Source organism: Gordonia terrae, from assembly GCF_001698225.1.
In the GTDB taxonomy this organism is placed as follows: Bacteria; Actinomycetota; Actinomycetes; order Mycobacteriales; family Mycobacteriaceae; genus Gordonia; species Gordonia terrae.
On the sequence record NZ_CP016594.1, the window covers coordinates 4,424,747 to 4,481,743 of the forward strand.

General features: G+C 67.8%; 54 protein-coding genes and 1 pseudogene (2 of these 55 only partly in view). 24 read left to right on the forward strand and 31 right to left on the reverse strand.

Going from position 1 to position 56,997, the window contains the following annotated elements; genetic code table 11:
* The 3 genes from BCM27_RS19635 to BCM27_RS19645 form a co-directional block, all read right to left on the reverse strand.
* Positions 1–560, reverse strand: partial view of a TetR/AcrR family transcriptional regulator gene (locus BCM27_RS19635; RefSeq protein WP_004020585.1) — the 5' portion only. 73 nt of this gene lie to the left of the window's left edge; the window shows 560 of its 633 coding nt (coding positions 1–560); the start codon lies at positions 558–560; the stop codon falls past the left edge of the window.
* Entirely contained in the window at positions 557–793 is a 237-nt protein-coding gene (locus tag BCM27_RS19640; protein ID WP_141638824.1) for a hypothetical protein, read from the reverse strand. Before BCM27_RS19640 ends, BCM27_RS19635 begins: the two co-directional genes overlap by 4 nt.
* A 123-nt stretch (positions 794–916) precedes the next feature.
* Positions 917–1,900 (reverse strand): o-succinylbenzoate synthase, encoded by a 984-nt coding sequence (locus BCM27_RS19645; RefSeq protein ID WP_004020587.1) that lies wholly within the window; start codon positions 1,898–1,900, stop codon positions 917–919.
* Between the two features lie 83 nt (positions 1,901–1,983).
* On the opposite strand from BCM27_RS19645, the gene BCM27_RS19650 reads away from it, so the two are divergent.
* On the forward strand, positions 1,984–2,919 hold the full coding sequence (locus tag BCM27_RS19650; protein ID WP_004020588.1) for an oxygenase MpaB family protein: 936 nt from the start codon (positions 1,984–1,986) through the stop codon (positions 2,917–2,919).
* Positions 2,920–3,060: 141 nt separating this feature from the next.
* On the opposite strand, the gene BCM27_RS19655 is transcribed toward BCM27_RS19650, so the two are convergent.
* The 3 genes from BCM27_RS19655 to BCM27_RS19665 form a co-directional block, all read right to left on the reverse strand.
* Entirely contained in the window at positions 3,061–3,807 is a 747-nt protein-coding gene (locus BCM27_RS19655) for an alpha/beta fold hydrolase (RefSeq protein WP_033204071.1), read from the reverse strand.
* Between the two features lie 79 nt (positions 3,808–3,886).
* Positions 3,887–4,858, reverse strand: a complete 972-nt coding sequence (locus BCM27_RS19660) for an alpha/beta hydrolase (RefSeq protein ID WP_033204095.1) — start codon at positions 4,856–4,858, stop codon at positions 3,887–3,889.
* Between the two features lie 149 nt (positions 4,859–5,007).
* Positions 5,008–5,901 (reverse strand): SHOCT domain-containing protein, encoded by an 894-nt coding sequence (locus tag BCM27_RS19665; RefSeq protein WP_231895807.1) that lies wholly within the window; start codon positions 5,899–5,901, stop codon positions 5,008–5,010.
* 231 nt (positions 5,902–6,132) lie between these two features.
* Between BCM27_RS19665 and BCM27_RS19670 the strand changes: the two genes are divergently transcribed.
* Complete coding sequence (locus BCM27_RS19670) at positions 6,133–7,005, forward strand: CDP-diacylglycerol diphosphatase (RefSeq protein ID WP_004020592.1); 873 nt, start codon at positions 6,133–6,135, stop codon at positions 7,003–7,005.
* A 97-nt stretch (positions 7,006–7,102) separates the two neighbouring features.
* Here BCM27_RS19670 and tuf read toward each other — a convergent pair whose 3' ends face one another.
* The 6 genes from tuf to BCM27_RS19700 form a co-directional block, all read right to left on the reverse strand.
* Positions 7,103–8,293: an elongation factor Tu gene (tuf, locus tag BCM27_RS19675; protein ID WP_004020593.1), complete on the reverse strand. Its 1,191-nt coding sequence runs from the start codon at positions 8,291–8,293 to the stop codon at positions 7,103–7,105.
* A gap of 107 nt (positions 8,294–8,400) precedes the next feature.
* The gene (fusA, locus tag BCM27_RS19680) at positions 8,401–10,506 is read right to left on the reverse strand and encodes an elongation factor G (RefSeq protein ID WP_004020594.1); all 2,106 of its coding nucleotides are present in this window, start codon (positions 10,504–10,506) and stop codon (positions 8,401–8,403) included.
* 88 nt (positions 10,507–10,594) lie between these two features.
* Positions 10,595–11,065, reverse strand: coding sequence for a 30S ribosomal protein S7 (gene rpsG / locus BCM27_RS19685; RefSeq protein ID WP_004020595.1), 471 nt, complete (start codon positions 11,063–11,065; stop codon positions 10,595–10,597).
* A gap of 6 nt (positions 11,066–11,071) precedes the next feature.
* Entirely contained in the window at positions 11,072–11,443 is a 372-nt protein-coding gene (gene rpsL, locus BCM27_RS19690) for a 30S ribosomal protein S12 (protein WP_004020596.1), read from the reverse strand.
* 449 nt (positions 11,444–11,892) lie between these two features.
* The gene (locus BCM27_RS19695; RefSeq protein WP_033204069.1) at positions 11,893–12,666 is read right to left on the reverse strand and encodes a hypothetical protein; all 774 of its coding nucleotides are present in this window, start codon (positions 12,664–12,666) and stop codon (positions 11,893–11,895) included.
* The gene (locus BCM27_RS19700; RefSeq protein WP_033204093.1) at positions 12,663–13,538 is read right to left on the reverse strand and encodes an exodeoxyribonuclease III; all 876 of its coding nucleotides are present in this window, start codon (positions 13,536–13,538) and stop codon (positions 12,663–12,665) included. Before BCM27_RS19700 ends, BCM27_RS19695 begins: the two co-directional genes overlap by 4 nt.
* Positions 13,539–13,613: 75 nt before the next feature.
* On the opposite strand from BCM27_RS19700, the gene BCM27_RS19705 reads away from it, so the two are divergent.
* Positions 13,614–15,263, forward strand: a complete 1,650-nt coding sequence (locus BCM27_RS19705) for a sigma-54-dependent Fis family transcriptional regulator (RefSeq protein ID WP_004020599.1) — start codon at positions 13,614–13,616, stop codon at positions 15,261–15,263.
* Positions 15,264–15,272: 9 nt separating this feature from the next.
* On the opposite strand, the gene BCM27_RS19710 is transcribed toward BCM27_RS19705, so the two are convergent.
* The gene (locus tag BCM27_RS19710) at positions 15,273–16,436 is read right to left on the reverse strand and encodes an HPP family protein (protein WP_004020600.1); all 1,164 of its coding nucleotides are present in this window, start codon (positions 16,434–16,436) and stop codon (positions 15,273–15,275) included.
* Between the two features lie 201 nt (positions 16,437–16,637).
* Here BCM27_RS19710 and BCM27_RS19715 point away from each other — a divergent pair, with 201 nt between their 5' ends.
* The 3 genes from BCM27_RS19715 to BCM27_RS19725 all read left to right on the forward strand — a co-directional run bounded on the left by BCM27_RS19715 (position 16,638) and on the right by BCM27_RS19725 (position 20,052).
* Positions 16,638–18,152, forward strand: a complete 1,515-nt coding sequence (locus BCM27_RS19715; protein WP_004020601.1) for an aldehyde dehydrogenase family protein — start codon at positions 16,638–16,640, stop codon at positions 18,150–18,152.
* Between the two features lie 49 nt (positions 18,153–18,201).
* A complete protein-coding gene (locus BCM27_RS19720; RefSeq protein ID WP_004020602.1) occupies positions 18,202–19,320 on the forward strand; it encodes an NDMA-dependent alcohol dehydrogenase in 1,119 nt (372 codons plus the stop codon).
* Between the two features lie 108 nt (positions 19,321–19,428).
* On the forward strand, positions 19,429–20,052 hold the full coding sequence (locus BCM27_RS19725) for a Pr6Pr family membrane protein (RefSeq protein ID WP_004020603.1): 624 nt from the start codon (positions 19,429–19,431) through the stop codon (positions 20,050–20,052).
* Here the strand turns inward: BCM27_RS19725 and BCM27_RS19730 are convergent.
* From BCM27_RS19730 to BCM27_RS19750, 5 genes are all read right to left on the reverse strand, one after another.
* The gene (locus tag BCM27_RS19730; protein ID WP_004020604.1) at positions 20,049–20,678 is read right to left on the reverse strand and encodes a TetR/AcrR family transcriptional regulator; all 630 of its coding nucleotides are present in this window, start codon (positions 20,676–20,678) and stop codon (positions 20,049–20,051) included. The genes BCM27_RS19725 and BCM27_RS19730 overlap by 4 nt on opposite strands.
* A 13-nt stretch (positions 20,679–20,691) precedes the next feature.
* Complete coding sequence (locus BCM27_RS19735) at positions 20,692–21,864, reverse strand: acyl-CoA dehydrogenase family protein (RefSeq protein ID WP_004020605.1); 1,173 nt, start codon at positions 21,862–21,864, stop codon at positions 20,692–20,694.
* Positions 21,865–21,921: 57 nt separating this feature from the next.
* On the reverse strand, positions 21,922–23,088 hold the full coding sequence (locus BCM27_RS19740; RefSeq protein WP_373278282.1) for an acyl-CoA dehydrogenase family protein: 1,167 nt from the start codon (positions 23,086–23,088) through the stop codon (positions 21,922–21,924).
* A gap of 49 nt (positions 23,089–23,137) precedes the next feature.
* Positions 23,138–23,938 (reverse strand): TIGR03084 family metal-binding protein, encoded by an 801-nt coding sequence (locus BCM27_RS19745; RefSeq protein ID WP_033204067.1) that lies wholly within the window; start codon positions 23,936–23,938, stop codon positions 23,138–23,140.
* A gap of 336 nt (positions 23,939–24,274) precedes the next feature.
* On the reverse strand, positions 24,275–25,186 hold the full coding sequence (locus BCM27_RS19750; protein WP_004020608.1) for a PaaI family thioesterase: 912 nt from the start codon (positions 25,184–25,186) through the stop codon (positions 24,275–24,277).
* 103 nt (positions 25,187–25,289) lie between these two features.
* Here BCM27_RS19750 and BCM27_RS19755 point away from each other — a divergent pair, with 103 nt between their 5' ends.
* From BCM27_RS19755 to BCM27_RS19765, 3 genes are all read left to right on the forward strand, one after another.
* Entirely contained in the window at positions 25,290–25,751 is a 462-nt protein-coding gene (locus tag BCM27_RS19755; protein WP_004020609.1) for a hypothetical protein, read from the forward strand.
* A 102-nt stretch (positions 25,752–25,853) separates the two neighbouring features.
* Positions 25,854–27,443 (forward strand): fatty-acid--CoA ligase FadD1, encoded by a 1,590-nt coding sequence (fadD1, locus tag BCM27_RS19760; RefSeq protein WP_004020610.1) that lies wholly within the window; start codon positions 25,854–25,856, stop codon positions 27,441–27,443.
* Positions 27,440–28,564, forward strand: a complete 1,125-nt coding sequence (locus BCM27_RS19765; RefSeq protein WP_004020611.1) for a TIGR03857 family LLM class F420-dependent oxidoreductase — start codon at positions 27,440–27,442, stop codon at positions 28,562–28,564. Before fadD1 ends, BCM27_RS19765 begins: the two co-directional genes overlap by 4 nt.
* 16 nt (positions 28,565–28,580) lie before the next feature.
* Here BCM27_RS19765 and BCM27_RS19770 read toward each other — a convergent pair whose 3' ends face one another.
* The gene (locus tag BCM27_RS19770; protein ID WP_004020612.1) at positions 28,581–29,444 is read right to left on the reverse strand and encodes a mycofactocin-coupled SDR family oxidoreductase; all 864 of its coding nucleotides are present in this window, start codon (positions 29,442–29,444) and stop codon (positions 28,581–28,583) included.
* A gap of 269 nt (positions 29,445–29,713) precedes the next feature.
* Here BCM27_RS19770 and BCM27_RS19775 point away from each other — a divergent pair, with 269 nt between their 5' ends.
* Positions 29,714–30,760, forward strand: a complete 1,047-nt coding sequence (locus tag BCM27_RS19775) for a phosphotransferase family protein (RefSeq protein WP_004020613.1) — start codon at positions 29,714–29,716, stop codon at positions 30,758–30,760.
* 3 nt (positions 30,761–30,763) lie between these two features.
* Complete coding sequence (locus BCM27_RS19780; RefSeq protein WP_004020614.1) at positions 30,764–31,759, forward strand: NAD-dependent epimerase/dehydratase family protein; 996 nt, start codon at positions 30,764–30,766, stop codon at positions 31,757–31,759.
* A 244-nt stretch (positions 31,760–32,003) separates the two neighbouring features.
* Here the strand turns inward: BCM27_RS19780 and BCM27_RS19785 are convergent, their stop codons facing one another.
* Genes BCM27_RS19785 through BCM27_RS19820 form a run of 8 tightly spaced genes read right to left on the reverse strand, consistent with a single transcriptional unit; the run spans position 32,004 to position 38,975 of the window.
* Positions 32,004–32,912 (reverse strand): SDR family NAD(P)-dependent oxidoreductase, encoded by a 909-nt coding sequence (locus BCM27_RS19785; RefSeq protein WP_033206292.1) that lies wholly within the window; start codon positions 32,910–32,912, stop codon positions 32,004–32,006.
* On the reverse strand, positions 32,909–34,177 hold the full coding sequence (locus BCM27_RS19790) for a hypothetical protein (protein ID WP_004022805.1): 1,269 nt from the start codon (positions 34,175–34,177) through the stop codon (positions 32,909–32,911). Before BCM27_RS19790 ends, BCM27_RS19785 begins: the two co-directional genes overlap by 4 nt.
* 6 nt (positions 34,178–34,183) lie before the next feature.
* Entirely contained in the window at positions 34,184–34,729 is a 546-nt protein-coding gene (locus BCM27_RS19795; RefSeq protein ID WP_033206330.1) for a Cif family virulence factor, read from the reverse strand.
* Positions 34,730–34,782: 53 nt separating this feature from the next.
* Positions 34,783–34,974, reverse strand: coding sequence for a ferredoxin (locus BCM27_RS19800; RefSeq protein ID WP_004022803.1), 192 nt, complete (start codon positions 34,972–34,974; stop codon positions 34,783–34,785).
* Complete coding sequence (locus tag BCM27_RS19805; protein WP_033206296.1) at positions 34,974–36,341, reverse strand: cytochrome P450; 1,368 nt, start codon at positions 36,339–36,341, stop codon at positions 34,974–34,976. Before BCM27_RS19805 ends, BCM27_RS19800 begins: the two co-directional genes overlap by 1 nt.
* Positions 36,338–37,150, reverse strand: a complete 813-nt coding sequence (locus BCM27_RS19810; protein ID WP_004021998.1) for an SDR family oxidoreductase — start codon at positions 37,148–37,150, stop codon at positions 36,338–36,340. The genes BCM27_RS19805 and BCM27_RS19810 overlap by 4 nt, the downstream gene beginning before the upstream one ends.
* Positions 37,150–38,394, reverse strand: coding sequence for a cytochrome P450 (locus BCM27_RS19815; protein ID WP_033206299.1), 1,245 nt, complete (start codon positions 38,392–38,394; stop codon positions 37,150–37,152). The genes BCM27_RS19810 and BCM27_RS19815 overlap by 1 nt, the downstream gene beginning before the upstream one ends.
* Positions 38,394–38,975, reverse strand: a complete 582-nt coding sequence (locus BCM27_RS19820; RefSeq protein ID WP_033206302.1) for a TetR/AcrR family transcriptional regulator — start codon at positions 38,973–38,975, stop codon at positions 38,394–38,396. Before BCM27_RS19820 ends, BCM27_RS19815 begins: the two co-directional genes overlap by 1 nt.
* 64 nt (positions 38,976–39,039) lie before the next feature.
* Here BCM27_RS19820 and BCM27_RS19825 point away from each other — a divergent pair, with 64 nt between their 5' ends.
* The 11 genes and pseudogenes from BCM27_RS19825 to BCM27_RS19875 all read left to right on the forward strand — a co-directional run bounded on the left by BCM27_RS19825 (position 39,040) and on the right by BCM27_RS19875 (position 49,913).
* Positions 39,040–40,506 (forward strand): aldehyde dehydrogenase, encoded by a 1,467-nt coding sequence (locus tag BCM27_RS19825; protein WP_004020306.1) that lies wholly within the window; start codon positions 39,040–39,042, stop codon positions 40,504–40,506.
* 158 nt (positions 40,507–40,664) lie between these two features.
* Positions 40,665–41,405: an SDR family oxidoreductase gene (locus BCM27_RS19830; RefSeq protein WP_004021165.1), complete on the forward strand. Its 741-nt coding sequence runs from the start codon at positions 40,665–40,667 to the stop codon at positions 41,403–41,405.
* On the forward strand, positions 41,402–42,283 hold the full coding sequence (locus BCM27_RS19835; protein ID WP_004021164.1) for an NAD(P)-dependent oxidoreductase: 882 nt from the start codon (positions 41,402–41,404) through the stop codon (positions 42,281–42,283). The genes BCM27_RS19830 and BCM27_RS19835 overlap by 4 nt, the downstream gene beginning before the upstream one ends.
* Complete coding sequence (locus tag BCM27_RS19840) at positions 42,280–42,669, forward strand: carboxymuconolactone decarboxylase family protein (RefSeq protein ID WP_004021163.1); 390 nt, start codon at positions 42,280–42,282, stop codon at positions 42,667–42,669. The genes BCM27_RS19835 and BCM27_RS19840 overlap by 4 nt, the downstream gene beginning before the upstream one ends.
* Before the next feature lie 8 nt (positions 42,670–42,677).
* Complete coding sequence (locus BCM27_RS19845; protein WP_004021162.1) at positions 42,678–44,006, forward strand: alpha/beta hydrolase domain-containing protein; 1,329 nt, start codon at positions 42,678–42,680, stop codon at positions 44,004–44,006.
* A gap of 136 nt (positions 44,007–44,142) precedes the next feature.
* A complete protein-coding gene (locus BCM27_RS19850; protein WP_004021161.1) occupies positions 44,143–45,018 on the forward strand; it encodes an ABC transporter permease in 876 nt (291 codons plus the stop codon).
* 6 nt (positions 45,019–45,024) lie between these two features.
* The gene (locus BCM27_RS19855; RefSeq protein ID WP_004021160.1) at positions 45,025–45,804 is read left to right on the forward strand and encodes an ABC transporter ATP-binding protein; all 780 of its coding nucleotides are present in this window, start codon (positions 45,025–45,027) and stop codon (positions 45,802–45,804) included.
* The gene (locus BCM27_RS19860) at positions 45,797–47,422 is read left to right on the forward strand and encodes an FAD-dependent oxidoreductase (protein ID WP_004021159.1); all 1,626 of its coding nucleotides are present in this window, start codon (positions 45,797–45,799) and stop codon (positions 47,420–47,422) included. Before BCM27_RS19855 ends, BCM27_RS19860 begins: the two co-directional genes overlap by 8 nt.
* Positions 47,419–47,769 carry a 4Fe-4S dicluster domain-containing protein gene (locus BCM27_RS19865; protein ID WP_004021158.1) on the forward strand — a complete coding sequence of 117 codons (351 nt, stop codon included), beginning with the start codon at positions 47,419–47,421 and terminating at the stop codon, positions 47,767–47,769. Before BCM27_RS19860 ends, BCM27_RS19865 begins: the two co-directional genes overlap by 4 nt.
* A gap of 48 nt (positions 47,770–47,817) precedes the next feature.
* Complete coding sequence (locus BCM27_RS19870; RefSeq protein ID WP_004021157.1) at positions 47,818–48,852, forward strand: ABC transporter substrate-binding protein; 1,035 nt, start codon at positions 47,818–47,820, stop codon at positions 48,850–48,852.
* Positions 48,853–48,869: 17 nt separating this feature from the next.
* Positions 48,870–49,913 (forward strand): annotated as a pseudogene (locus BCM27_RS19875) (LLM class flavin-dependent oxidoreductase).
* A 471-nt stretch (positions 49,914–50,384) separates the two neighbouring features.
* Here BCM27_RS19875 and BCM27_RS19880 read toward each other — a convergent pair.
* From BCM27_RS19880 to BCM27_RS19895, 4 genes are read right to left on the reverse strand one after another with little or no spacing between them, the layout of a single operon-like run.
* Positions 50,385–51,563, reverse strand: a complete 1,179-nt coding sequence (locus BCM27_RS19880; RefSeq protein ID WP_004022623.1) for an alpha/beta hydrolase family protein — start codon at positions 51,561–51,563, stop codon at positions 50,385–50,387.
* A complete protein-coding gene (locus tag BCM27_RS19885; RefSeq protein ID WP_004022622.1) occupies positions 51,560–53,017 on the reverse strand; it encodes a wax ester/triacylglycerol synthase domain-containing protein in 1,458 nt (485 codons plus the stop codon). The genes BCM27_RS19880 and BCM27_RS19885 overlap by 4 nt, the downstream gene beginning before the upstream one ends.
* Positions 53,018–53,020: 3 nt before the next feature.
* Complete coding sequence (locus tag BCM27_RS19890; RefSeq protein WP_004022621.1) at positions 53,021–54,673, reverse strand: AMP-binding protein; 1,653 nt, start codon at positions 54,671–54,673, stop codon at positions 53,021–53,023.
* A 16-nt stretch (positions 54,674–54,689) separates the two neighbouring features.
* Positions 54,690–55,487 (reverse strand): 1-acyl-sn-glycerol-3-phosphate acyltransferase, encoded by a 798-nt coding sequence (locus tag BCM27_RS19895; RefSeq protein WP_004022620.1) that lies wholly within the window; start codon positions 55,485–55,487, stop codon positions 54,690–54,692.
* Positions 55,488–55,684: 197 nt separating this feature from the next.
* On the opposite strand from BCM27_RS19895, the gene BCM27_RS19900 reads away from it, so the two are divergent.
* On the forward strand, positions 55,685–56,326 hold the full coding sequence (locus BCM27_RS19900; protein ID WP_004022619.1) for a PaaI family thioesterase: 642 nt from the start codon (positions 55,685–55,687) through the stop codon (positions 56,324–56,326).
* A protein-coding gene (locus BCM27_RS19905; RefSeq protein WP_004022618.1) for an alcohol dehydrogenase catalytic domain-containing protein crosses the window boundary here: on the forward strand, positions 56,326–56,997 show its 5' portion. 369 nt of this gene lie beyond the right edge of the window; 672 of the gene's 1,041 nt are visible here — the first part of the coding sequence; the start codon lies at positions 56,326–56,328; the stop codon falls past the right edge of the window. The genes BCM27_RS19900 and BCM27_RS19905 overlap by 1 nt, the downstream gene beginning before the upstream one ends.

A 56,997-nucleotide genomic window follows, 5' to 3' on the forward strand; every position in this document is an offset into this window, starting at 1 on the left:
GACGGCGGCGTCTCGAGCAGCGAGATCACCAGGCGCACATGGATCTCCACGGCCTCCAGCAAGTCCTCGACGGGCATCTGTGCACCTTCGTCGCGGAGCGTCGCGGCCACTCGGTCGGTGACCATGTCGATGAACAACGACGTCATCTTGGCGGTGACGCTCTTGATCTCGGAGTCGGTGAGGACGATCCGGCTCAGCAACGGGTCGGAGTTGACCCATTCGGCGCCGACCGCGAACGCCTCGACCAGTGCGGCCTTGGGACCGAGTCCCTTCACCGAGGCCTCGAGCTTCTGCATGCCGGTCTCGTAGGCGTCGTTCGCCACCGCGTAGAGCAGCGCGTCCTTGTTGGGGAAGCGCCGGTACAAGGTGCTGCGGCTCACCCCCGCACGCGCGGCGACCTCGTCGATGTTGGCGCGTCGGACGCCGACCTCGGCGAACTCGGCCCCGGCGGCGGCGAGGATCGCCGCCTCCTGGTCGGCCGGGCTCGCGGTGTTCCGGACCTTACGTGTCGACGTCCGGGTCCTGCTGTCGGTCTTCGTCCCGGTATCTGCCACGGTCATCGCCGCCGCGAGGTGACAGGGAGCTCGTTCTCCGCGGGTTCCGACAGCCGGCCACCGCCCGGCGTGCGATGCATGATCGTCGTGATCTCCATCAGGTCAAAATACAACCCGCAGCTACGGCACATGCGGCCGACGAGAGCACCGTCCTCGGCCTCGGGCATCGCGACGCCGTACGAGAGGGGAGTCTCGGACAGCCCGATGCCTGCGGGCGCAGCCGCCAGAACCGAACTCATGCCCATCCCCTCCCGCTCAGACCGTGAGTGAGTCACCCCGATGATGTGACCCACATCGCATACTAGACCATGTTGAGACAGATCGGAAAAACCGTTTCTACCGCGAGGTGCGCCCGGGCACCGTCACCGACCGGCGAGGAGGCGATGACATCGCCGCAGACGTTCCCGCCACCGGTGCTGACCGTCGGGTCCCAGCGCGAGTTCGCCGGTGTCGATCGGGGCTTCGGCGTCGAACCATCGGACGTCGACGCCGCCGTCGATCATCTGGAACGACGTCGCGACGTCCGCGGCGAGCAGCGTCCCGGTGCCCAGTCCGCACGCTAGTTCCAGGCGGGGCAGCGCGGCGGCGGCAGCGATCCCCGCGGCCATCCCGATCGCGCTGTCGAGCGCGCTCGAGACCACGATCTCGAGCCCGATGCTCTCGGCGAGCGCGAGCGTTGCCCGCATGCCGCCCAGCGGCGCCACCTTGACCACGGCGACATCCGCGGCGTCTGCGGCCACCACCCGATACGGATCGTCCGCCTTACGGATGGACTCGTCGGCCGCGATCGGCACCCCGACCGCCCGACGGACCGCGGCGAGTTCCTCGACTGTGCGACAGGGCTGTTCGGCGTACTCGACGTCACCGATGGCCCGCAGGGCGGCGATGGCCTCGTCCACGGTCCACCCCCCGTTCGCGTCGACGCGCACCCGCCCGATCACCGCACGCGTGGCCGCCACCCGCGCGATGTCGTCGTCGAGCGTCTGCCCGGCTTCGGCGACCTTGACCTTCGCGGTACCCGCACCGGGGTAGCGCTCGAGCAGCGCCGCGACCTCCTCGGCCGGGATCGCGGGCACCGTCGCGTTCACCGGGATCCTGTCGCGAACGGCCACGGGAGGCCCGACCCACGCCGCCTCGAGACCGGCCCGCAGCCACGACGCCGCCTCCGGATCGTCGTATTCGACGAACGGCCCGAATTCACCCCACCCCGCCGGACCGGCGAAGACCATCGTCTCGCGTGAGGTGAGCCCGCGGAACCTGGTGCGCATCGGGAGTCGGACCGCCACAGCGGATGCGAGGACGTCCTCGACATCCGGAAGGACCCAGTCCTGCTCGTCGCGCATCATCCGACCTCTCTCTCCGAACGCGGATCACCCGCTTCGTTGAAACAACCTTCCAAGTTTGTTCCAAGTGCGATAGTCTCGCCGCCATGCCAGTCAACCAGGGATTCGATGCCGGTATCCGCGAGGCGGAACCGATGATCGTCGATGACACTCCGGACACCGCGGGCGAGATCGCCTCTCCGCGTCTCGGTGCCGACTCGCTCGTGTGGAAGTTCTACGGCGACAACCGCGGCCTGCTCGGTTTCCAGCGTCTGGCCGGCACCGAGAACTGCATCGAACAACTCGGCCAGGCCGTCCTGGACCATTCGGTCATCTTCAGCGACTTCCTCGGCCGGGCCAAGCGCACCGGCCCGCCCGTCATGCGCACCGTCTACAGCACCGAGCCGGAGAAGTGGGGTCGCACGGTGCGCGACTTCCACAAGGACATCAAGGGCACGATCAGCGACGGGTCGCGCTACCACGCGCTCAACCCGGAACTCTTCTACTGGGCCCACGCGACCTTCGTCGACCAGGTCCTCTTCATCACCGACACCTTCATCCGACGCCTGAGCTACGCCGAGAAGGTCCAGATCTTCGAAGAGAGCAAGGTCTGGTACCAGCTCTACGGGGTCAGCGACCGAGGGCAACCGCAGACCTACGACGAATTCGTCGAGTACTGGGACGACATGCTCGACCGGTTCGTCCCGCACAAGACCATCGTCTATGCGACGGGATACATCCGGCAGGGACTCCCCCGGCCCAAGAAGATCCCCGCGCCGGTCTGGAAGGTCGTCTCGGCTCCGCTGAACGCATTCATCCGCACGGTGGTCGTCGGCACTCTCCCCCAGCAGATGCGTGACGTCTGCGAGCTCGAGTGGAATGATCGGCGCGAGAGGAACTTTCAACGCTTCGCGGCGCTCATGCGGGCCGCCAACCCGCTGATCAACCGGCTGCCGCTCAAGTATCTCTATGTCCCATGGGCCTACGACGCCTGGCGCAAGGTCGGGATCGACCCGCGGCCGCTGCACAACAAACCCGCCTGACCCCTCCTTCCCTGAGCTGAGGAGCGTGCGTGACCCCCGCCGCCCCCTGAGGAGCGTGCGCGACCCCGCCGCCCCCTGAGGAGCGAGCGTGCGCGACCCCCGCCGCCCCCTGAGGAGCGAGCGCGCGAGCGTCCCGAAGGGTCAGTGCCCCAGAAAACCGTCGACCTGGCTGACGAACTCCGCCGCCCGGTCACGGTGGACGCTGTGGCCTGCGTCGATGGTGACGAACCGCGAGTCGGGCAGGGCGTCGCTCAGGGTCTGCAGGTGGCGTGGGGGAAGGAAACTCTTCTCGCCACCGGAGATGACCAGTGACGCGGCCTGCACGTCCGGCAGCTCCGACCACCAGCGCGGTGCACAGACGTCGAACTCGGCGACGATCTGGTCGCCCATCCGGCCGTCGAACCGGATGACCGGAAAGGGGTTGCGCGCCAGCGCGATCAACCCACGGATCTGTTCACCCAGGGTGGCGCGCATCGCGATGCCCTCGGAGAGGTCGGCCTCGTCGCGGGGCATCGGCGGGACCTCCTCGAGGACCAGACGCCGAATCCGGGACGGCTCGAGCATCGCGAACCGCAAGGCGGTGTGGGCGCCGAGCGAGTGGCCGACCACGTCGGCCACCGCGACGCCGAGGGTGTCGAGGACGTAGGCCAGATCGTCGCGGAAGTCGTCGAGCCGGTATACATCTCGAGCTCGGCCGCTGCGTCCGTGCCCACGGAGGTCCACACTGATCACCGCCCGCCCCCGGGCGCGGAGTGCGGCCGCGAGTGGACGCCAGGTCGAATGATCCGACGCCATGCCGTGCACGAGGACGACGGGCACCCCACGATCGGTCTCGCCCGCCACCCGGACCGCGAGATCGGGGTCGCCGGCTCGGCGCAGAACACGCATGACAGTCAGCTTACGAGCGCCGGGAATGCGGTGGCCGTCACAGTCCACACGACGGTTCGCGCTCCTGTCCGTTCGCTTCTCACCGGTCGCGGAACCAGCCGCTCTTCTTGGCGCGCCACACCATGTCCTCCCAGTACCCCCAGGTGTGGGTGCCCACCGACGGGAAGTCCGTCGTGATCGGGATCCCCTGCAGCGCGGCCGCGACCTCGAACGACCGGGTCTGTGCCAGCGACACGACCTCCAGCGGCGTGCCCTTGACCGAGGCGACGGCGTCGGCATTGTGCGGACCCCACGTCGCCGATCCCGAACCGATGCGGATCTTCATCCCGCGCATGCGGGGCAGCTGGACGAGTGCATCGTTACGCGTCCAGCGGTCGCTCCACGGCGGACCCCACATCGCGTCGGCGCTGAACGGGCCCACGCCCGCGCCGATGCCGGCGTCGATCAGTGCGAGCCGGACGGCCTCGCGCATGGTCGGTGCGGACAGGTTCAGGTAGCCGGACATCGAGAAGACATGCGAGACACGCTGACGGTGGTACGCCCCGTAGACCATCGCTGCGTTGCCGCCCATGGAGATACCCATGAGTGCGTACTTGCCCAGCGGGCCGACGGCGAGACCGCGAGCGTCGAGTTCGCGCACGATCGTGTCGAGCCGACACGTCCACCGGTAGCGATAGCCGATCTTGTTGGCCGGGCTCGCCGCTTCCCAATCGGTGTAGAAGCTCGCGAGACCCCCGACGGGCTGGACCACGTTGACACCGGAGTCGGCGATGCGCTGGACACGCGTGTCCCGACGCCACCCGCTGATGTCACTCGTCGCGCGGAGGCCGTCGAGCGCGATGACGGTCTTGTAGTTGCCCCAGCGGGTCCACGTGTCCACCGGGGTGCTCGGCATACCGCAACCGGACACGGAGAACCTGCCGTATGTCGCAGCGGCGGACGCATTGCCCGAACCGATGGTGACGACGCCGACCACGGCGAGGAGCGTGAGAGCGAGAGCAAGCACTCGTCGTCTGCGCGCGAGACGACGAGGCCGGAGTGAGAACTGCACCGACGAACAGTAATTCGACGGCGGACAGCGATGCCACACCTGTGACCACAGGGCATCGACATCGATACCGACCGGTGACCACAGTGACTATAGTGACCGAAGTTGCTGATGTGACAGCTGATGCATCATCACCACCTCGATTCGCGACTTCACAGATCGTCGACGATGCGCTGACGCGCCCGCGCGTATTCCTCCTCCGAGATCGTCCCGGTCCGACGCAGATCATCGAGGGCGGCGAGACGCTCGGCCGGCGATCGGCCGGTGTCCGCCGTCCGACCCGAGCCATCGCCGGACTTCTCGAACGACGGTGAGTCGCCCCGGGACGGCCCCGTCGCGTCGGCCCGGACGCCGGCCCAGCCGCGGACGACATCCATCACCTCCGCGCGCGCCTCGGGATTCGAACGCAGATCGATCACTCCGCTGCCGGCCACCCCGTGCCGTCCTAGGATCTGCAGGATCTCCCCCAGCGGTTCCGCCTGGCCGGTGAGATCGTAAGTCCGCCCGTCTTCCTCGGAGGTGAACCGCGCGGGCACCGAACCGGCGAGCAATGCCGTTGCCTGCCAGTCGATCTCGAAGTCCTGGGTCTCGGGGTCGACCATCACCGCCAGGCGTCGGGCCGAGAGCAGCGGTTGCTGGTAGTACGGCACGACCTTACGGGTCGAGACCTCGAAGGTCGCCAGCCCGGCGGCTCGTATCCGGAGACCCAGCTTCATCATCGGCTGGTCGTTGATCTCCACGCCCGTCTGACCGATCGAGGTGATCTCGGCGACGCCCATCACCCCGGCCGCGCGCAGGCGTTCCAGCTTGGCGCCGCCCCGGTAGTTGAACCACGCAATTCCCACGCCGAGAAGGACATCGAGAACCGTGACGCCGATCCCGGTCCACAGCATCCACTCGGTGTCGGGCGCGTCGATCACGAAGTAGGCGACGAGGAAGATCGGCCCGACGATCCCGCACAGCATCACGAACGCGAAAGTGCCCACCGCACTCCACACATGGGCAGGAACACGAGGCCCGGTCCCCGACTCTCCGAACATGGTCATGCGCGAACTGTATTCGCGGACCCCGCGCGGGGGAAGCCGGACGGTCGACGCGTCGCCCCCTGGAACGACGCTCTGGCGCCGATGAGAGGTCGCGCCGGAAACGCGTAGATCGCGGCCCCTTAGCCGAGCAAAACATGTCTGATCTGCGGGTTCTCGCCACATCCGGGTGGCTCGGTGGCACACTCGGCGCCTAGATGAGCACGCCGAGGGCTCACCACCGAGAGGTTCCCCATGGACGACACCCGTTCGCATCGGTTCACCCGGCTCCTCGTGACGACGGCAGTCAGTGCTGCAGTCGTCGTGAGCACCGCCCTGACTGCAGGCGGGGTCGCCTCGGCCGCCCCGCCGACGCCCACCCAGAAACTCTGCGGCCAAGCCGGCGACAATCCGAAAACCGACAACCGACTCTGGCTGTGGGGGCAGGTGAAGAACACGACACCCAAGAAACGCGGCAGCAACCTCGAAGTCGTCCAACCCGCGGCACAGGTCCAACCGAATCCGAAGAAGCCGAAGTACTACGCGGTTCGCCACGGTGGCGACAGCAAGGGGGTCAACGACGACTTCCTGATCGTGCCCACCAACCGCGTACGGGGCATCGAATGCCCCTATCTGTGGGACGGCTCGCAGTTGAATCTGTGGAGCGCCGCGTGGTGGCAGGGCGGCAAGCTCGTCGCCAAGGACCCGGCCAAACCCCTTGCCATCGGGGTGAACTCGGTCGAGAAGCGGGGCCAGGACCAACTCCATCTCCACATGGCCCAGGTGTACCCCGGCACACTGCGCGATCTCAGAGCCATCCAACAGCCCGAGACGAACCTGTACGCATGGACCAAGACCGACGTCATCCTGAACGTCGATCCCGCGAAGACCCCCAATTCGAAGCGTCACTTCCATGTTGTGAAGTACACCGGTGGACTCCCCGACCTGTTCAAGGTCCTGCACGGTCAGCTGACGGCCTCGCAGGACATCGGAAAGTACTCGATCGCAGTCGTCGACGCCGGCCAGCCCAATACCTATTTCGTACTCGCCAGCACACCGACTCTCGGCGGAGGAACCGCCACGGGTACCGGGTCGATGGACGAGATCTACGCCTGGGTCCACAAGTAGGAACCGACCCCCCTCGGACTGGACCGACGACAAAGGCGCCCGGTCACTTTCGTGACCGGGCGCCTTCGACTCAGAGAGTCAGTGAGTCAGAACGAGATCACTTGGTGATCTTGGTGACTCGACCCGCACCGACGGTGCGGCCACCCTCGCGGATGGCGAAACGCAGGCCCTCGTCCATGGCGACCGGCTGGATGAGCTTGACGCTCATCTCGGTGTTGTCGCCCGGCATGACCATCTCGGTGCCCTCGGGGAGGGTCACGACGCCGGTCACGTCCGTGGTACGGAAGTAGAACTGCGGACGGTAGTTGTTGAAGAACGGGGTGTGACGGCCGCCCTCGTCCTTGGACAGGATGTATGCCTGGCCCTCGAACTCGGTGTGCGGGGTCGTGGTGCCCGGCTTCACGATGACCTGACCGCGCTCGACGTCCTCACGCTTGAGGCCGCGGAGCAGCAGACCGGCGTTGTCGCCTGCCTGTGCGGAATCGAGGAGCTTGTGGAACATCTCGATACCGGTGACGGTGGTCTTGGTGCTCTTCTCGCGGATGCCGACGATCTCGACTTCCTCGTTCACGTTGACCTCGCCGCGCTCCACACGACCGGTGACCACGGTGCCGCGGCCGGTGATCGTGAAGACGTCCTCGACGGGCATGAGGAACGGCTTCTCGGTCTCACGGACCGGGTCCGGGATCGACTCGTCGACGGCAGCCATGAGCTCTTCGACCGACTTGGTCCACTCGGGGTCACCCTCGAGGGCCTTGAGAGCCGAGACCTTGACGACGGGAGCTTCCTCGTCGAACTCCTGGGCGGCCAGCAGTTCGCGGACCTCCATCTCGACGAGCTCGATGATCTCGTCGTCGTCGACCATGTCGGCCTTGTTCAGGGCGACCAGGATGTAGGGCACACCGACCTGGCGGGCCAGCAGCACGTGCTCGCGGGTCTGCGGCATCGGGCCGTCGGTGGCGGCGACCACGAGGATCGCGCCGTCCATCTGAGCCGCACCGGTGATCATGTTCTTGATGTAGTCGGCGTGACCGGGGGCGTCCACGTGGGCGTAGTGACGCTTCTCGGTCTCGTACTCGACGTGCGAGATGTTGATCGTGATACCACGGGCTTTTTCTTCAGGAGCCTTGTCGATCTGATCGAACGCGAAGCTCTTGTTGAGGTCCGGGTACTTGTCGTGCAGCACCTTGGTGATGGCAGCCGTCAGGGTGGTCTTGCCGTGGTCGACGTGACCGATGGTGCCGATGTTCACGTGCGGCTTGGTCCGCTCGAACTTCGCCTTCGCCACTTGATTGTCCTCCTGGACTGTTGTTGCTCTACTGGGCGGATCCCAGCAGGGGTTTTCTTCTTACGTTGGTGCGCAGAACGGGTCGGCGCATGTCGCTAGGACCGGATTTACTCGCCGGTGGCCTTCGCGATGATTTCCTTCGACACGTTCGCGGGAACCTCCGCGTACGAGTCGAACACCATGGAGTAGTTTGCCCGGCCCTGGGTCTTCGACCGGAGGTCTCCGATGTAGCCGAACATCTCCGACAGCGGCACCTGTGCCTTGACGACACGTGCACCACTGCGCTCCTCCATGGCCTGGATCTGGCCACGGCGGGAGTTCAGGTCGCCGATCACGTCACCCATGTAGTCCTCGGGAGTCGTGACCTCGACGGCCATGATGGGCTCGAGGATGACCGGACTGGCCATCCGCGCAGCTTCCTTCAGGGCCTGCGAGCCGGCGATCTTGAACGCCATCTCCGAGGAGTCGACGTCGTGGTACTGACCGTCGAGCAGGGTGACCTTCAGGTTCACCAGCGGGTATCCGGCGAGGACACCGTACTGCATGGCGTCCTGGGCACCGGCGTCCACCGACGGGATGTACTCACGCGGGACGCGACCACCGGTGACGGCGTTGGCGAACTCGTAGGTCGCACCGTCCTCGGCGTCCACCAGGGGCTCGAGCTTGATGATGACCTTCGCGAACTGGCCCGATCCACCGGTCTGCTTCTTGTGGGTGAACTCGTGCTTCTCGACCGTCTTGCGGATGGTCTCGCGGTAGGCGACCTGCGGCTTGCCGACGTTGGCCTCGACCTTGAACTCGCGCTTCATGCGGTCGACCAGGATGTCGAGGTGGAGCTCGCCCATGCCGCCGATGACGGTCTGGCCGGTCTCCTCGTCGAGCTTCACCGAGAAGGTCGGGTCCTCTTCGGCGAGCTTCTGGATCGCGGTGCCCAGCTTCTCCTGGTCGGACTTGGTCTTCGGCTCGATCGAGACGTTGATGACCGGGTCCGGGAAGCTCATGGACTCGAGCACGATCGGCGCGGCCGAATCGCACAGGGTGTCACCGGTGGTGGTGTCCTTGAGACCGATCATCGCGTAGATATGACCCGCGGTGGCGTCCTCGACCGGCATTTCCTTGTTGGCGTGCATCTGGAAGAGCTTGCCGATGCGTTCTTTCTTGCCCTTGGTCGCGTTGAGCACCTGGGTGCCCGCCGTGATGTGGCCCGAGTAGACACGCACGAAGGTCAGCTTGCCGAAGAACGGGTGAGCCGCGATCTTGAACGCCAGAGCCGAGAACGGCTCGTCGGCGGACGGCTTGCGCGAGAGGATCTCCTCCTCGTCGCCCACGGCGTGACCCTCGACCGAGGGGACGTCCAGCGGGGACGGCAGGTAGGCGATGATGGCGTCGAGCATGGGCTGGACGCCCTTGTTCTTGAACGCCGAGCCACAGATCACCGGGTAGAACTCGCGCGCGATCGTGAGCTTGCGGATCGCGCCCTTGATCTCCTCGATGGTCAGCTCTTCGCCGCCGAAGTACTTCTCGAGCAGCGCCTCGTCGGTCTCGGCGACCGTCTCGAGCAGCTTCTCGCGGTACTCCGCTGCCTGGTCGGCCAGGTCGGCGGGGATCTCCTCGATGGTCGGCTCGGCACCGATCTCGACGGTTCCGCGCCAGGTGATGGCCTTCTGCTCGATGAGGTCGACGACGCCGTCGAAGTTGTCCTCGGCACCGATCGGCAGCTGCAGGACCAGCGGCTTGGCGCCGAGGCGCTCCTCGATGGTGCGCACGGTGAAGAAGAAGTCCGCACCGAGCTTGTCCATCTTGTTGACGAAGCAGATACGCGGGACGTCGTACTTCTCCGCCTGACGCCAGACCTGCTCGGACTGCGGCTCGACGCCTTCCTTGCCGTCGAACACGGCGACCGCGCCGTCGAGGACGCGGAGGCTACGCTCCACCTCGACGGTGAAGTCCACGTGACCGGGGGTGTCGATGATGTTGATCTGGTTCTTGTTCCAGAAGCACGTCACCGCCGCGGAGGTGATGGTGATCCCCCGCTCCTTCTCCTGCTCCATCCAGTCGGTGGTCGAGGCACCGTCGTGGGTTTCACCGATCTTGTAGTTCACACCGGTGTAGAAGAGGATTCGCTCGGTGGCGGTGGTCTTGCCGGCATCGATGTGGGCCATGATGCCGATGTTGCGCACCTTGTTCAGGTCGCTGAGCACTTCCTGTGCCACTTAATCGCCTCGCATTTTCGCTAGAGCTGTTGGGTCTGGGGTGGGACCGTCCGCGGCGTCGTGGTCTCGACGCCGCGGACGGTTGGTATCACCAGCGGTAGTGCGCGAACGCCCGGTTGGCCTCGGCCATCTTGTGGGTGTCCTCGCGGCGCTTCACCGAAGCACCGAGACCGTTGGACGCGTCCAGCAGCTCGTTGGCGAGACGCTCGACCATGGTCTTCTCGCGACGCTGCCGGCTGAAGCTGACGAGCCAGCGGAGTGCGAGGGTGTTGGCGCGGTTCGGCTTGACCTCGATCGGCACCTGGTAGGTGGCACCACCGACGCGGCGGCTCTTCACCTCGAGGGTGGGCTTGACGTTGTCGAGGGCGCGCTTGAGGGTGACGACCGGATCGGTGCCGGTCTTGTCGCGAGCCTGCTCGAGGGCGCCGTAGACGATGCGCTCGGCAGTCGACTTCTTGCCGTCCAGCAGGATCTTGTTGACCAGCTGGGTCACCAGGGGCGAACCGTAGACCGGGTCGTTGATGAGGGGGCGCTTGGGCGCGGGTCCTTTACGTGGCATGACTTATCAGTTCCCCTTCTTGGCGCCGTAGCGGCTGCGAGCCTGCTTGCGGTCCTTGACACCCTGGGTGTCGAGCGAGCCGCGGATGATCTTGTAGCGCACACCCGGGAGGTCCTTCACACGACCGCCGCGGACGAGCACCATCGAGTGCTCCTGCAGGTTGTGGCCTTCGCCGGGGATATAGGCGGTGACCTCGACCGAGCTGGTCAGACGCACACGAGCGACCTTGCGCAGCGCCGAGTTCGGCTTCTTAGGGGTGGTGGTGTAGACGCGGGTGCACACGCCACGACGCTGCGGGCTTCCCTTGAGGGCCGCGGTCTTGGTCTTGGCAGCCTTGTCGTGACGGCCCTTGCGGACCAGCTGATTGATGGTTGGCACTAGGTGTTCGTTCCTCTTTGTCATCGGTTGTGGTTGGTGCTCCGGGCAAGCTCGAAAACTGGCTCGCAGACCTGTTTTCGCGGCTTCCACAACTCGCCCCACCAGCACGTGTGCGCTGGTCAGTACATTTTCGCTACCCCGAGGTCGGGCGTGTCATACACTCGACAGCGGATTCGCCTGTCAGTCCCTCTGCCGGCCTACCCGGATCACCGGGCGACTCGAGAGCCGTTGGGCAGGCATGCGGACTGGCCCAGCATGGGCCGGGCACCGACGATCCACTCTACCGATCGGGTTTACACAGGTCAAAAAACGGATCCTCCGCGCAACCAGCAGGTGAACGGGTCGTGCGCGATCGGCTCCGGCTGACGCTCGTACTCGGCGTACCTCTCCCACTTGTACACCGCGAAACCGCGGGCGTCGAGGGCTCCGGGGGCCGGCACTCGGCCGGGTCATGCAGGTCGCCCGGAACTCCTGAGCTGCTCGATCACCGCCACGGACCGGCTGTCGGGATCGCGCGGTCGGTGCGTCGGCGAGGACTGGCCACCGAACCACCGGTCGACGATCGTGGCCTGGCGTTCCACGTCACCCCGACGCAACGTCCGGTGAGTGTCACCGGCGTCGCGCAGGCCGTAGACGTCCTCACCGAGTTCGTACCGGGCCTGGTCGGCGAGCGCATCGGCGAGGAACTCCGCGGCCGACCGGGCGGTCGTGATCTGCCAGGCGTGCACCAGTTCGTGGATCAGCAGTTGCCCCGGCGCCCGATATGCCCCGGCCCCCTCACCGAGGACGGCGTCGAAGGCCGACCCGAGATTGCAGAGGATGCGTCCGTCGACCGCGGGCAGCGTGAACGCACGCCCACCGCGCCCGGCCAGGTCGGTGAGGACCACGGCGTGGAGCCAGGGCGCCGATCCGAACACCTCCTCGGCAATGCGGCGTTCGGCCTCGGTCAGGCCTCGGTACCGGACGCGACGTCGCACGATGCGCGACGCCACCACGCCCGCACCCAGCGCGGCACCGATCCCCAGCGGACCGAACCACATCGTCACCGCCGACAGATGCACCGCGACGAGCACACCGGCGGTGGCCGCGGGAGTGTCGCCCAGCCGCCCGGCACCGCACCGTCGCGCGACGGACAACATCGTGCCGAGCAGACGTCCGTGCGCCCGGGCGGCCGCGATGACCGGCCCCCGCAGGAGCGGAGCAGTCGCCGATCGGGTGCTCACTCCGGTGTCTGCGGCAGCTTCACCTTCGCCGCACCGGGTTTCGCCGGGTTCGACGGCGGCGGGACCACCGGTCCGATGTCTCCGTCGGGAGCGTCGTCGAGATCGACGACGACCGGCGCATGATCGCTCGGTTTGCTGCCCTTGCGCGCCTTCCGGTCGATCCAGGCAGCGGCCACCCGCTCCGCTGCCGACGCACCGGCCAGGATCAGGTCGATCCGCATGCCCAGGTCCTTGTGGAACATGCCGGCGCGGTAGTCCCAGTAGCTGAAGACGCGGTCGTCGGGCCAGCGGTCGCGCACCACGTCGCGCAGGCCCATCGACGCGAAGGTCGCCAGCGCGGTCCGTTCCGCCGGGGTGACGTGCGTGTGTCCGACGTACGCGTCGGGGTCGAACACATCGGCGTCGGCCGGCGCGATGTTCATGTCGCCGCACAGGAGCGTCGTGGCCGGGTCGTCGATCGCGCGGGCGAGCGCCGCCAGCCACTCGAGTTTGTAGCCGTAATGGTCCGAGTCCGGAGACCGCCCGTTGGGTACGTACAGCGAGTGGATACGGAGCCCCCCGCACACCGCCGACACCGCCCGCGCCTCCAGGGTCGACGGGTCGGGGTAGCCGGGCATGCCGTCGAACCCGATGCGGACGTCGTCGAGGCCGACCCGCGACAACAGCGCCACCCCGTTCCACTGCCCCTGCCCCGCGTGCGCGATCTCGTAACCCCGCTCGGCGAGGTCGGCGCCCAGCGACTCGTGGAAGGCGGCATCGGAGAGTTTGGTCTCCTGCAGACACACGACGTCTGGTCGGCGTTCGTCCAGCCACGGCAGCAGGCGCGGGATGCGCTGCTTCACCGAGTTCACATTCCAGGTCGCCACGCGCATGCGACCACGGTAGTACGACCCGATCGGGCACCGGGGAGCGCCGAGCGGCGACCCGACCTTCCCTTCGACGGTGATGTGTGTCACGTTGGTGACATCGACACACTGCACCGCACCTCCGACTCCGCGCCCCGACGTGCCGTCATCGAACACTCGTGGCGTCGGTCGGCGCTGTCGGGGGTACGCCCCGGGGACCGGACGCCGACGCAGGTCGAGGACATCGCCGCCGCCGATCCGCTACTCGATGCCGCGCGTCCGGTTCTCGACGATGCCGCCGCCCGCCTCGCCGACACCGACGTCTCGCTGCTTCTCGTCGACCACGAGTGCCGGATGGTGACACGGGTCGCGTTCGGGACGACGGTGGAGCGCAGGCTCGATGCGATCGGCGCGTCGCCGGGTGTGCCGTTCGGCGAGGACGTCGTCGGCACCACGGCCCTCGGCACCCCGGCGGAGACCCGGGGCGGGATCGTCGTCAACAGCTCTGAGCACTACCTCGAACAGTTCAAGTCGATCAGCTGCTTCGGACAGCCGATCATCCACCCGGCGACCCGCAGGCTGGCCGGCATCATCTGCATGTCCGAGATCGCCGATCGCATCAACCCGCTCGCGATCCCCGTCGTCAACGGCATCGTCGCCGACATCGCCGACCGTCTGCTCGACCGCTCCCGCGCGCATCAGCGATGCGTCCTCGACGCATTCCAGCGCGCCGCCCCGCGACGCGACCTGGCCGTCGCCGCCATCGGCGACGATCTCCAGCTCACGAATGCCCTTGCCGCCGAACTCCTTTCCCCCACCGACATCGGCGCCCTGCGGATCGTCGCGACCGATCCCGCGCTCCGCGCGACGGTGCTGCCGCTCACCCTGGTGTCGGGCGCCGAGGTGGAGATCGCGGTCGAACCCGTGCCGGGCGCCTGCGGCGCCGCCCTGTTCCGGTTCCGGCCGGTCAGCGATCCACCCACGACGCGGTCCGCGCCGCCGACGGCCCCGTCGCGCACCAGCGTCGCGATCACCGGGGAGCCGGGCACCGGACGCAGCACCCACGCGACCGCGCTCGCCGCGGAGGCCGACCCGTCGGCGGTGATCGTCGACGTGGCCGACGAGATCATCAGCGGACGCCGTCCGGATATCCCCGCGTATGTCGGCCGCGCCCGGTCGATGAATGCACCGCTGGTCATCGACGGTGTCGACCTGCTCGACGCCCAGTCGGTCGCACTGCTCGGGCGCGTGGCGGTGTCGAGCTCACAGGAGTCACCGCTGATCGTCGTCGGCGGCCCTCGAGACCAGGCCGGCCCGGGAGTGGCCGCCCTCGTGGCGAGGTGTGCGACGAGGATCGATCTCGCCCCGCTGCGTCATCGGACCTCGGAGCTCGCGGCGATCGCGAGCAGCGCACTGACCGGCATCGATCCGGAGCTCTCGCTGTCCGGGCTGGCGACGGATGCGCTGCTGTGCGACGACTGGCCCGGCAACCTCACCGAACTCAACTCCGTGCTCCGGCAGGCGGCGGCGTCGTGCCGAGCACGCGCCGCACGCGTCGTCGAGCCGTCCGACCTGCCACCCGCCTACCGGACGACCAGCCGGGCCGCGCACCTGTCCGGCCGGGAACAGGCCGAGCGCACGGCGATCGTCGAGGCGCTCGATCGGGCCAGGGGCAACAAGGTGCACGCGGCGAAGGATCTCGGCATCAGTAGGACGACGCTGTACTCGCGGATGCGCGCCCTGGACATCTGAGCCGGCCGACTACTGGGACACGGCGCCGGGGGACACGGCACTGGGAGGCACGGCACTGGGAGGCACGGCGCCGGGCGGCAGCGGGTCCCGCAGCGTCTGCCGAGCGAGCGCCGCGATGAGGTCGGTCCGGGTCACGATGCCGACCAGGGTCTGGCCCTCCAGTACCGGGACCGCGTCGCATCCGCTCTCCGCGAGCAGGGGCAGCAGGGCCCCGACCGGCGTTCCCGGGAAGGCGACGGCCGGTTCCGGCGACATCACATCCGCGGCGCGCAGCTCGACCCCGTCGGGACGCATCAGCCGGCGCACGAGATGGATCTGGAACACCACCCCGACGAACGTCCCCTCGCCCGAGATCACCGGCAGCGAGGTGAAGCCGTACTCGTCGAAGAGGGCCGCGACGTCCCGCAGCGAGGTCTCGGGGCCCACCGTCACCAGGTCTCGGGACATCACATCCGTCGCGGCGAGCGGACCCGCACGATGCCCGGCGGCCTGGAGCTCCGCAGCCCCGATGAGGCGTGCGAGGTCGGCGACACCGAGGTTGAGCGACTGCTCGTACCGATCGAGGATCCCGGTCAGTTCGTCTTCGTCGAGACCGAGTCGGGCGGCCGGTGGGGGCGCGGCGTCGAAGCGGCGATACGGATAACGCCGCCCGGTCAGCCGTGCGTACCCGGCGGCGAGGACGACCAGCAGGAGTGTGCCGGCAAGGACCGGCGCGAGGACGAAACGGAAGCCCAGCGACTGGATCGTCTCCGGACTGAGCGCAGCCGTCATCGCCACCGCACCGGCAGGCGGATGAACCGCATGACATCCGATCATCAGTGCCACGGACAGCCCCACCGCCAGCGCCACCCGGAGCGCCGGCAGCGGAACGACAAGTGTCGCAGCCACTCCCACCGCCGCCGACACCGTGTTGCCCACCACCGCGGGCCACGGCTGCGCCAGCGGACTGTTCGGTGCGGCGAAGACGAGCACTGCGGTCGCGCCGAACGGTGCGATCAGGAAGAGCCCGGTCCGCAGGTCCACCTCAGACGCGGCGAGCACCAGGCCGACGAGTCCGAGCGCGACCCCGGCGCCGGCCCCCGCCCGAAGCGCCTCACGGACCGAGAGACCCCCGGTCGCCGGACCGAGGCCACGCAGGGCTGCACCGACCCTGCCAGCTGGGCGCACGTTCACTCTGCTCCTCCGGAGGTCGCTGATTCGTCGGCGTCTCACGGTAGCGACGGCACCGATGCCGGCCGCCGGGGCCCCTGTACAGCCCAGGTGTTCAGTTTCTGGACACGGCGGCACCTCGGAACGGTGAGAGAAATAAGTCAGGTCGCATATGACCCAGATCACTTCGACCAACCGCCGACTTCGTCCCGCTCAGGAGGCCTCATGACCGCCGTCGCACCCGACACCGCCCAGCACACCGCCCTGCACCCGCGTGTTCGCGACTTCATCTCCGCCGACCGCCCGATGCTGATCGGCGGTGACTGGGTGTCGTCGGCGTCGGGGCGCACCTTCGAGACCATCGATCCCGCCACGGCACGCCCGATCACCTCGGTCGCGCACGGCGACGCGGCCGACATCGACCGCGCGGTCCGCGCCGCGCGCCAAGCCTTCGACGACGGTCCCTGGACCCGGATGAAGCCCAATGAGCGCGAGCGCCTGCTCTGGCGGGTCGGCGACATCCTCACCGAACGCGCCGAGGAGTTCGGTCAGCTCGAGGCGCTCGACAACGGCAAGGCGGCCACCATCGCCGCGGCGGTCGACACCAACTGGTCCGCCGACATCTTCCGCTACAACGCGGGCCTCGCCACCAAGATCACCGGGTCCACGGTCGACGTCTCGATGCCGTTCGTGCCCGGCGGCGAATTCCACGCGTACACCCTGCGCGAGCCGGTCGGCGTGTGCGGCCTGATCGTGCCGTGGAACTTCCCGCTGCTGATGGCCGCGTTCAAGCTGGCTCCCGCACTGGCGGCCGGCAACACCGTCATCCTCAAGCCGGCCGAGCAGACCCCGCTGACAGCCCTGCTCCTCGGCGAGGTGTTCCAAGAGGCCGGCTTCCCGCCGGGAGTGGTCAACATCGTCACCGGTTACGGCGAGGCCGGAGCCGCGCTCGCCGCGCACGACGACGTCGACAAGATCGCCTTCACCGGTTCGACCGAGGTCGGCAAGAAGATCGTCGATGCCGCCAAGGGCAACCTCAAGAAGGTGTCGCTGGAACTCGGCGGCAAGAGCCCCAACATCGTGTTCGCCGACGCGGACTTCGAGAAGGCGGTGGCCGGGTCGGTGGCCGCATGGATGTTCAACCACGGCCAGTGCTGTGTCGCCGGGACACGACTGTTCGTCGAACGGCCCATCTTCGACGACTTCACCGCAGCCGTCGCCGAGGCCGCGTCCCAGGCCAAGATCGGCCCCGGCCTCGATCCGACGACCGAACTGGGTCCGCTGGTCAGCCAGGAACAGTTCGATCGCGTGTCGGGATATCTCTCGGCCGGCCTCGCCGACGGGGCACGAGCACTGACCGGTGGAAAGCGTTGGGGCGATGAGGGATTCTTCATCGAACCGACCGTCTTCGTCGACGTCGAGCCGAGCTTCTCGATCGTGCAGGAGGAGATCTTCGGTCCCGTCGTCGCCGCCATGCCCTTCGACGCGGACACCGGTGTCGCGGCCGCCGCCAACGACTCCATCTACGGTCTGGCAGCGGGCATCTGGACCACCGACCTGTCCAAGGCGCATCGGACCGCTCGGCAGATCAAGGCCGGCTCGGTGTGGGTGAACCAGTACAACGGCTTCGACACGGCCATGCCGTTCGGCGGCTACAAGCAGTCGGGCTGGGGACGCGAACTCGGCTCGTCGGCCATCGAGCTCTACACCCAGACCAAGGCCGTCAACATCTCGCTCTGACCCCCACGTCGCATTTCCGCACTCCCGTAACACGTTAGGAGCACCACCCATGTCACTCACCACCAAGGCCGCCGTCCTCACCGGACCCGGAAAGCCGTTCGAGATCGTCGAACTCGACCTCGACGAGCCCCGCCAGGGCGAGGTGCTGATCAAGTACACCGCGGCCGGCCTGTGCCACTCCGATCTCCATCTCACCGACGGCGACCTCCCGCCCCGCTATCCCATCGTGGGCGGCCACGAGGGTTCGGGCATCATCGAGGCGGTCGGCCCCGGGGTCACCAAGGTCAAGCCGGGCGACCACGTGGTGTGCAGCTTCATCCCGAACTGCGGGACCTGCCGCTACTGCTCCACCGGCCGGCAGAACCTCTGCGACATGGGCGCCACCATTCTCGAGGGATCGATGCCCGACGGCACATTCCGATTCCACGGCGGCGGTGACGATTTCGGTGCCATGTGCATGCTCGGCACCTTCGCCGAACGCGCGACGATCTCGCAGCACTCGGTCGTCAAGGTCGACGAGTGGTTGCCGCTCGACAAGGCGGTCCTCGTCGGTTGCGGCGTTCCGTCCGGCTGGGGCACGTCCGTGTACGCGGGCGGCGTACGCGCCGGTGACACGGTGGTCATCTACGGCATCGGTGGACTGGGCATCAACGCGGTCCAGGGTGCGGTCTCGGCGGGTGCCAAGTACATCGTGGTCGTCGACCCCGTCGCGCTCAAGCGGGACACCGCGCTGAAATTCGGTGCGACACATGCCTTCGCCGACGCCGCCGAGGCCGCGGAGAAGGTCAACGAGCTGACCTGGGGACAGGGCGCCGACCAGGCCCTCATCCTCGTCGGCACGGTCGACGCCGAGGTGGTGGCGAATGCGACCGCCGTGGTCGGCAAGGGCGGCACCGTGGTGATCACCGGGCTCGCCGACCCGACGAAGCTGACCGTGCAGGTCTCCGGAACCGATCTGACCCTCAACCAGAAGACGATCAAGGGCAGTCTGTTCGGCTCGGCCAACCCGCAGTACGACATCGTCAAACTGTTGCGCCTGTACGACGCCGGGCAACTCAAGCTCGACGAACTGGTCACGCAGACCTACACCCTCGACCAGGTCAACGACGGATACCAGGATCTGCGCGACGGCAAGAACATCCGCGGGGTCATCATCCACGCGGAGTGAGACCCGGTCGGTTCGCCCGAGGTGCCGTCTCCCTCGGGCGAACCGGCCACCCACCTCGACCGGTCAAGGTGCCGGTCATCGCGGGACGGAAGTGCTTGAATCATCGATGTGACCGCAACCTGGTGGATACGCCTGCTCCGCATCGCCTTCGCCGCACTGGGCGTCAGCGCTCTGGTGTACCAGGCCGCCCTGCGCCACGGCGACGCCGGATTCACCCTCGCGAACTTCTTCAGCTATTTCACGGTGCTGAGCAACATCGTCGCCGCGCTCGTCCTGCTCGCCGGCGGTCTCTTCGCGCCCAGCACGCCGATGTGGGAGTGGCTTCGCGGGGCGGCCACCACCTGCATGGTGATCACCGGCATCGTCTACGCACTACTGCTGCAGGGAATCGACGTCGACGTCACCTACGCCTGGGTCAACGACGTACTCCATCGCGTCATCCCGCTCGTGATGCTGCTGGACTGGATCGTGGTACGCGCCCGCCGACTACCGGAGCGCGCGTGGCTGACCTGGCTCGCGATCCCGCTCGTGTACGGCGTCTACACACTGATCCGCGGCCCGATCGTGGACTGGTACCCCTACCCGTTCATCGACCCACGTGGACAGGGCTATCTGTCGATGACGATCTCGCTCGTCGTCGTGTTCGTCGGCATGGCGTTCATGTCGTTCGGTGTGTACTGGGCGGGCACCCGGGGTCGGCGACCCGACCGCGACGAGGCCGACGCGGGCTAGTCGCTCCCGAGCGCAGCGACGAGTTGCGCCGACCACGTGTCGACGACCAGTGCTCGCCGGGCCGAGTCGTCGGACAGCGTGTCCGCCAGGCCCAGTCCGCGCGCCATGTCGAGCGTCGCCTGCACGAGTCGAAAGCCGGTCTCGTCGTCCGGGGACACCCCCATCGCGGCCATCGTCCGCTGATGGGCCGCCCGGGCGAACTTCGCCTCCAGGGGCAGGATGAGCCGGCGCAGTGCGGGATCGGACGCGGCGGCGGCCCAGACCTGCAGGGCGGCTTTGAATTCGGTGCCGGTGTAGACGTCCACGGCCCGCTGGACGGCGCGGATGACCCGGCTCGGGGTCACCCCGTCCGCTCGCTCCGACGAGGCGTCGGGCGCCCCGCCGGTCGCACGGGTCATGTCCTCGAAGACCTGCTCGAGCGCGGCGGTGATGAGGGTCTCGCGTGTCGGGAAATGGTGTTGCGCAGCGCCGCGGGACACTCCGGCGCGTTCGGCGACCGCGGCCACGGTGGCGGCCGACCAACCGTCTGCGGCCAGCGCGTCGACCGTGGACCGCAGCAGGCGCTCGCGGGTCAGGCGCGAGCGTTCCTGCTGCGGCGAACGGGCATTCGCCGACGACGCGGTCATCAGACTCCGGACCTCAGTAGGACTTCGGCAGCCCGAGGCTGGTCTGCGCGACGAAGTTGAGGATCATCTCGCGGCTCACCGGCGCGATCCGGGCGATCCGGGCGAGACTCAGCATCGGGGCCAGTCCGTACTCGGTGGTCAGACCGTTGCCGCCCAGCGAGTGCACGGCCTGGTCGACGACTTTGACGCAGGCCTCAGCGGCTGCGTACTTCGCCATGTTGGCCGGTTCCGCGGCGCCCCAGTCGTCGCCGGCGTCGTACAGGGTCGCGGCCTTCTGCATCATCAGCTTGGCCATCTCGAGCTCGACCTTGCCCTGCGCGAGCGGATGCGCAATGGCCTGATGCGCACCGATCGGCGTCTTCCACACCGTGCGTTCCTTCACGTACGACACCGCCTTGTCGAGCGCGAAGCGGCCCATCCCGACGGCCGAGGCCGCGGCCATGATCCGTTCCGGGTTGAGGCCTGCGAACAGCTGACTGAGGGCGGCGTCCTCGGAGCCGACGAGCGCATCGGCCGGCAACCGCACGTCGTCGAGGAAGAGCTGGAACTGCTTCTCGGGATTCTGCAGTTCCATGTCGATCATTGTGTACGAGAAGTTCTCTGAATCAGTGGGCACGATGAACAGCGCGGGCTTGAGATTGCCGGTCTTGGCGTCTTCGGTGCGCGCGACGATCAGCACCGCCTGCGCCTGGTCGACGCCGGAGATGTAGACCTTCTGGCCGGTCAGCAGCCAATCCGAACCGTCCCGGCGGGCCGTCGTGGTGATCTGGTGAGAATTGGAGCCGGCGTCGGGTTCGGTGATGCCGAACGCCATCGTGATCGACCCGTCGGCGAGACCCGGCAGCCAGCGCTGTTTCTGCTCGTCGGTGCCGAAACGGGCGATGACGTTGCCGCAGATGGCCGGTGAGACGACGAGCATCAGCAGCCCAGTGCCCGACGCGGCGATCTCCTCCATCACGATCGCGAGTTCGTACATGCCGGCACCGCCACCGCCGTACTCCTCGGGGAGATTGACCCCGATGAAGCCGAGCTTGCCCGCCTCGGACCACAGTTCGTCGGTCTTGCGGCCGGTGCGCGCGCATTCGCGGAAGTACTCCTGTCCGTACTTCGCGGCCAGTCCGGCGACCGCCGCGCGCAACTCGGCGCGTTCGGTGGTCTCCACGAACGGGTTGGTGTCCACGGTCATCTCGATACTCCCTGTCCTAGGCTTCGATGTGCTTCGTACTGGCGGTTGTTCGCACGCTCAGGCCTGGTAACCGAGCCGCTTGGCGGCCAGTCCGTTGAGGATTTCGGTGGTGCCGCCGCCGATCCCGATGATGCGCATGTCGCGGTACTGTCGCTCGACCTCGGTTCCGGTCATGTAACCGAGGCCGCCGTGCAGCTGAACGGCCTTGTTCGCCACCCATTCCCCGGCCTCGACCGCGGTGTTCTTGGCGAAGCACACCTCGGCGATGAGGTCGTCGGTGGAGGTGACCTTGCGTTCCACCAGGGCTCGCGTGTAGGTCCGCGCGACGTCGATGCGCCGGGCCATCTCGATCAGTGTGTCCTGCACCGATTGCCGGGCGATGATCGGTTTGCCGAAGGTCTCCCGATCACGCGCCCACTGCAGGGTGAGGTCGAGGCACCGTTGCGCGCTGGCGTAGGCCTGCACCGCCAGTCCGGACCGTTCGGTGACGAACGCGGTGGCGATCTGCGCGAATCCGGAGTTCTCGGCTCCGACGAGGTTGGTGACCGGCACCCGTGCGTCGACGAAGGACAGTTCGGCGGTGTCGGAACTGCGCCAGCCCATCTTGTCCAGCTTGCGGGTGACCGAGAACCCGGGTGTGCCCTTCTCGACGACCAACAGCGAGACGCCGCCTGCTCCCGGGCCGCCGGTGCGGACTGCGACGACGACGAAATCTGCCCGGACCGCCGAGGTGATGTACGTCTTGGAGCCGTTGACGACGTAGTGATCGCCGTCGCGCTCGGCCTTGGTCGTCAGATGGCCGACGTCGCTGCCCCCGCCCGGTTCCGTGATCGCCAGGCTGCCGATCTTCTCGCCTGCCAGCGTGGGCCGTACCCAGCGATCGATCTGGTCTGGGTCGCCGGCTGCGATCAGGTGCGGGAGCGCGATGCCGTGGGTGAACAGCGACGCGAAGACGCCGCCGGCCGCGCCGGCGTAATGCAGCTCCTCACCGAGGATCGTGCTGTCGATCAGATCGCCACCCGAGCCGCCCACCTCTTCGGGGACCCCGAGCCCGAACAGGCCGAGTTTGGCTGCCTCGACGTGCAGTTCACGCGGGATCGCCCCGTCCCGCTCCCAGTCGTCCTGGAACGGGAGGATGTGCTTGTCGACGAATCGCCGCACGGTGGAACGCAGTTCGAGACGTTCCGGGGTTTCCCAGATCGGATTGGCGATGGGCACGGGCATTCTCCAGTCGGTCGGGTCCGGGAGGTGGATGGGGTGGTTCGGTGCGGTATCAGGTCGATCGCGGTTCGCGTCCGCGGCCGGGCGGTCCCGCGAAACACTGTGCGATGCCGGACCATTCGGCCGCGTCGTCGCCGGTGAGTTCGAGGTCGAGGTCGGCGAGCGCGCGGCGCTGCGTCACGAGTTGACAGAAGTCGAGTGCGGGTCCGCGGACCGCGTTCGGCGCGTCCGCCGGCCCCCAGGTCCACACTTCGCCCGACGGCGCGGTGAGCGCGTAGTGAAACGGTTCGGCCGGCGGGGTCCGACCGTTGACGAGGTAGGCGAAGTCGCGCGTGCGCACGCCGATGTGGGCGACGCCGCGAATCCGGTCGGCCGGCAACACGGTGACATCGAGCGCGTCGGCGATGTCCAGACCATGCGCCCAGGTCTCCATGAGTCGGGCCGTGGCCATGGACGCCGCGGACATCGGCGGGCCGAACCACGGGACCTTCACGCCGGCCGGGACCTCACGCAGAGCATCGGCGAGACGCTCGCGCCCGGCTCGCCACCCCGCGAGGATCTCCCCGACCGGTGCGGCCGCGCCGGCCTCGGCGGCGTCGTCGACGTAGGTCGCCACACTGCTCGCCGCCTCACCGAGCAGCTGGGCGAACCGGTCGGGATCGGTCACCGCGATCGCGGCAACCTCATCGGTCCACGCCAGATGAGCGATCTGGTGGGCGACGGTCCATCCCGGCGCAGGTGTCGGGGTGGCCCAGCCCGCTTCGTCGAGACCCGCGACGAGTGCGTCGAGCTGCGCGGATTCGGCCTCGAGATCGGCGACGACGCCGAGCACGGCCGCTTGTCCATCAGACATGCGATCACCCTCACACAGGTCCCCAGAAGAATCAAGCACGCTTGATTGTTTTGCCGCCGGTCGACCCGGCGCGCCCAACCCACGCCGACCCCCCCCCTGCTGGTTGAGCCGGCACCGAGCGAAGCCGCCGGGCCGAGCAAGCGACGAAGGAGCGCGTCGAGGTCGAGGCGCCGAGTCGAAACCACCTGGCGACCCGAGCACAAGAAAGTGACCTCGACGGACGCGGCGGCCTCGCTTCGCTCGGTCGACGCTGTTCGGCCAGCAGGAACACCGCGGCAGCTGCCCGCTTGGTCGATACTGCTCGGCCTTCAGATACGGCCCAGGGCCGCGCTGCGATCAGCGGTAGTGGATGTCGACCGTCGCGCGGCTGAGCAGGACGTCGTCGTAAGAGGTCATCGTCGCCTCGAAGGACGAGATGCGCCGGCCGAGCTTGATCGGCGTCACCTCGACCACCACCTCACTGCCGTCGACAGCAGGTGAGCGGTAGAAGCCGATCGCCATGTCCCCGATCGAGTACTCCTGCCCGGCTCCCGCATGGAGATGCCCGGCGAACGATGCCGCCTGACCGGCGATGGTGGCGATGACGCCGCCGTGCATGGTCCCGAACATGTTGCCCATCCAGGGCTCGGTGGCACTGCGGAAGCGAATGCCGGACTCACGGCCGGCGGGACCGTCGATCACCTCGACGCGGCCGTTGAGCATGTCGGTGAGTGGGCCGGGTTCGCGCATCTTCGACGCGATCTCGTCGACCACGGCACGCCCGGACAACGCGGCCGGGATCGGCTCGGGCAGGGCGATGTCGTCGGCGTCGGCGCACTGCGGTGTCGGCAGGCCCAGCTCGGCAGCCGGCGTGGCACCGGTCGGCGCCCGACCGACGCGGACGTTTCGCGCGGTCCCGACACAGCAGAGATCCCCGGCACCGGTGCGGATCTCGACCGACGTCGAACCCCACCCGTCGTCGTGCATGACCACTTCGGCGCGCGCCGCGAGCAGGTCCCCGATGCCCGCGCGCCCATGGGTCGACATGGACAGGCGCGCCTGGAGGGTCGCCGCGGCCGGGTCGTCGTGGACGCCATGGAACGGGATGCCGCCGCAGTGGTCGAACAGCACCGCGAGGGCCGGCAGCTCGATCAGTCCGCGATGATCGGCGAAACGCGGGCACAGCTGCTGTGAGGCGCGCACCCCCGACTCCGACACCGAGATGTCGCCGAGGTGAAATGCGGACAGTGGATCGTGCGGCTCGCTCATGAAATCCCTTGTATCAGCGATGTGCAGCCGATCTCACGTTGGAGAGTCGAATCTCACTCCCGTACTCTGGGTCCAGACGTGTCCAAAGTGACGGGAGAGACAGATGCGACGCAGGGCTGTGGCAACAATCGGGGCGATTGCGGCAGTGGGAGCGTTCGGCGCGGGAGCAGGAACCGCCTTCGCGGCACCCGCGGAACGACCCCTCAGCGTGGACCAGATCCCGAATGCCGGCGTCACCGTCGGCTCCAACGGTGTCACCGGCGGATTCGTGGCGAGCATCCTCGCCTCGGCGACCGAGCCGGGTGTCACCCTGATCTCCCTCAACACGACTCCCACCGAGGCCTGCGCCACCAACCTCAAGGACGCACGCGTCGGGATCACGTGGAAGAACACCTCGACCGGTGCATCCGGGGACGAGGTGTTCGCCGCATGCACCGACGGCCGGCCCTCCGACGGCGTCGACGTCGCGACCGGAACGGGTTCCATCGAGTTCACGACGACGATCCTCGGCAAGGGCGATCAGACCTTCACGGTCGTCCCGGGCAGCGGTTCCTTCACCCGCTGATCAGTGCGGCCGGGGGTGCGTCATCGCCCCCGGCCGACCCGGCAGTAGACAATTCTGCAAATCTGTACACACGCCGGGTGAACACGTTCTAGATTTGGCCGCATGGCCGAGACAGTCACCCAACTCCTGCACGAGCGCGCCGAGGACGACAACCTCGCGATCACCTACGAGGGTCGCCAGTGGACCTGGCGCGAATACATCCACGACGCCGGCCGGTATGCATCGGCGATCCTCGGCGTCGCCGACCCGTCCCGACCGATGCATGTGGGGGTGCTCCTCGGTAACACCCCCGACATGCTGATCGCGCTGGCCGCGGGCGCACTCGGCGGTTACGTGACGGCCGGTATCAACAACACCCGCCGCGGCGACGGCCTCGCCGCCGACATCCTGCGTGCCGACTGTCAGATCCTCGTCACCGACGCCGACCACCGGCCCCTTCTCGACGGACTGGATCTGCCCGGCGTGACCGTGCTCGACACCTCCACCGCGCAGTGGTCGGACATGCTCTCCGGCGCAGGCGAATTGGTCCCGCATTCGGTACCGGGCGCGATGGACACCTACATGCTGATCTTCACCTCCGGCACCAGCGGCAACCCGAAACCGGTGCAGTTCGCGCACATGATGATGCCCTTCGCGGGCCCGGTGCTCGCCGACAAGTACGACATCGGCCCGGGCGACGTCTGCTACCTGTCGATGCCGCTGTTCCACAGTGCCGCCCTCATGGGCGGGTACTGCGTCGCGCTCTGCGGCGGCGCCGCGATCGCGCCGGCCAAGTTCTCCGCATCGACCTTCCTCGACGACATCCGCCGGTACAACGCGACCTACATGAACTACGTCGGCAAACCGCTCGCCTACATTCTCGCGACCGAACCGAAGCCCGACGACGCCGACAACCCCCTGCGGGTGGCTTTCGGCAACGAGGCCACCGACCGCGACATCGACGATTTCTCCGAACGGTTCGGCTGTACGGTGTGGGACGGATTCGGTTCCACCGAGCTGGCCATCATCATCACGCGCGAACCGGGCACCCCGCACGGATCGATCGGCAAGGGTTTTCCCAATGTGGCCGTGTACAACTCGGCGACGATGACCGAGTGTCCGCGAGCGGAATTCGACGCCAGCGGGGCGCTGTCCAACTCCGACGACGCCATCGGCGAACTCGTGAACATCGAGGGAGGCGGAATGTTCATGGGTTACTACAACGACTCCGAGGCGACCGACGAGCGACTCCGCAACGGGATGTACTGGTCCGGCGACCTCGCCTACAAGGATGCCGACGGTTGGATCTACCTGGCCGGACGAACCGGCGACTGGATGCGAGTCGACGGCGAGAACATCGCCGCGGGACCGATCGAGCGCATCCTGCTGCGCATCCCGGAGATCAACAGGGTTGCCGTGTATGCCGTTCCCGACGAGCACGTCGGCGACGCGGTGATGGCCGCTGTGGTGCTCCAGGACGATGCCGAACTCACCCCCGAATCCTTCGCCGAACAGCTCGCCGCACAGGCGGACCTGTCGCCCAAGGCGTGGCCCTCGTTCGTACGCATCGCCGACGATCTGCCTTCGACCGCGACCAACAAGATCCTCAAGCGCGCACTCAAGGCAGAGGGGGCGACCGCGGGCGCGGGCACCCTGTGGGTCCGCGAGCCACGAACGCGCGTCTATCGAGAAGCTGTCGGCGCCCGCGCATGACGGACACCCAGATGTCCGAACACGATTCCCCGGCAGCCGAGGCGTCGTTGTTACCCGAGCTCGGCTACTACGCGCTCTCACGCCACCCGGTCGACCCGGCCGAGCTCGCGGAGGAGGCCCGGCTCGCCGATCGCGAGGGTTTCGGCGCCGCTTTCGTTTCCGAACGCTTCAACGTGAAGGACGCCGCCGTGCTGGCGGGCGGTCTCGCGGCAGCAACCCGTCGCATGGGCATCGCCACCGCCGCCACCAACCACAACACGCGGCATCCGATCATCACCGCGTCCATGGGCGCCACCCTCTCGACGATGACCGGCGGCAGGTTCGCCCTCGGTCTGGGGCGCGGGTTCGCGGCGCAGTGGCAGGTGCTCGGCGTGCCCGATGTGACCAGTGCCCAGCTCACCGACATGGTGGGTGTCCTACGGACGCTGTGGCGTGGGGAGATGATCCTCGGGCACGACGGCCCGCTCGGCAAGTACGACTACCTCAATCTGGGTGTCGCCGTGCCGCCGGTCCCCATCATGCTGGTGACCATGTCGCCCAACACCTTACGGCTGGCCGGCCGCATCTCCGACGGCGTGGTGCTCCACACCTTCTTCTCCGACGAGGCGACCAGCACCGCGGTTCGGACCGTCCGCGACGCCGCCGAACAGGCCGGGCGGGATCCGGCGGCGATACGGATCTGGTCCGTGCTGGCAACTGTCCCCGACCATTTCGACGACGCGGACCGCCTACGTCGGCTGTACGGCCGACTCGCAACCTATCTACAGGGCTATCCGGATGTGCTGATGAGGGCCAACGGGTGGGACGCCGACGACCTCGACCGTGTCCGTGGCAGTGCGGCTTTCGCCGGAGCGCGCGGGCCGATCGACGCCACCGCGACGGTCGAGGAACTGTCCGAGCTCGCCGGGGTCATCCCGGCGTCCTGGATCGCCGACAGCGCGGTCGGTGGCGCGAGGGACTGCGCTGCCGCGATCGCCCGGCAGTTCGAGCTCGGCGTCGACTCGGTCATCATGCACGGCGCGGCTCCGTCGGAACTGCTGCCGGTGGTCGACGCCTATCGGACGCTGCGACCCGACTTGCCTGCGCTGCCCGTGAATCCGGGTGCGATCCACGCCCCGTAGTTGCGCCGGCTCTCGTTCAGTCCGGAACGCCGGGCGGCACCGAGTTCAGGAGCGCACCGGCCTCCACCCGCATCTGTTGGCCCGTCACGAATCTGGCGGCGTCGGAGGCCAGATAGAGGACTGCTTCGGTGACGTCCTCCGGTGCGAGCAGATCGACCGGCATCGCGTGCAGCGCCGCGAACACGTCCTTGACGTCGTCATATGCCGGCTTGTCCAGGTCCGGTCGGAACAGGCGGTAGATCTCGTCGTGGTGGACCATCGCGGTGTCGACGTTTCCGGGATGAATCGCGTTGACGCGGATGCCCTTCGGCGCCAGATGACGCGCCAGGTCGTTGACGAGCCGAGCGACCGCGCGTTTGGAATGACCGTAACCGCCTGCGCCCGGCCCCGCCTGCGCGGACTCGAACGACGGCATGAACGCGGCCATCGATCCGATGCAGATGATGGACGCCCCCGACTCGAGGTACGGCAACGACAACTCGAGCGTGTTGATGATGCCGCCGAGATTGACCGCGACGGTGTTCATCCACGTCACAGAGGGGCTCTGGGGCCCGAGCGGGCTGATCCCGGCGTTGGCGACGACGATGTCGAGTCGTCCGAACTCCGCCACCGCCTCGTCGATCGCGGCCTGCAGGGCGTCGCGGCTGCGCACGTCGGCGATCTTGGCGATGACCCGCCGGTCCGTGGCGTCGACCATCTTGGCGGTCTGCTGCAGATCGTCCGGCGTGCTCATCGCGTAGTTGACCGTGGTGATCTGGTCGCAGATGTCGACGGCGATGATGTCAGCACCCTGCTCGGCCATTCGCACGGCGTGGCTCCGCCCTTGACCTCGCGCCGCACCGGTGATCAGTGCGACCTTGCCGTCGAGTCTGGTGCTCACTCGGTTCTCCTCGATGTCGGGCCGTTCGCGGTCCGGGCGGCAGGCCCGGCGCGCCGTGCACGCATCCTAAACCGGAACCATCGTCCATGTGGCCGAATGGATTTCCGGGCCCGCACGCGGCCCCGTGGCTCACCGGAGATCCGCACGACGCGGACCGGATGCATCCCTGGACACCAGTCCACCGACTGGGTAGTGTCGCACCAACGGTCGGACGTGAGCGCCATCACACTCGCTGCCCATTTCCGCCGGCCGGTCGAAAGGATGCCCGCGTGCCCGAGATCGCCGAGATCCCCATCTGCGTCGAGGATCTGACTCCCACATGGTTGACGGAACTGCTGGCGAGCAACGGCCACCCGACGATCATCGAATCCATCACCGCAGAACCGGTGGGCACCGGACAGATGGCCGGCTCGTACCGGTTGACGTTGAAACACGCTGGCAAGTCGGACATCCCGGAAACGATCGTCGCCAAGCTGGCAACCGGGGACACCGCACAACGGGAGCTCGGCTCGGGTGTGTTCCGTAACGAGGTGCGCTTCTACCGGGATCTCGCTGCGGGTTTCACCGTGCCGACGCCCACCTGCTTCGCCACGACGATCTCCGACGCGGGCACCGAGTTCGTGCTGCTGCTCGAGGACATGGGCAGCGCCGTCCAGGGCGATCAGATCTCCGGATGTTCGGCCGCACAGGCCGAGTCGGTCGCCGTCGCGGCCGCGGGCCTGCATGCACCCCGCTGGAACGACCCCACGCTCTTGGCGGAGATCCCGCTGCCCACCGCCTCCGATCGCGAGGTGATGGAGTCGATACTCGGCCCCATGGCCGAGCTGTATCGCGATCGTTTCGCGCCCGACGGTCTGTCGTCGTCGGCCATCGACTGGCTGGTCCACGAGGCCGGTGACTGGCTCGTCGCACCGTTGACGAACACCGCCCTCATCCACGGTGATCTGCGCGTCGACAACATTCTCTTCGGACCGCTGGGCGAGGTCACGGTCATCGACTGGCAGACCATCACCACCGGCAACCCACTCCGGGACATCGCCTTCCTGCTGAGCACCAGCCTGACGACCGAGGACCGTCGCCGACACGAACGCGGCATCGTGGCGTCGTATCATCGCGCGCTGGTCACCGCGGGTGTCGAGAACTACACGCTCGACGAATGTTGGGACGACTATGTCGGCAATCTGATCCAGGCACCGCTCATCATCGTCTTCGGTTCCGCCGCTGCGCAACCCACCGAGCGTGGCACGGCGATGTTCGACGCCATGCTGTCGCGCAGCGCGGCCGCCATCGACGATCTCACCCCCGGCGGTCTCTGACCCGTGCCGTCACTCGTCATCGGCGGCAACGGATTCCTCGGCTCCCGCCTCGTGCGCCGACTGATCGACTCCGGCGACGACGTCCGCGTTCTGACCCGCTCGACGAGTGACCTCCGATCGCTCATCGGGCTCGACGTCGAGCACGTCACCGGCGATCTGTTCGACGACGCATCCCTCGAGCGAGCCATGCGCGGTTGCGAAGTGGTGTTCCACTGCGCCGTCGACACCCGCGCATGGTTGCGCGATGCCACTCCGCTCTACCGCACGAACGTCGATGCGCTGCGGTCGGTGCTGGACGTCGCCGCCCGGCAGTCGTTGCGCAGGTTCGTGTTCACCAGCAGTATCGCCACCATCGGTCGGGTTCGGGGTCGCCCGGCGACCGAAGCCGATCGGTTCAACTGGTCGCGACAGGCACCCGAATACGTGAAGAGTCGCGTGGCGGCCGAGAACCTGGTGCTGGAGCGGGCCCGGGACGGCGCCGTGCCCGCGGTCGCCATGTGCGTCGCCAACACCTACGGCCCTGGCGACTGGCAGCCCACACCACACGGAGCATTCGTCGCCGGTGCGGCACTCGGCAAGCTGCCGTTCAGCATTCGCGGGTGCCGCGCCGAGTCCGTCGGCATCGACGACGCGGCGTCGGCGCTCCACCTCGCGGCCGATCATGGCGAGGTGGGCGAACGCTACATCGTCTCCGAGCGCGCGATCGACACCGGCGAGGTCGTGTCGATCGCGGCGGCAACGGCAGATCGCCCGCCCCCACGACTGGTGCTGAACAGGGCCGCGCTCTATGCCTGCGGCGCGGCGGGTTCCGCGCGGGCCGTGCTGACCCGGAAGCCGGTGCAGTTGACGATCCCCTCGGTCCGGTTGATGCATTTCATGTCCGAGATGGATCACGGCAAGGCCGAGCGTGACCTCGGTTGGCATCCGCGCCCGGTGACCCAGGCCATCGCCGACGGCGCCCGCTTCTGGCTCGAGCGCCGCGCCGCGCGCCACCCCTGATCCGAAGGAACCGCAAAACCCACTGGTCCCTGAGGTGCGAGGAGCGATAGCGACGAGCCACGAAGGGCCTGGTGAGGCACCTTGCGAGCCCTTCGTGGCTCGCTTCGCTCGCACCTCAGGGAGCAGTGATCTGGCCGCTTCGCTCGCACCTCAGGGAGCAGTGATTTGGCCGCTTCGCTCGCACCTCAGGGAGCTGTGTGTGTGGTTCTCTCGGCTTGGGGAGCAGTGTTCTGTATCCCTCGGATCACCGCTCAGCAGGCCCCGCCAGGATGCCGGCGAGTTCGTCCAGGCTGTAGGGCGAGGTGTCCTTGTGGTCGCGGTAGGCGACGAAGCCCGCCTGCTGCGACTCGAATCGGCCGATGAAACCTCCCGCAGCGCTGAAGATCTCACCGGTCACGTGCTCGGCCGCGTCGCTGGACAGGAACACGTACAGCGGTGCGACGTACTCGGGTGGGGCGGGATCGAGTGCCGCGTCACGCGTGAGATCGTCGAGTATCCCGCGCCGGTGGAGTCCTTCGATGTGGGCGACGTAGTCGTCACCGGAGGACAATCGCGACTTCGCGCCCGGCATCACCACATTGACGCGTACCCGGTGATCCCGGAGGTCGGCGGCTGCGGCGAGGGCGAGCGCGTTGACGCCACCCTTCGCGGCCGGATAACCACTGCCACCGAACATTCCGAGCGACGCGGCCGAACCCGTGAGCACGACCGACCCCGACCCCTGCTCGACGAACACCCTTCCCGCGGCCTGCAGGAGGTGGAAGGCGCTCATCAGATGCGCGTCGACCTGGGCGCGGAACTCCTCCGCGGAGATCGTCAGGACCGTCGACCCGGGTGGTTCGGCGATGCCGGCACAGTTGATGGCGATGTCGAGGGCGCCGAATTCCGTCAGTGCGGTCTCGACCATCGTCTGGGCCACCCCGTCATCGCCCGCGGAGCCGGGCACGCCCACGGCGTAGCCTCCGCCCCCGCGGATCTCGGCCACCGTGTCGGCGACGGCCTGCGAATCCCGGCCGTTGACGACGACCGAGACACCCTGGCCCGACAGCGCGTACGAGACGGCGAGACCGATACCCCGGGTCGCCCCCGCGACCACGGCGACCCGACCCCCGAGTCCCGCGCCACCGGGTGACCAGCCGTCGCCGGAGGTCACGCCGAGCTGCCCACCGGCGTGATCGGGATCGACCGCCCGCGGTCGACGAATTCGAAACTCGCACCCCCGCTGAAGCGCGCGACGGCCACCTCGCCGTACTCCTTCTGCGGACTGTCCGCCTTGGTGATCCGGACGACGAGATCGCCGTCGGCTTCGATCGCATCCGCGACGACGAGGTACGGATCGACAGCGGTGGCGGCAGCCTGCAGCGGCTCGATGTGGTCGATATCGAGGATGGACGTCCAGCCGCCGTCGGTCATCGCCTCGGAATCCCGGGGGATGCGGACGACGACCGTGTCCCCGTCGGCCTCGGCGGTCAGCCCGGTGTACTGGGCCGGACCGAAACACGGGTGCAGGGCGAGCACCTGCGCGAGACCGGCGGCGTCGGTGGACACGCCGAGCGCGACCCGAATCCGGTCGGCGGCGAGTCCGGCGATGCCGGTCAACTGCTTACGGAAGATCTCGATGGCCTGCGCGTCGCTCTCGGCGTACCGACGCACGCTGACCAGAAAGCCCAGCGACAACAGCTGGTGTTGCAGTGCGACCTCTTCGGCGACCCGCACCAGAGCCGACGTCGACCACTCCGCGAACTGCAGGTCCTCGACGAGCGGACCGCGGTAGTCGACCCAGCCGTCGGACGCGGTGGTGTCGATGGCCGACAGAACGAGTTGCCCCGCCCGGGTCTCGAACATGTCCACCGAATCCGGTGGCAGCGGCAACTCGTCACGATCCGGTTCGATCGTCACCGTCCACTCGCAGTGCGGCGTGCGATCGACCGGACGGCGCGGCGGCCGGTGGACCGGACGGATCCGCGCGCGCCGATTGGTGGCGATGGCCGTCGCGTCGAAGGTGGGGTCCTCGATGTCGTGACACATGGTGGTCACGTAGTCGTCACCGAGCGGTTCGACGTCGAGCAGGGCGCCGCAGTGATCGAGCACGAAGGAACCGTGGTACTCGTCGTCGATCCGGTAGCGGAAGTCCATGAACTGCGGCGGCGCACCGATGTCGAGCTGCAGACACTTGAACATGTCCTCGACGCCGTCACCGTCGATCCCCAGAGCGCTACGCATCCGGTGTGTGTAGACCGGGCTGGCCGCCATCCACTCCTCGATGGCGACCTTCCCCATCACGTCCCGGCCGAAAGCGCTGATGAGGTGCGCCATCCCGCTGCGGTCGATCATCTGGCCCGACAACAACAGTTCCGGTACGAGCACGGCGAGCTGATCCTGACTCAGACCTTGATAGGTCGGGGCTGTGGAAGTCATGTCAGCTCACCAGAACGCGACCGGGGCCTTGCCGAAGTCGTACCACCCCGGCAGATTTCCGGGCGCCGACTTCTCCACTCGCTTCAGCATCGGCTCGCTCATCGCGTTGTTCTTCATCATCTCGATGAACAGCGCGGAGACGTTCCCGTAGTCGAAGAAGTCACGCTGCCAGCGGAACTGGAAGTTGCCGCCGTACTTGAACCAGCTGCCCTGGATGCCCTCGAGCGCGTAATGGCTGCCGTCCTCGCGGGTGCCCTCGTAGATCTGCTTCCACAGTCCGATCATGTCGCCGGTCCGGTCATCGATGACCCAGGCCTGGTAGGGATACTCCCACCCCTGCAGACCTTCCATCTCCTGGCCGAGGGCGAGCTCGCGGATCTCCTCGCGACCCACGGCCATGAAGTCCTTGTTGGGGCCGTAGTTCCACCCGTAGGTGGCGTCCTCGGTGTAGAAGTCGGCCAGGGGCTTCCAATCCCCCGCCTTCTCGGCCTCGATGTTGGCGGCGAGCCACCGTTCCTTCATCTCGTCGAGTTCGGCACGGTCAAAAGACATGTGTTCCACCTTCATTCGGTCGTTCAGGTCGTGCGTGGGAGGTGATCGGGAATTCAGCCCTCGATGATCCGGAGGGCTTGGGTCGGGCAGTAGTGCACGCCGGCCTCGACCTCGGCGCGCTGGGATTCGTCAGGGGTCGCGTCGAGGATCTCCACATGGTCGGTGTGCGCGGCGAAGACCTCGGGCGCCTCGAGCTCACACATCCCATGCCCCTGGCAGAGGTCCAGGTCCACCTCGACGCGCATCACGCGTCCTGACGCTTGCGATAGGCGACGCGACAGGGCTGCTGCAATTGGACGACCATCTTGGAATGGTCGTTGCGGTAGCTCTCCGGGGGCTGGAGCATCTCGAACTCGTAGTTCTGGAAGAGCACCGAGAAGATCGCCTTCAGCTGCATGATCGCGAATTGCGCACCGACGCAACGATGACGACCGGCGCCGAAGGGGATCCAGGTCCACCGATTGACCAGATCCTCTTGCCGCGGCTTGTCGTAACGGTCGGGGTCGAAGGCGTCCGCCTCGGGGAAGTCCTCGGGCAGCCGGTTGGAGATCGCCGGTGAGACGGCGATCGATTGCCCGGCCTTCACCTCGAAGTCCTCGACGTGGAAGTCGTTCTGCACCACGCGCATGAGGATGATGAGCGGCGGGTGCAGCCGCAGCGCTTCTTTGAGCGCGTTCTCGAGCTGCGGCATCTGACGGGTGTGCGCGAAGGTGTATTCCGGGCGCTCACCGGGCGGGGTCTCGCCGTAGATCTCGTCGAGCTCCTCGTACACCCGTCGCATGTAGTCGGGATTGCGCAAGAGTTCGATGAGGGTCCACGCGGCGGTGCCCGACGTCGTGTGGTGGCCCGCGAACATCATCGAGATGAACATGCCGGTGATGGTGTTCGCGTCGAAGCCGACCTGGACGAGGACGTCCATCAGGTCCCGGTCTTCCTTGTTCTCGGTCGGGTTCGCGATTCGCTCGTCCATCACGCCCTGGATGAACTCGACCAGTTCGGCCCGGGCCTCGTCGCGCTTGCGGAAGCTCTCGATGTCGGCCTTGTAGTCCACATACGCGATCGGGTCGGTGCCCTTCTCGAGGTCGTGGAACAGGTGGGCGATGTGCCCGCTGAGCCGCTCCCGGAACTTCCGACCGATGAGGCACGACGACGAGGTGTACAGCGTCAGTTCGGAGAAGAAGTCGAGCAGGTCGATCTCCCCCTCGTCGCCCCACTCGGCGATGATCCGCTCGACCTCGTTGGGGATGGTCACCGCGTGCTGCTTCATGTGTGCGCCCTTGAGCGCCGAGTTGTGGATCGCCTTCGACCGCTCCTCGGGGCTGGTGTCGAACACGACGCCCTCACCGAACACCGGTGTCATGAACGGATAGGCGGCCGCCTGGTCCAGATCCTCTTCGGGCGCGCGGAAGAACTCCTCACTCGCCGCCGATCCCGAGACCAGCACCACCTCGCGGTCGGCGAGCTGGAACATGCCGACGTCACCGCATTCCTCGCGGACGCGCCAGAACAGCGAGATCGGGTCGGTGGCGAGTTCGTCGAGATGTCCGTGTTCGCCCTCGCCACCCGAGACGCGATTCGGTTGCTTCAGGCCTGATTCGGTGATGGCGGTCATCCATCCGTCCCCTTCTCCTGTACTGCCTGTCGTTTCTTGTCGCTGACTGCGCCTTCGGCCTCCACCTCGACCGACCGCATGTGCGCCCCGCGCGGCATGGTCACCATCGCCGCGACGGCCTGCGCGATGTGTTCGGGCGAGAGGAAATTGCCGTGGCGGGCCAGACCATGTGTGATCCAGTCGTTGAGCATGTCCTCGGTCGTCGTCGGATCCAGGTTCATCCCCATGCCGGTGAGGGTCTGTCCGGGACGGACGACCCCGGCCCGCACACCGGTCCCCTCGAGTTCGAGCTGGATGGTCGCGACGAGTCCGTCGATGCCCGACTTCGCGGCGACGTAGGCCGACGACCACGGCCGGGGGTGGATGGCGACGTCGGACCCGATGAACACGAAATCGCCTCGCGCACGGTCGATCATGCCGCCGATCACCGCGCGGTAGATCCGGTAGGCGCCGGTGAGATGGATGTTGATCTGATCCGCGAAGTGGTCGGTGCCGGTCTCGTAGGAGAGACCGACCGCGAGGTCACCGGCGCCGGCGACCACGATCTCCAGCGGCCCCAGGGCGGCCTCGGCCTTCGCCACGCAGTCGGGCACCGACTGCTCGTCGGTGACGTCGAGCGGCACTGCCACGGCCTCACCTCCGGCGGCGGTGATCGTGTCGGCCAGTTCCTGCAACTTCGCCACCCGGCGGGCGGCGAGGGCTACGGGATGGCCGGCCGCCGAGAGGAATTCGGCGGTGGCTGCGCCGATGCCCGACGACGCGCCCGCGACCAGGACCGGTCGGCGCTCGGGATGGGGTCGAAAAGCCATCAGCGCACCGTCACCTTCACCGGGAGCTCGGCGAAGCCGCGCACGTTCACCGAGTGGACCCGCACCGCCTTGTCGACGTCGATGTCCACCGCCCGGATCGATTTCACGACCTCGGTCAGGCCGATGTTCGCCTCCAGTCGCGCGAGGTGCGCACCGAGGCAGAAGTGCGCGCCCAGGCCGAAGCTCATCAGGGCCTGGCTGCAGTCGCGGCCGATCTCGTACCGGTCGGCGTCGGCGCCGAACACCTCGACGTCGCGGTTCGCCGAACCGACGAGCAGGAGAACGCGGTCGCCCGCCGGGATCACGAAGTCGCCGTAGGGGGCGTCTTCGATGACCCGCCGCACGACGATCTGCGTCGAGTTGTCGTAGCGCAGCGTCTCCTCGGTCCAGTCCGGGACGACGAGTTCCGGGTCGGTGAAGACCTTGGCGAGCTCGTCGGGATTGCGCCAGCCCCAATACAGGGCATTGGCAAGCAGTTTGGTGGTGGTCTCGTTGCCCGCCACCACCATCAGGACCATGAATCCGACGATCTCGTCCTCGGTGAGCTTCGTCTTCTCACGGGTCTCGTCGTCATCGATCTCGGCCGCGATGAGGGCCGAGACCAGATCCTCGCCGGGGTTCTTGCGGCGGTCGGCGATGAGCTCCGAATAGTACTTGTGCAGTTCGATGTACGCGTACACCGCCGCCTCGGGGAGGTCGAGGTCGCCGTCCTCTCGATGCAGCAGTAGGTCGGACTGGTGGCGCAACCGGGTGCGATCGGCTTCGGGCACACCCAGCAGTTCGGACACGACGTCCATCGGGAGCAGGGCGGCGAAGTCGTGCACGAAGTCGAATTCGCCCTTGTCCAGGCACTTGCTCCAGTGCTGGTGCGTGAGAGCGGTGATCCGGCCGGTCAGTTCGTTGACGCGGCGGGGCGTGAAGCCCTTCGAGACCAGTTTGCGGATGCGCATGTGCTTTGGGTCGTCCATGGCGAGGAACGACATCGACTTGTGCGCGTCGGGACCGTACGCCGAGGGGTCCATCGACACGCCCCAGCTGTTCGAGAGTCGTTGGGTGTCACGGAATCCGGCCCGAACGTCGGCGTGTCCGGCGAGCGCCCAGAAGTTCATCCCACCGTGGTAGTAGACCGGCGCCTCCGCGCGGAGACGGGAATAGGTCGGATAGGGGTCCTCGTGGAAACCATAGGCATACGGGTCGAAGGGGAGCTCGCGCTCCATCCCCGGCACCGTCGTCGTTTCGGTCATCACTTCTCCATCAGTAGATGTGCGGCTGCGACAAGACGTTCGGAGGTCTGCTCGTAGGTCATGTGCCCCATGCCGGCGTAGACCAGCCCGCCGGAATAGATCATCTCCAGTGCGTCGAGCAGCGGGCCCGGGTTCTCGGGGTCCTCTTCGAGAGCGGCGGCGAGACGACGCCGGATGAATGCGCCGATCCGCACGCGCAGGTGTTCGACGTCGGGGTCGCTGCCCAGCAGGGCCACGGTCACCGCACCACCGAGCTGGCCCTCGCCGGCCACGACCAGCGCGACCTCGCGGAGCACCTGTGCGACCCGCTCGCTCCGCGGCGCACCGGGATCCGGTTCGAGCACCCCGGCTGAGAGACGACGCCAGAACACCTCGGCGACGAGGTGACTCTTCGACGAGAAGTATGTGTACGCGGTGGCCGGCGCGACCCCGGCGATCTTGGCCACCGACCGCACGGTGAGACCGTCGAAACCCTCGGCGTTCAGCACGTCGACCGCGGCATCGGTGAGACGTGTGACCGTCTCCGCCTGCTGCTGGGTCAGCCGGCGACGAGTGGATTCCTGAGACACGGGGCTGGACATGTGAGCCACGCTACACTAGCTTTGAACGCGAGTCCAGACACCTGTCCAGATGGAGTTCCAGCTCATGCCTCTTCGCCCCGTATCCGCGTCGGATCTGTTGATCGACGGCAAGCTCACCCCCGGGAGCGGCGGCGTCTTCGACGTCGTCAATCCCGCGACCGAGGAGGTCATCGGGCAGGCGGCCGACGCCACCGCGGCCGACATGGATGCCGCCATCGCAGCCGCGCGTACCGCTTTCGACACCACCGACTGGTCGCGCGATCACGCCTTCCGCGCTCGCTGTCTGCGTCAGTTGCGCGACGCACTGCTCGCCCACGGCGACGAACTCCGCGACCTCACGATCGCCGAGGTGGGGTGCCCGTCGTTCCTCACCCACGGCCCGCAGTTCGAGGGACCGGTGACGGATCTCGGCTACTTCGCCGACCTCGCCGAGAGCTACGAGTGGACCAGCGACCTCGGCACCGCGAAGCCGATGGGGCTGAAAAACCACCGCGAACTGCGCTCGGAGGCCGTAGGGGTCGTCGGCGCGATCACCCCGTGGAACTTCCCGCACCAGATCAACTTCGCCAAGATCGGACCCGCGCTCGCCGCCGGGTGCACGGTGGTGCTCAAGCCCGCACCCGACACCCCCTGGTGCGCAGCGCTCGTCGGCAAGGTGGTCGCCGAGGAGACAGACTTCCCGCCGGGCGTCCTCAACATCGTCACCTCGACCGACCACCAGCTCGGCGCTCAGCTCAGCACCGACCCCCGCGTCGACCTTGTCTCGTTCACCGGCTCGACCGCCACGGGCAAGAAGGTGATGGCAGCCGCCGCCGAGTCACTGAAAAAGGTGTTTCTCGAGCTCGGCGGCAAGTCGGCCTTCATCGTCCTCGACGACGCCGACATCGGATCCGCCTGCGCCATGGCCGCGTTCAACGTCGTCACCCATGCCGGCCAGGGGTGCGCGATCACGACGCGTCTCGTGGTGCCGCGCACCGCACTCGACGAGGCGATCACCGCGACCCGCGACGCGATGGCAGGGCTGCCCGCCGGGGACCCGACCGACGGCGGCACCATCTGCGGACCGGTCATCTCCGCCCGGCAGCGTCAGCGCATCGAGTCCTACATCGAACTCGCCACCAGCGAGGGGGGCACCATCGAGGTCGGGGGTGGCCGCCCCGCCGACAAACCCGCCGGATTCTTCGTCGAGCCGACCCTGATCTCGGGACTGGACAACTCTGCGCGCGTCGCGCAGGAGGAGATCTTCGGGCCGGTGCTGGTCATCATCCCCCACGACGGCGACGACGACGCCATCCGCATCGCCAACGACTCGCCGTACGGCCTGTCCGGCATGGTCTACGGAACCGATGAGGAGCGGATCAACAAGGTGGTCAACGGAGTACGCACCGGGACGATTGGCGTCAACGGCGGCATCTGGTATTCCGCCGACGTCCCGTTCGGCGGTTTCAAACAGTCCGGCATCGGCCGCGAGATGGGCGTCGCCGGTTTCGAGGAGTACCTGGAGACCAAGGCCGTCGCCCGCCCCGCATGACCCTTCGAGGCTCGTCGACCTCGACGCGCTCCTTCGTCGCTTGCTCGGCCCGGCGGCTATCGCTCCTCGCACCTCAGGGAGCAGATTCCACCGCTCCCTGAGGTGCGAGCGCAGCGAGCCACGAAGGGCCAGCCATCAACCACACAGAAAGCAGGACAATGAGTTCCAAGCGTTTCGAGAACAAGACCATCATCGTCACCGGCGCGGCCGGCGGGATCGGTGAGGCGTACGCACGTGCGCTCGCCGCGGAAGGCGCGAACGTCGTGGTCGCCGACCTCGCCGACGAGAAGGGCAAACTGGTCGCCGCCGACATCGGTGGGCTCTACGTCAGCACCGATGTCGCCGACGAGGATTCGGCGAAGGCGCTCGCCGCCGCCACCGTCGAGGCCTACGGTTCTATCGACGGTCTGGTGAACAACGCCGCGATCTACGGCGGGATGAAGCTCGACTTCCTCATCACCGTGCCCTGGGACTACTACAAGAAGTTCATGAGCGTGAACCTCGACGGCGCGCTCAACGTGACCCGCGCGGTCTTTCCGCACATGACCAACGGCGGTGGCGCCATCGTCAACCAGTCCTCGACCGCCGCATGGCTGTACAGCGGTTTCTACGGTCTGGCCAAGGTCGGGGTGAACGGTCTGACCCAGCAGCTCGCCACCGAGCTCGGCGGGCAGAACATCCGTGTCAACGCGATCGCCCCCGGCCCCATCGACACCGAGGCCACCCGGACCACGACGCCCAAGGAGATGGTGGCCGACATCGTGAACCGGCTGCCGCTGAAGCGTTTCGGCACCCCCGAGGACCTCGTCGGCATGTGCCTGTTCCTGCTGTCCGACGAGGCCGGATGGATCACCGGCCAGATCTTCAACGTCGACGGCGGCCAGGTCATCCGCTCATGAGTGAGTCGTCCCCCGTCCGTCTGGGGTATGTCGGACTCGGCAACATCGGTGGGCCGATGGCCGGGAGTCTGGCCGCCTGGGCCGGCGGGCTGACGGTGTTCGACCTGTCGTCCGAGGCCATCACGAAGGTCGTCGAGAAGGGCGCCACCGCTGCGGAATCGCTCGCCGACCTCGCCGCGTCGGCCGACATCATCGGGATCTGCGTCCTCGACGACGCCCAGGTGCGTTCGGTGGTTGCCGGGCCGGACGGCCTGCTGACGACAGCGCGACCGGGCACCGTCATCACCGTCCATTCGACGATCGCGCCGGAGACCGCCGTCGAGCTCGCCGAGCAGTGCGCGGCACGGGAGGTCACGCTGCTCGACGCCCCGATCTCCGGTGGCGCGATGGGAGCGGCGTCGGGCCGGCTCGCAATCATGGTGGGCGGACCGCGAGACGCGTACGAGAAGCTGAAGGAACCGTTCGCGCTCACCGCCGACATGCTCGTCCATGCGGGTCCCGAGGTCGGCGCGGGCACCCGGATGAAGCTGGCCCGCAACCTGCTTCACTTCATCTCGTTCACCGCGACCACCGAGGCCGCGCGCCTGGCCGAGGCCGCCGGTATCGACATCACCAAACTCGGCAAGGTGGTCCGCCATTCCGACGCCGTGACCGGCGGGGCGGGGGCGATCATGTTGCGCGACACCACTGCGGCCGTTGCGGCCGACGATCCCTGGTACGGCATCCTCACCGGAGTTCGTACCCTGGGTGAGAAGGACCTGACGCTCGCCCTTGCTCTCGGCGAGGAACTCGGCGTCGAGCTGCCACTCGGGCAGCTCGCGTTGCGGAACCTGGCCGCGGGGCTCGGTGTCCCCCACCTCGAAGGAGAACCGGCATGACCCGATCCAACATCTCCGACGATGCACCCGACGAGGCACGCAGACGCGGTCTCGCCAAGATGTCCGAGGTGTACGGCTGGGAGGTGAGCGACGGCCCGGGTGACTACTTCGCGCACACCGCCGACCAGGTGTTCGGCAACGTGTGGGCCCGGGACGGCCTCACGAACCGAGACCGCCGGTTGCTCCTGCTCGGGGCGCTCGCCGCGAGCAACAACATCGACGTCGCCGAGATCCAGGCCGGTGCCGCCCTCGGGAACGGGGAGCTCACGCCCGAGCAGCTCGAGGAGATCAGTCTCTTCCTCTGCTATTACGTCGGCTGGCCGCAGGGCACCAAGATGCACTTCATGTTCGGCGAGGTGATCAAGCAGCACCGGAAGAAGAAGTGAGCCGACTCATGCGTTTTCGTGTTCTGGGCGGCGGCAACGGATGTTCGTTGCTGAGCGCCTCACCCCTGCCCGACCTCGTCGCCGCCGGATACACCGACACCGAGTACGCGGCGTCCGGGACCGCCGACTCGGTCGTCGGCGAGACCGGCGCGCCGGCCGCCGGGTTCACGACCCGGATCGTCGTCCGTCGACCCGCGGACGCCGCGGCGTTCAGCGGCTGTGTCGTCGTCGAGTGGCTGAACGTCAGCAGTGGTGCCGACGCCGCACCCGAATACTCCTATGTGGCTGCCGAACTCGTTCGCGCCGGGCACGCATGGGTGGGCGTGTCGGCGCAGTACGTCGGCGTCGAGGGCGGGGCGGGTTCGGTCGGTGTGGACACCGGTGCCCCGCAGAGCCTGGCCACGAAGGACCCGGAACGGTATGCGGGCCTACGGCACCCCGGTGATGCGTACTGCTACGACATCTTCAGTTCAGTCGGGCGGGCCGTTCGCGAGACCGCCGCCGGCGGCCACCCGCTAGAGGATCTGCCGGTCTCCACCGTGCTCGCGGTCGGCGAGTCGCAATCGGCGATGGCTCTGACGACCTATGTCAACATCATCGGCCCGGATGCGGCGCCCTTCGACGGATACCTCATCCACAGCCGTGCGGCCGCCGGACTGCCCGCAGGCGCAGTCGGTTCAGGAGTAGACGTGGCGACCGTCTTCGACTGCGAACCCACCACGATCCGCACCGACCTGGACGCACCGGTCTTCGTGGTGCAGACCGAGACCGACGTCCTGACCAATTTCCGCTATCACGCCGTGCGGCAACCGGACTCCGATCGGCTCCGCGTGTGGGAGATGGCGGGCACGGCCCACGCCGATCTCCACCAGGTCGGCGACTTCGAGGAATTCCTCGGCTGCCCCGACCCCGTCAACCGGGGCCAGCAGCGGTTCGTCCTGCGATCGGCGTTGCGACACCTTCGGTCCTGGGCCGAAGGGGGCGATCCGCCTCCGGTGGCCGAACCACTGGCTCTCCGGGATGCCGGCGGCATCGACCCCGTCTTCGAGCTCGACGACATGGGCAATGTCCGGGGCGGGGTTCGCACACCATGTGTCGACGCGCCGACCCAGGTCCTCAGCGGGATCGTCGCCGACCCGGTCTCCCGGATCTGTCTGTTGTTCGGAACGACGTCACCGGTGCCCGCCGCCGATCTGGTGGCGCGGTATGGGACGCGCGATGAGTACGAGAAGCACTACCGGAATGCAGCCGACGCCGCGATCGCGGGCGGATTCGTGCTCACCGAGGACCGCGACGAGCTGCTCGCCGACGCCCATCCGGAACTGATCCCGGACTGAACCCGAACCGGCCGTCCGCCGATCACTCTCGGCGCGCGGCGGTTTGAAAATCACCATGACTCCAACGGTGCCGACGGGGTCGAGTTCTCAGTAGCGTTCCAGAAGTCCTGCCAGCCCCTCTCCCAGGCGGATTTCGATGACTCTAGAACTCACGACACCGGTCGGTGTCGCATCCGGCCCGTCCGCGGCCGGGCCCGTCGACGTGCCGTCCGACGGCCTGGCGGCACGGACGCGTCGGCGACGGCTCACCCGTCACGCCGCGACTCGCACACTGCGCCAGTCCATCGGGCTGATCCTGGTAGTCGTCATCTGGCAGCTCGGTGCGCGCGGATGGCTCGGTGCGACCACTCCCGCGCCCACCGAGGTGGTCGAGGCGGGGTGGGACCTGATCAGCACCGGTGAACTCTGGACCCACCTGGCCGCGTCGGGACGTCGCGTCGCGATCGGGCTGGCGATCGGAATCGCCATCGGCGCGGTACTGGGCGCGGCCGCCGGACTTTTCAAGGTGGCCGAGGACCTCGTCAATGCACCGGTCCAGGTGCTGCGGATGATGCCCGCCGTCGCCCTCGTCCCGGTCTTCATCATCTGGTTCGGGATCGGCGACTCGTTCAAGATCGCCTTGATCATCGTCGCCCCGATCTTCCCCATCTATCTCAACTTTCTCGCCGGGATCCGGGGAGTGGACCAAAAGCTCGTCGAAGCCGCCGAATCGCTGGAACTGACGCGCTTCGAACTCGTTCGATACGTCGTCCTACCGGGCGCACTGCCGCAGATCTTCGTCGGTCTGCGGCAGGCACTCGGCATCGGCTGGCTCGTCCTAGTCGTCGCCGAGATGCAGACCACTCCAGTCGGTTTGGGCTTCCTTATGAACGACGCCAAGGAGTACCTCCGGACCGATCAGATCTTCCTGGTCCTGGTCATCTATGCGGTACTCGGACTGCTCACCGACATCGCCGTGCGGCTACTCGAGCGCCGATTCCTGTCGTGGCGCAACGGATTCGAGGGAAGGTGAGGTGAGATGACGGAGAATCGCATCGACGGCGTCCGAGTCACCGGGGCCGCACGGGAATTCGACGGTCGGCGAGTGCTCGACCGCGTCGATCTGACCATCGAACGGGGCGAATTCGTCGCATTGCTCGGCGCGAGCGGTTCCGGGAAGAGCACGCTGCTCCGCGGTATCGGCGGTCTCGACCGCGGCTTCACCGGAACGATCGAGGCGCCCTCGGCGAAGGCGATCGTCTTCCAAGAACATCGGCTCATGCCGTGGATGTCGGTGTGGCGCAACGTTGCCCTCGGGTTACGGGGCGGCGACACCGAGGCCCGCGCTCTGCGAGCACTCGACGAGGTGGGGCTCGCGGCCAAGTCCGACGCCTGGCCGTCCACCCTCTCGGGTGGCGAAGCCCAACGCACCGCGCTCGCACGGGCACTCGTCCGGGAGCCCGACCTGCTGCTGCTCGACGAACCCTTCGGCGCGCTCGACGCCCTCACCCGGATCAACGCCCAGCGTCTCGTGGCCCGCCTGTGGGAAGCACACCGTCCGGCAACGCTGCTCGTGACGCACGATGTCGAGGAGGCCCTACTCCTCGCGGATCGCGCGCTGATCCTGCGAGCCGGCCGGATCGCGCAGGACATCATCGTCGATCTGCCACGGCCACGCCGGATCACCGACCCCGAGTTCGTAGCCCTCCGTTCGCAACTGCTCGCCGGACTGGGCGTCGGCGGCAGCGACGCCGAATCCAGCGTCCCAACAACGACATCCACAGCGACACCGACACCCCGGGAGTTCACCAATGTCTGACGTACTGACCCTGTCCACAGACGTGCTGGTGATCGGCGGCGGCCCCGCTGCCACCTGGGCCGCCATCCACGCCCGCGACGCCGGAGCCGAGGTGATCCTCGCGGACAAGGGCTACTGCGGCTCATCGGGGACGACGGCCCCGGCCGGGACCGGCGTCTGGTACGTCGCTCCGGACCCGGAGAAGCGCTCGGCGGCGAAGGCGAGTCGCGAAGCACTCGGCGGGTATCTCGCAGACCATGCCTGGATGGACCGGGTCCTCGACAAGACCTACGCGAACATGCACCGACTGGGCACCGAGGGCCGTTACCCGTTCCCGATCGACGAGCACACCGGGGAACCCATCCGCACCGGGGTGCAGGGACCGGAGTACATGCGCCGCATGCGCGCGTGGGTCCGACGCCGCGGTGTGCGGATCCTCGATCACTCCCCGGTCCTGGAACTCCTCACCGACAGCGAGGGTGCCGTGCGAGGAGCCGCCGGACACCAGCGACAGACCGGCCGCGACTTCCGGGTGTCGGCCGGCTCGGTGGTCGTCGCGACCGGCGGATGCGCATTCTTGTCCAAGGCTCTGGGCAGCAACGTCGACACCGGCGACGGGGCGCTGATGGCGGCCGAGGTCGGTGCCTCCTTCTCGGGGATGGAGTTCGCCAACGCGTACGCGATCGTGCCGAAGGGCTCCACGGTGACCAAGACCGCGTATTACGGGTATGCCACCTTCTTTCACGCCGACGGACGCATCGTCGAGGGTGCGGGGTCGACGAAGGGGCGGTCGGTGATCGCGCGGACGCTGCTGCAGGAGAAGGTCTACGCGCAGCTCGACCGGGCCGATGAGCGGGTGGCGGCGCAGATGCGCCAGGGCCAGCCCAACTTCTTCCTGCAGTTCGACCGCCGGGGCATCAACCCGTTCACCGACCGGTTCGAGGTCGACCTGCTCGCCGAGGGCACCGTTCGCGGAACCGGTGGCATCGACATCGTCGACGCGGACTGCTGGACCGGCGTTCCAGGGCTGTATGCGGCCGGGGATGCCGCCACCCGCGAGCGCATCTGCGGCGGATTCACCGGCGGGGGCAGCCACAACTCCGCCTGGGCGATGTCGTCGGGCAGCTTCGCCGGTGCGGCCGCGGCACGAGCTGCCCGCGACGCGGGCGGGGCGGGCCCGCTCGATCGGCTGTCCGGCGCCGGCACCGTCGGATTGGGCACCGCCCGGGGCGGGGTCACGCCCGACGAACTGGTGACCGCCGCACAGGGCGAGCTCATCCCGTTCGAGAAGAACTACCTGCGTCACGGAGACCGCATGACCCCGGCGCTGAACGCTCTGGACTCGCTGTGGAAGGAGATCGCCGGACCGGCCTACGGCGCCCGGACACCGGCCGGACGCGTACGCGCACGAGAGGCGGCTGCGATCACCGCCGTCGGACGGTGGATCTACCGGTCCGCGCTCGCCCGCACCGAATCCCGCGGGATGAGCAAGCGCGCCGACCACCCCGACCTCGACCCGGCACTGGGCGATCACGTCCGCACCGGAGGACTCACCGATGTTTGGGTCGCGACACCCGGTTCGACCGCCCGCCGGCCCGACCACCCCGCTCCGCGGCTCGCCGTCGGTGTTCCCGCATGATCGAGCTCGTCGTCGCGTCGGCGTGTATCGCCTGCGACAAGTGTGTGAATGCCTGCCCGACCAACGTCTTCGACACCGGGCCCGACGGCGTGCCGACGATCGCCCGGCAATCGGACTGTCAGACATGCTTCATGTGTGAGGCGTACTGCCCCACCGATGCTCTCTACGTGAGTCCGGAGTCGTCCCCGCTCGGCGCCGGCGACACCGTGCCGCTCGAGCTGGTCGGCACCTATCGGGAACGTCTCGGCTGGGGCAAGGGACGCTCGCCCGGAAGCCTGACCGCGGTCGGACCGCCCATCCCGCACGGAGACCCGCCACCCCGGCTCGTCGAGCAGCACACCGACTGACCGGCTCACCTCGTTCCCCCGCTCCCAGCTTCACAGAACAGAGAAACCATGCCCACCAGAACATCTTTCGGACCACCGCTGCGTCGGATCAGACGCGCGATCGCACTGCTGTCGGCCGGCGTGGCGCTGACGGCAATGGCCGCCTGCGGATCTGACGACGCATCGTCGGCGCAGCGCGAGGTCATCGACACACTCCGGATCGGGGTCATCGGCTCCAGCAATGTGATCGCCGGTCCGGTCGGCTTCGCCCACAGCCGCGGGGAACTTCTCGAGGCGTTGGCCCCGCTCGGCGTCGACAACGTCGAGGTCTTCAGCTTTCCGAACGGACCCGATCTCAATCAAGCACTGATCGGTGGACGTCTCGACGTCGCGAGCTACGGTGACACCCCCGCGCTCGTCGCCCGCGGCTCGGGTCTGCAGACTCGCCTGCTGACGATCAACCAGTTCGACAACGATGCCGGCGTGGTCGCCAAAGACCCGTCGATCCGTTCGCTGGCCGATCTGGCCGGCAAGAACATCGGCGTGCCGAAGGGGTCCTACATCGACCGCTATCTACGGGGCGCATTGGCCGAGCGGGGCATCACCGCGAATCTGATCCACCTGTATCCGGCCGATCAGGAGGCTCCGCTGAACTCTGGTGAGATCGATGGCGCGGCGCTGCCCGGCGTCATCCCGTCCGTGGCGCTGCAGACCTTCGAGGGCAAGGGGTTCCACCTCGTGGACTCGGTCTACCGGGACCATCCCGATCTCGCCGGCACCAGCGTGACGGTGAGCAGCGAGCAGTTCCTGGAGAAGAACCCGGAATTCGCCGCGACGTGGCAGCAACTGCACGCGTCGTCGGTCCGCTACGCGAAGGCGAACTGGGACGAGTACCTGCGATTCGAGCTGGGCAACTCCAAGGCACCCGAAGCCGCGGTCCGTGCCGCGGCCAACCCGGAGGGCTATTCCGAGGAGGCGTTCCCCGCGCGCGCCGTCGAATTGCTCACCGGCACCAAAGCCTTCCTGGTCCAACAGGGCAGCATCGATGACGACTTCGAACTCGACTCCTGGCTCCAGCGTCCCACCCCGGGACCGAACCCGTGACCGGGCCTCGATTCGGTGTGTGGGCCAATGTCTACGGCACGTGGGCCTCGGCACACCATCCCGCCGACCCGGTAGACGCGTCCTGGGAGCGCAACCTGGCACTGGTCCGCCGCGCGGAGGAACTCGGGTTTCACAGCACACTGATCGCCCAGCACGTGATCAACCCGTTCTCGTCGGAATGGGATCAGCTCGAGACATGGACCTCGGCAGCCGCACTCGCCGCGTCGACGTCCACGATCGAATTGATCGCCGCCATCAAGCCGCTGCTGTTCCATCCGGTGGTGTTGGCCAAACAGGCCGCCAACATCGAGGAGATCTCCGGTGGTCGACTGTCCCTGAACGTCGTCAACGCATGATTCCGTCCCGAGCTCGAGAAGGCCGGGATCGCGTTCCCCGAGCACGACGATCGCTACGGGTACGGCGTCGAATGGTTGACCATCGTCCGCAAGTTGCTCAGCGGGGAGAGGGTCTCGCACGAGGGACGGTATTTCAGCATCGACGACTATCAGATCAACCCCACCGGACGTTTCCGGTCACGTCCGGAGATCTACGTCGGCGGAGAATCCGATCCGGCCCGCGACCTGGTGGCGGCCCAGGGCGACGTGTGGTTCATCAATGGTCAACCGATCGAGCGGGTCCGAGAACTCATCGCCGACGTCGGCCGGCGCGAACGGACCGGCGCGCCTATCCGTTACGGACTGTCGGCCTTCGTGATCGCCCGTGACGCTGCCGAATCCGCTCAGCGCGAGCTCGATCACCACTGGAAGCTGAACGAGCTCGATCAGCCCGTCCTGGCGAACATCGCCGGCGGTGCCGACGAGAAGGCGGTGATGTTCCAGACGTTCGCGCGCTACCCCGCGATCGGCACGAACGGCGGTACCGCAGCCGGGCTCGTCGGGTCCTACGACGAGGTGGCCGACCGGATCGCGGACTTCCATCGGGCCGGGATCGAGACGTTCATGCTGCAGTTCCAGCCCTTCGAGGCCGAGATGGAACGCTTTGCGGCGGAGGTGGTCCCGCGCGTGCACGAGCGCCTCGGAGCGGCTGTCGCGGCTCCCTGAAGTGCGAGCGAAGCGAGCCTCACCCAGCCCCCTGAGGTGCGAGCGAAGCGAGCCCACCCAGCCCCCTGAGGTGCGAGCGAAGCGAGCCTCACCCAGCCCCCTGAGGTGCGAGCGAAGCGAGCCTCGAAGGGCTCATCCCTCACCGGACCCTTCGAGGCTCGTCGCTATCGCTCCTCGCACCTCAGGGAGCAACGGACGCCCGAGCCCATACGCGCAACAACCTCAGGGAGCAACGGACGCCCGAGCCCATACGCGCAACAACCTCAGGGAGCAACGGACGCCCGAGCCCATACGCGCAACAACCTCAGGGAGCGGAGGACGCCCGAGGGGCGCACTCACTCAACTTGATTCGTGACCGACAGACCTCACCTCGACTCCCAGACTTCGATCGAAGTCTGGGAGTCGAGGTGAGGTCTGTCGGTCGGGCGAGCCGATGGTCTTGTCTGCTTTCTGACGGGAACTGCGCTGCCCTCACATCAGCGAGCGCAGGCCGCGTTCATTGTCGGACCGAGGGGCCGAGGGCGGGGAGGCGCGCAGGAACTCGTCGGTGGCCTGCCGGATACTGCCCGAGATGGCGTGTCCGACATGACTACCGGAGTACCAGTGCACCTGACCGCCCCAATGGCGGTGTAGCTGTTGGGCGGCGGACACCGAGGTGACGCGGTCGTTGAGCGCCGCGACGACCATTCGCCGCTCGGGCGTCGGAATCGGTTCCACCGACAGCGGATTGATCACCGACGACACCGCGCGGACCGGTTCGCTGCGCATCAGCGAGGCCAGATGACGGCCCTTGGATCCGCCGCGCTCCATGTGATGGGCGAGGGTGGCGTGCATCTCCAGCATCGGCACGACGGCGAGGACCGAACTGACGCGGGGATCCATCGAGGCGACCATGGCCGCGATCGGGCCGCCGAGCGACGTCCCCGCGATCGCGATGTCGGCGGGCTCCTGACCCTCGATCCAGGTGATCAGCGAACGGATCTCGGCGATCGCCCGAATCGTGATGACGGTGTTGACCAGCGGATCGAAGCCCGGGTAGGCGACCTTCTCGACTCGGCGGGAGCCATGTGCCGGGAGGACGGGGAACACCACGTCGTAGCCCAGCTTGTTGTACAGATTGGCCGCGCGGAACGCGTAGAGATCGTCGGCGCGCCCCTGCGCCGCCCCGTGGACCCAGATCAGCCAGCGACGACCGGCCCGGCGCCGCGAGAGCACACGTACCGAGGCGATCCCGTCGGCGTAGGGGTCGGCGGCGGCGATCGACTCCGGGAGGGGCACTGCCACCGAGTAGTCGATGTGATCGAACGAGGTGGTCCCGAAGGTCTTCCGGTCACGCGAGACGATGCCGGGCGGCCCGGGGTCGAGGTGGATTCCCGAGGGTCCCAACGCGGCCAACTCCTCTGCGACACCGGTGCATCGGTGTACGCACTGCTCCACGAACTCGATCGGCGGGATGTCCCGGATCACCGAGTTGATCGCGATGAACAGCTCGTCGACGGCGGTCTCCCCGACCATCCGCGGACCGCAGTCCGCCGCCGGAACGCCCGCCCCCGGGTCGCCGCGACCGGCCGCACGCGAACTGCCGATCGCACGCGGCACCACCTTCGCGAACAACCCCAGCCGAGCTGCTCCGGACTCCCAGTCGATCAACTCGCCTCCTGCGCCATCGCGTCATCGCTCTCGTTCTCGCCCACCGTCTGCCGTTCGAGCGCGTCAGCGGCTTCGACGGCCGCATCCGCCACCCGCCTCAGGAACCGGGCGGGGTCGGGCATCGACTCCGGCGTCGCGATGAGGCCCATGCTGAGCTTGCCGGCGTAGCTGTACGTGGTGAGGTTGACGTCGGCTGGAGCGATGGCCAGTGCGAACGAGATCCAGTCGACGACCTCGATGTCCCCGACCCACCGCGTGGTGCGCGGACCGGGCATGTTAGCGGTGGTGATGTTGTTCATCACCAGCGGTGCACGATTCGCGGCCAGACCGCGGAAGATCGGGCCGAGCCGTCCGGTGTAGGTGGCCAGTACGTCGGTGAGTTCGAATCCGACGGCGCGCCGGCAGTGCACGGTGGCGGCGCAGCTCGCCCCCGTGGCCGCGATCCGCTCGACCGGGTCGGCCAGATCCGACCGCAGATACGCCATGGCCGTAGCGATCTCGTTGCCCTGAACACGCGTCGAGGCCAGGTCCTTGCACACTCCGAAGATGGACACCGCGACTCCCGGTTCTTCGCCGCGAGCGATCAGTTCGGCCCGGATCGCCCCGGCGATGACCCCGTGCAGCGCACCGTTCACGGTCGTGCCGGTGGCGAGCGCGAGTCGCTGCACGGCGGCGAGCGGAATGTCCCCGGACGCACAGATCCGGTCGGCGCCGCTGCGCGCGTTGAAGCTCGTCCGACGGACCGTCAACGGTTTCGGGATGAGGTCGGCGTTGCCGGCCTTGCGTTTCGCCGAGAATGCGCGCACCAGGGCCGACGCCGCGGACGGCAGATCGCGGATCATGCGCCGGGACTCCGAGCGCGCTGCACGCGTGAGTTCGTCGTCGTCGTGATCGACCCGGGTGCGGTCGACCGGCGCCTGTCCGACGCGCTCGTCGGGCCCGGCGGTGGCGGCCATGAAGGTGTTCAGTGCGGCGAGTCCGTCGGCGACGGCGTGATGGACGCGCACCACGACCGCCTGCCGCCCGCCGGCGAGACCGTGAACGAGGGTCAGCCCCCACAGCGGTCGGCTGCGGTCGAGTTGCCGGACCGCGAGTTCGGACAGGATCTCGTCGAGCTCGGCACGTCCCCCCGGCGCGGCGACCCATCGCTCGTCCAGGTGCTGCCACACGTCGAAGTCGTTGTCGCGCACCCAGAACGGACGGGCGCCGTGTCCGCGCGCCCAGGCGAGCCGCTGGGTCGCGCGTGGAAACATCCCGAGGTGGTCGGGCAGGACGCCGGCGATCTCGGTCAGGCTGAGAGGACGGCCCCGCCGGGCGGTGTCGAGAACCGCAACCTTGAGCGTGTGCATCGGGTTCGACGCCGACTCCATGTTGAGCATGAGCGCGTCGGGACCGGACATCCGTTCGGCGTCCGGAGTTCTGCTGGATCGGTCGATCTGCCTGACAGAATGCATGATTCAGCTCACCTTCCGTTGATTCGACGGGCCGGCATCGAGTTCGCGCTTGAGGATCTTGCCGGTGGCGTTGCGCGGCAGTTCGTCGAGGAAGTACACGTCGCGCGGGACCTTGAACCCGGCCAGTTGGTCACGGACCTGCTGCTGGATGTCGTCGGCGCCGATCTGCGCTCGCGGGGCCCGCACCACGTGGGCGACGAGTCGCTGACCGAATCTGTCGTCGTCGACACCGGTCACCGCGACCTCGAGCACCTCGTCGAGGGCGCCGATCACCTGCTCGACCTCGAGCGGGTACACGTTCTCCCCGCCCGACACGATCATCTCGTCGTCGCGACCGACGACGAAGAGCAGGCCGTTCTCGTCGAAGCGGCCGATATCGCCCGAGACCATGTGCCCGTCGCTGAAAGCCTTGGAGTCCGAACTGGTGTAGCCGTCGAAGCCGGAGTTGTTCGCGACCACGATGCGGCCGACCTCGCCGACGGGGACCTCTCGGTCGTCGTCGCCGAGAATGCGGACACTGGTACCGATGAGCGGTCGACCGGCGGTGTCCGGCGCGACGCGAAGATCGGCGGGGGTGGCGGTGGTGATGAGCCCGGCCTCGGTGGCGTTGTAGCTGTTGTAGACCACGTCGCCGTACCGGTCGAGGAATGCGACGAGTGCGTCGGAGCGCATCCGCGACCCGCTCGCGGTGGCGAAGCGCAGAGTCGGCATCGGATGGTCGTCGAGGACCTCGTCGGGGAGATCGGTGATGCGCTCGAGCATCACCGGTACGACGGCGAGGCCGGTCGCCGCGTGGTCGCGGACCAGTTCGAGCGTCGCCACCGGATCAAAGCGGCGGCGCATGATCATCGTGCACGTCATCGTCGCCGCGATCGCCACCTGCCCGAACCCCCACGCATGGAAGATCGGCGCCGCGATGACAGTCGATTCGCCTGCGCGCCACGGAATCCTGTCCAGCATCGCCGCCAGGGAGGCGACGTCGGTGCTCCCGCCGCGACGCGCTCCCTTCGGCGTTCCGGTGGTTCCCGAGGTCAGCAACACGATGCGGCCGGCGCGAGCGGGCCGTCCGGGACGGGTTCCGCTGTTCGCACCGATCAGGCCGTCGACGGTGGCGCCCCGGTCCGACTCGCCCTCCGTCCACGCGTGGATTCGCCTCATCTCCGGAAGTCGCTGCGCCGCAGGCTCGACGACGGCGTCGAACTCGTCGTCGGAGATGAGGACGTCGGCCTGCTCACGGGCGAGTACGTCGGCGAGCTGGGGTCCGGCGAAGCCGGTGTTGAGGAGCACGGCATCGGCACCGAGCCGCGACGTCGCGGCGAGCGCCTCGATGAGACCGCGATGGTTGCGGCACAGGATGGCGACGGTGGCGACGGACGCGCCGGGGAGGTCACGGAGTCCGACGGCGAGTGCGTCGCAGCGGGCGTCGAGTTCACGCCAGGTGAGCTGTCCCGCCTCGTCGATGAGCGCGATGCCATCGGGATCGCGCGCCGCGGCGAGGCCGATCCCGCTCACCGGCGACGCACCGCCGTGCCGACGGAGGTTGAGCCCCATACGGATGTAGCGGTCGACTCTCGACGAGCCGAGGAAGCCACTGCGGATCAGGGTACGAACGAGCCACAACGCGGTGGTGACGCGCTCGCGGAGGTGCGAGATCATCGTCGTCTCCTCGTGGTCAGCCCAGAACCGGGAACCGGCGGGAGCGGGCGAGGTGGTCCAGTGCGTGCTGCATGCGTTTGCGGACCATCTGGTCCACCTCGTCGTGTTCGGGGTTGTTGCCGAACTCGGCGGTGATGTCGATCGGGTCGAGAACCTCCGTCACCAGCTTCGACGGCAACGGGATGTTCGGCGGGAGGTGCGCGGTCAGACCGAACGGGAAACCGAAGGCAAACGGTGCAGTATCGGTACGGATCAGCTTGTCGAGTCGCAGGATTCGAGCGAGCGTGTCGCCACGATTGAGGAACAGCTGCGTCTCCTGCCCACCGATGGTGACGATGGGGACGATCGGCACGCCGGCCTCGAGAGCGGTGCGGATGTAGCCGGTACGACCGTGGAAGTCGATGGTCGCGCTCTGGCTGCTCGGGCGGAGAGCCTCCCATTCGCCGCCGGGGAACACGATCGTCGCAGCGCCCGCCCGCAGCGCGGCGACCGCGTTCTTGGGGTGAGCCGGGAGGAACCCGACCTTGCCGAAGATCTGTCTGCCCGCCCCGGTGAAGATGAGGTCGTGGGCAAGGGTGTACAGCGGCCGGTCCGCCCCGAATTCGTCGGCGAACGCCACGCTGATCACCGGGACGTCGAAGGCCATCAGTCCGCCGGAGTGGTTGGACACGAGTAGTGCACCGCCGTCGGGCACCTTGTCCATACCCCGCACCTCGGACCGGAAATAGGTTTTCGCCACGAGTTTCAGGACGGGCAGGACCCGCTTCACCCAGGTCTCGTCGCGTGCGGTGAGGTCGAAGGTCTCGGCGCTCATCGATCACATTTCCTGTGGGATTGCATCTGCGGTTCGCGCGGATCACCGCTTGATCAGCCGGGGCGAGCCCTCCGACCGGGGTCGATGTCCTCGGAACCGCAAAATGAGAACACGTTCTAGTGGTTGAATTAGAACACGTTCTACATAGCGTCGCCACACTTCGTTACCTATGCCACAACTGACTGATCGGTAGCCACATGGAGTTCATCCTGGAGGACATCTCCGAAGCCGAGGTCGCGCGTCGCCGCGCGGTCTACACCCCGCTCACCGACACCGTTCGCGATCTCGTCGACGCGGTGATCCGCACCGAGGTGGCCGAGGAGGACCTCGACGAGGCGCGCCGGCGGATCGCCGAGGTGGTGGCCGACCTGCGCAGTCGGCAGATGGACGGCGCCTTCGGGGTCCGACACACGCGCGAGAACACCGGCATGGCCTGGGGAAACGCGGTCATCGGCGTCCGCAACGCGCTGGCGCCGCCGCTCGACGTCGTGCACGTGGCCGACGGGGTCCGGAGCGAATTCACGCTGGGCGCGGCCTACGAGGGTCCACCCGGGCAGGTCCACGGCGGGGTGTGCGCGCTGGTCCTCGATCACGTCCTGGGCAACGCGGCGAGTGTGGAGGGCCCCTGCTACACCGGCACCCTCACCGTCCGGTACGGGCGGCCGACACCGCTGGGCGCGCTCGTCGCGCAGGCGTGGGTGACCGAGCAGAACGGACGCAAACGCATCGTCCGCGGCACGATCTCGGATGCCGACGGGGTGACCTGCGAGGCCGAGGGCGTGTTCATCGTGCCCCGGTCCGCGGCCGACGTCCCGTCGGTGCGCTGGTCGGCGGGCTGATGCGCGCCGCGGTGACCGCCCCGGGAGAGTCCGGCGCGGGCGAGTTCATCTCGGGCGGATTCGTCGTCGACGACCGACCCGACCCCACCCCCGGTCCCGGCGAGCTGGTACTGCGCGTGGCCGCGAACGGCATCTGCGGTTCCGATCTGTCGACCGCGCCGCTGCTACCGAGCGGGACGATCATGGGTCACGAGTTCGCCGGCGAGGTCGTCGGTGTGGGACCCGAGGACCCGGACGTCCCCCACTCCTTTCGAGTCGGCGACCCCGTGGCCGCCATGCCGGTGATCGGGTGCCATCGGTGCCGCGCCTGCCTCACCGGTGACGTCGCCCGCTGCCCATCGGCACGAACCCTGGGACTCGGCGTCCTGCCGGGCGGGCTCGCCGAGTTCGTCGCGGTCGGGGCGGCCGAGAGCGTGCTGCTCGACGGCATCGACCCGGTCGACGGCGCGCTCGTCGAACCGCTCGCAGTCGGATTGCACGCCGTCACCCGCGCGTCCGTCCGTCCCGGCGATCGGGTGCTGGTACTCGGCGCGGGACCAGTCGGTCTCGCTGCGCTGCACTGGCTGTCACGCGGAGTGGCCACCGAGCTGGTGTGCTCCGACCCGTCCCCGGGCAGGCGGGCGGCGGCACTCGATCTCGGCGCGTCCGCGGTGTGCACCCCCGACGAACTC

Bases quoted from the DNA above. Each gene is read 5' to 3' on its own strand.
- BCM27_RS19640 (WP_141638824.1), bottom strand. From the start codon at position 793: ATGAGTTCGGTTCTGGCGGCTGCGCCCGCAGGCATCGGGCTGTCCGAG.
- BCM27_RS19645 (WP_004020587.1), bottom strand. From the start codon at position 1,900: ATGATGCGCGACGAGCAGGACTGGGTCCTTCCGGATGTCGAGGACGTC.
- BCM27_RS19650 (WP_004020588.1), top strand. From the start codon at position 1,984: ATGCCAGTCAACCAGGGATTCGATGCCGGTATCCGCGAGGCGGAACCG.
- BCM27_RS19655 (WP_033204071.1), bottom strand. From the start codon at position 3,807: ATGCGTGTTCTGCGCCGAGCCGGCGACCCCGATCTCGCGGTCCGGGTG.
- BCM27_RS19665 (WP_231895807.1), bottom strand. From the start codon at position 5,901: ATGACCATGTTCGGAGAGTCGGGGACCGGGCCTCGTGTTCCTGCCCAT.
- BCM27_RS19670 (WP_004020592.1), top strand. From the start codon at position 6,133: ATGGACGACACCCGTTCGCATCGGTTCACCCGGCTCCTCGTGACGACG.
- rpsG (WP_004020595.1), bottom strand. From the start codon at position 11,065: ATGCCACGTAAAGGACCCGCGCCCAAGCGCCCCCTCATCAACGACCCG.
- BCM27_RS19700 (WP_033204093.1), bottom strand. From the start codon at position 13,538: ATGCGCGTGGCGACCTGGAATGTGAACTCGGTGAAGCAGCGCATCCCG.
- BCM27_RS19715 (WP_004020601.1), top strand. From the start codon at position 16,638: ATGACCGCCGTCGCACCCGACACCGCCCAGCACACCGCCCTGCACCCG.
- BCM27_RS19720 (WP_004020602.1), top strand. From the start codon at position 18,202: ATGTCACTCACCACCAAGGCCGCCGTCCTCACCGGACCCGGAAAGCCG.
- BCM27_RS19730 (WP_004020604.1), bottom strand. From the start codon at position 20,678: ATGACCGCGTCGTCGGCGAATGCCCGTTCGCCGCAGCAGGAACGCTCG.
- BCM27_RS19735 (WP_004020605.1), bottom strand. From the start codon at position 21,864: ATGACCGTGGACACCAACCCGTTCGTGGAGACCACCGAACGCGCCGAG.
- BCM27_RS19740 (WP_373278282.1), bottom strand. From the start codon at position 23,088: ATGCCCGTGCCCATCGCCAATCCGATCTGGGAAACCCCGGAACGTCTC.
- BCM27_RS19745 (WP_033204067.1), bottom strand. From the start codon at position 23,938: ATGTCTGATGGACAAGCGGCCGTGCTCGGCGTCGTCGCCGATCTCGAG.
- BCM27_RS19750 (WP_004020608.1), bottom strand. From the start codon at position 25,186: ATGAGCGAGCCGCACGATCCACTGTCCGCATTTCACCTCGGCGACATC.
- BCM27_RS19755 (WP_004020609.1), top strand. From the start codon at position 25,290: ATGCGACGCAGGGCTGTGGCAACAATCGGGGCGATTGCGGCAGTGGGA.
- fadD1 (WP_004020610.1), top strand. From the start codon at position 25,854: ATGGCCGAGACAGTCACCCAACTCCTGCACGAGCGCGCCGAGGACGAC.
- BCM27_RS19765 (WP_004020611.1), top strand. From the start codon at position 27,440: ATGACGGACACCCAGATGTCCGAACACGATTCCCCGGCAGCCGAGGCG.
- BCM27_RS19790 (WP_004022805.1), bottom strand. From the start codon at position 34,177: ATGACTTCCACAGCCCCGACCTATCAAGGTCTGAGTCAGGATCAGCTC.
- BCM27_RS19795 (WP_033206330.1), bottom strand. From the start codon at position 34,729: ATGTCTTTTGACCGTGCCGAACTCGACGAGATGAAGGAACGGTGGCTC.
- BCM27_RS19800 (WP_004022803.1), bottom strand. From the start codon at position 34,974: ATGCGCGTCGAGGTGGACCTGGACCTCTGCCAGGGGCATGGGATGTGT.
- BCM27_RS19805 (WP_033206296.1), bottom strand. From the start codon at position 36,341: ATGACCGCCATCACCGAATCAGGCCTGAAGCAACCGAATCGCGTCTCG.
- BCM27_RS19810 (WP_004021998.1), bottom strand. From the start codon at position 37,150: ATGGCTTTTCGACCCCATCCCGAGCGCCGACCGGTCCTGGTCGCGGGC.
- BCM27_RS19815 (WP_033206299.1), bottom strand. From the start codon at position 38,394: ATGACCGAAACGACGACGGTGCCGGGGATGGAGCGCGAGCTCCCCTTC.
- BCM27_RS19820 (WP_033206302.1), bottom strand. From the start codon at position 38,975: ATGTCCAGCCCCGTGTCTCAGGAATCCACTCGTCGCCGGCTGACCCAG.
- BCM27_RS19825 (WP_004020306.1), top strand. From the start codon at position 39,040: ATGCCTCTTCGCCCCGTATCCGCGTCGGATCTGTTGATCGACGGCAAG.
- BCM27_RS19830 (WP_004021165.1), top strand. From the start codon at position 40,665: ATGAGTTCCAAGCGTTTCGAGAACAAGACCATCATCGTCACCGGCGCG.
- BCM27_RS19835 (WP_004021164.1), top strand. From the start codon at position 41,402: ATGAGTGAGTCGTCCCCCGTCCGTCTGGGGTATGTCGGACTCGGCAAC.
- BCM27_RS19840 (WP_004021163.1), top strand. From the start codon at position 42,280: ATGACCCGATCCAACATCTCCGACGATGCACCCGACGAGGCACGCAGA.
- BCM27_RS19845 (WP_004021162.1), top strand. From the start codon at position 42,678: ATGCGTTTTCGTGTTCTGGGCGGCGGCAACGGATGTTCGTTGCTGAGC.
- BCM27_RS19850 (WP_004021161.1), top strand. From the start codon at position 44,143: ATGACTCTAGAACTCACGACACCGGTCGGTGTCGCATCCGGCCCGTCC.
- BCM27_RS19855 (WP_004021160.1), top strand. From the start codon at position 45,025: ATGACGGAGAATCGCATCGACGGCGTCCGAGTCACCGGGGCCGCACGG.
- BCM27_RS19860 (WP_004021159.1), top strand. From the start codon at position 45,797: ATGTCTGACGTACTGACCCTGTCCACAGACGTGCTGGTGATCGGCGGC.
- BCM27_RS19865 (WP_004021158.1), top strand. From the start codon at position 47,419: ATGATCGAGCTCGTCGTCGCGTCGGCGTGTATCGCCTGCGACAAGTGT.
- BCM27_RS19870 (WP_004021157.1), top strand. From the start codon at position 47,818: ATGCCCACCAGAACATCTTTCGGACCACCGCTGCGTCGGATCAGACGC.
- BCM27_RS19885 (WP_004022622.1), bottom strand. From the start codon at position 53,017: ATGCATTCTGTCAGGCAGATCGACCGATCCAGCAGAACTCCGGACGCC.
- BCM27_RS19890 (WP_004022621.1), bottom strand. From the start codon at position 54,673: ATGATCTCGCACCTCCGCGAGCGCGTCACCACCGCGTTGTGGCTCGTT.
- BCM27_RS19895 (WP_004022620.1), bottom strand. From the start codon at position 55,487: ATGAGCGCCGAGACCTTCGACCTCACCGCACGCGACGAGACCTGGGTG.
- BCM27_RS19900 (WP_004022619.1), top strand. From the start codon at position 55,685: ATGGAGTTCATCCTGGAGGACATCTCCGAAGCCGAGGTCGCGCGTCGC.